Consider the following 57671-nt stretch of genomic DNA (forward strand, 5'->3'; position numbering starts at 1 on the left):
ACGAACCCATCGTCTCAGCCCCCAGCATGGCCACCGAAGCCTTCTTGCCGCCGCCGGAGACACCCGTGATGGACACCACGGTAAGGTCCGGCTCAATCAGACCGGCCTGGGCTGCAGGCCAGGCGGCAAGGGTTGCGCCGGTGGGGAAACACCCGGGCACCGCCACGCGGGTTGCTTCCGCCAGCTGTGCGCGGTGGCCCGGCATCTCCGGAATCCCGTACGGCCACGTGCCGGCGTGTTCAGAGCCGTAGTAGGCGGTCCAGTCATCGGCGTTGCGCAGGCGGAAGTCAGCGGCGCAGTCGATCACCACAACTTCATCTGGCAGTGCTGCACCGATCTCGGCGGAGTGGCCGTGGGGCAACCCGAGGAACACCACGTCGTGGCCCGCCAAAGTATCCACCGTGGTCTCTTCAATCACTCGATCCGCCAACTGCGGCAGGTGCGGCATAAGCTCAGCGACCGGCTGGCCCGCGTTCGACCCGCCTGTGAGCGCCCCGATGGAAAGTTCACCCGAAAGATACGCCGGGTGGCCGAGCAGTAGGCGGAGAATCTCCCCGCCCGCATACCCGGTTGCCCCGGCGATCGCGACCTTGATTGACATAGCGACAACACTACCAAAATATTCACTCGCGTGAAAAATATTCATTGGATCTGTTTCGCCGGTTCCCCCGCGGAATCGGGGTCTACCACACTCCCCGCAATCACTAGACCTCGATGTACGGACACCACTATAACGCCGCTGAAAGCCCAGGCGGGGTGTCTATACAAAAAATCGGGGTCTACCGGGGCAGTGCTGCCCGGTAGACCCCGATTAGATGCGTCAGCGCGGACTAGCCACGCATCTCTGCGCCGAAGCGTTCCTTCGCAAGCTCGGCGGCGGCCAAGCGTGCCTCAGAGGCTTCCTCCTCCTTCAGCGTGCGGTCCGGTGCACGGAACGCGAGGCCGAACGCAAGCGACTTCTTGTTCTCGCCGAGGGCGTCGGAGCGGTAGACGTCGAAAAGCTTCACGCTCTCCACCAGCTCCCCTGCCCCCTCCTGCAGCGTGCGACGCACCTGCTCGGCCGGGACCTCCTCGTCGACAACAAGCGCAATGTCCTGGTTGAGCAGCGGGAACGCGGACAGCACTGGTGCCGGGAAGCGCTCCTCCAGCGAAATCGCGGTGAGGTCGATCTCCATCGCGCAGGTGCGCGCCGGCAGCTCGAGCTCCTCGAGCACCTGCGGGTGCAGCTCGCCGGCGTGGCCCACGACAACGCCGTCGACCTTCAACGCTGCACACCGGCCCGGGTGCCACGGCAGGTACTCCGCGGACTCGATCTCCAACTCCACGCCGCAAGCGCGTGCGACGATCTGCGCGGACTGCACCGCATCCGACCAGTCGTAGGCGCGACCCCTGCCCCACGGCCCAGCCAGCTCGGTGTTTCCCACTGCCACGGTTGCGGCGTTGAGGTGCTGTTCCGGCAGGGACTGGATGAGCTCTTCGATGACCTCCGGCGACGGGCGCTCTGCGACGCTCGGCAGCGGCGACGAATCCCCACGCTTCACCGAAACCTGGGCCACGGAGAAAAGACCGACATCTGCGCGGCCACGTGCAACGTTGCGTCGAACCGCATCAAGCATCGACGGCAACAGCGTGGTCCCAAGCACCCCGTAATCCGCGTCCAAGGGGTTCTGCACCTTCACGACATTGCGACGCGGGTCGCCCGCATCCAGACCCCAGGTATCGAAAGTGTCGTTGGCGATAAACGGGGTCGGAATGATCTCCGCGTAGCCCGAGTACGCCAGCGCGTGCGTCACCGAGCGACGACGGCGCTGCACCGGGCTCAATCCACGCCCACCGCGCGGGGTGGGCAGCACGAGCGGAATGTCGTCGAGGCCCTCGAGGCGCACGATCTCCTCAATGAGCTCCACGGGGACCGTGAGATCGGTACGCCAAGTCGGCGGGGTGACGGCGAGCGTCTCCCCGTCGGAGGACACCTCGCAGCCCACTTCCTGCAGGCGGCGGGTGACGGTCTCCTCCGAGTACTCCACGCCGATCAGCTCGCTCGGGCGGGTAACCCGCATCTCGATGGGCTCGCGCTTGGCGACGTCACCGACCAGCGTCCGCCCCTCGGTCACCGTGCCGCCTGCGATCTGGGTCAGCAGCGCGCATGCGATGTCCAAAGAGATCTCGATGATGGCCGGGTCCACGCCGCGCTCGAAGCGTCGAGAAGCCTCCGAGCTCAGCTTGTGGCGGCGAGCGGAACGCGCAACCGTCAGCGCATCCCACGACGCTGCCTCGAAGTGAACGTTCGTGGTTGTCTCCGAGATCTCAGAGGTGGTACCGCCCATGATGGCCGCCAGCGACTGAATGCCGTTATCGTCGCTGATCACCACGTCTTCCGCGGTGAGCGTGCGCTTGACGTGGTCGAGCGTCTCGAACTCCGCACCCTCTTCCGCGTTGTGCACGCGAAGGCCGCCAGCGATCTTGTCGGCGTCGAAGGCGTGCATCGGCTGACCGGTGAGCAGCATGACGTAGTTTGTCACGTCGGTGGCGGCGTTGACGGAGCGGATGCCGGAGAGCATGAGCTCGCGCTGCATCCAGAACGGCGCCTGCGCGCTCGGATCGATGCCCTCAACGGTGCGTAGGCCGAAGCGCTGCGCCTTTGTCGATTCCTCCAGCGTGACCGGGATGCTCTCTCCCGTGGGCGCGGGGACGCCGCTCACATCGATCCCTGCGATGGACGGATCCTGCGCCACGTCCACGTACTTCAAGTCGAATGCGGAGGCGATCTCGCGGGTCAGGCCACGGGCGGACAGGGCGTAGCCGCGGTCCGGGGTGACGTTCACGTCGAATACGGTGTCCTCGGGACGCAGGATCTCGCGGGCGTCCTGGCCCGGTTCCCCGGCCCCGTCGTTAAGCGTGATGATGCCCTCGCTCTTCGCGGTGAGACCAAGCTCCGCCGCGGACGCCATCATGCCGTTCGAAATGTGGTCGTAGGTTTCTCGCGCCGCGATCTCGAAACCGCCCGGCAAGACCGCGCCCGGCAGCGACACGATGACCAAGTCGCCCTCTTTGAAGTTGCGTGCGCCGCAGATGATGCCCTGCGGCTCGCCGGTGCCGTTGGCCTGACCGACGTCCACCTGGCAGTAGCGAATCGGCTTTTTAAAACCGGTCAGCTCCTCGATCTCCTTCACGCGGCCAACCACGAGCGGGCCGGTGACCTCCGGCAGGCCCTCGTAGCCCTCCGTTTCGAAGCCGACGCGCACAAAGCCGGCGTCGAGCTCCTCCGGTGTGACAGACCAGCCTTCGTTGCCGGATCGGTTCAGCAGGTCGGTGATCCAATTCTGGGTAATCAGCATGTTTTACTCGCCCTTCCTTATGCCTGCACGCCGAACGGGATGGTGAAACGCACGTCGCCTTCGACCATGTCGCGCATATCCGTCAGCCCGTTGCGGAACTGCAGCGTGCGCTCAAGGCCCATGCCGAACGCGAAACCGGAGTACTCCTCTGGATCGATGCCCACGGCCCGCAACACGTTGGGGTTGACCATGCCGCAGCCGCCCCACTCGATCCAGCCTGCGCCGCCCTTCTTGTTCGGGAACCACACGTCAACCTCTGCAGAGGGCTCAGTGAAGGGGAAGTAGTTGGTGCGCATGCGGGTCTTCGTCTCCGGGCCGAACAGCACCTTGGCCAAGTGGTCGAGGGTGCCGCGCAAGTGGGCCATAGTCAGGCCCTTGTCCACCGCGAGGCCCTCCACCTGGTGGAACACCGGCGTGTGGGTTGCGTCCAGCTCGTCGGTGCGGAACACGCGACCCGGACAGGCAATATAGATCGGCACATCGCGCTCGAGCATCGTGCGCACCTGCACGGGTGACGTGTGGGTGCGCAGCACCTGCTTCGAGCCCTCCTCGCCGATGTAGAAAGTGTCCTGCAGGGTACGAGCCGGGTGGTCCGGGATGAAGTTCAGCGCGTCGAAGTTGAAGTATTCCGCCTCAACCTCTGGGCCTTCGGCGACTTCCCAGCCCATGCCAACGAAGATGTCGGCGATGTGCTCCGAAAGCGCGGTGATCGGGTGCATCGCGCCCGACTGCGCGCGAGCGGTAGGCAGCGTGACATCCACCTTCTCCTCACGCAGCTGACGCTCGCGGTGTTCGGCTTCGCGCACCTCACGTACCTGGGCATAATGCTTCTCGACGCGACCGCGCGCCATATTCACCATCCGCCCAGCATCCTTGCGCTGGTCCTTCGGCAGCGTGCCCAGAGCACGGCGCGCCTGCGGGATGAAGGCCTTTTCGCCGAGGTGCGCACGGTGCGCCTCCTCCAACGCAGCGAGATCCTCGGCCGCGTCGAACGCCGCGATGGCTTCGTCTGCAGCCTTGTTCAGGCTCTCCTCGGTCAGTTCAATTTCGGTGCTCACTGCACACCCGCACCTTTCATTGCCGGCTGCGATACAAAACGGTGACAAGCATACCTGCGCACCCCGACACGGTCCGAAGGGATCTCCCTTTATCCGCCCAGCGCCTTCGAGGACTCCCAGAGACATATCGCGGCAGCCGTGGCGAGGTTGAGCGACTCCGCGGAGCCTTTGATCGGGATGGTCACACGGCGGTCGCACGCCGCCTCGATGACTTCGTGCAGCCCGTGGGCTTCGTTGCCGAACAGCCAGGCCGTCGGCTGCGTCAGTACGTCGCCGGGTTCTGCCAGGGAGGTTTCGCCGTCGATGGAGGTGGCTAACGTCGATAAGCCTGCTGCTCGAAGCTCACCCAACACCCGCCGCACGTCGCGGTCGCGCGCCACGGGGATCTGAAACAGCGAGCCCGCGGTCGAACGCACGACCTTCGGCGACTCCGGATCGACGGTGTCACCGGCAAAGACGACGGCATCCGCGCCCACGGCATCCGCGATACGGATGATTGTGCCTGCATTGCCCGGGTCGGCAGTCTCCACGCACACCGCGACCAGCCGCGGCTTGCCCCTCAGGATCGAACCGACGCTCCACAACACCGGCTTGCACACCGCGAAAATGCCGGTGTGCGTCACCGTGTCCGCCAGCGCGTCAGCGGCCTTGTCCGTGATCGCGTGCGTGTACACGTCCATGTAGCCGGCCGCGCGCACGATCTCCTCGAAGCGCTCCGCCGCGGCCTCGGTGACGAAAAGGTCGGTCGCCGCCCCCGTCGCCACAGCGGCCTCCACGGAGTTCTCCCCCTCCGCCAGGAAAGCTTTTGCTTTACGACGAGCTGCCGCCCTTTTCAACTTCCCCGCATTCACCACCCGGGGCGTGCGCTCCGTGAACGGTTGCTCGAAATCCAAAGCCATACGCGAAACCATACCCCGGCACGCATGCTTGCCTGCGGCGCGTGGTAAACCTCTCCGACATGGAAACAACGTCGATGCTGCGCCCGGTGATACTCGTGCTCATCGGTTCTCTCGGCATCCAGTCCTCCGCCGTCATCTCCTCCACAACTTTGCGGTAACGCCAGGTGGTATATCTCGCTGAGCTCTTGTTGTGGAATACGAGAGAACAAGAGCTCGGCGAGCCGCAGATGTACATGGGTAATCGGGCCGCGCACGCTGCCCACGCCCGCCATCAATGCGAAACGCCCCGTCTCCACCGAAACGGCGGTGACGGGGCGTCGACAAGCTAAAGGCGCTTACGCAGCTGCCTTGGGAGCGTTGACATCCTCCGGCAGGGCGTTCTTGGCAACCTCGCAGATTGCGGAGAACGCCGCGAAGTCGTTGACAGCAAGATCGGCAAGGATCTTGCGGTCCACCTCAACCTCAGCCAGCTTCAGGCCGTGGATGAGGCGGTTGTAGGTGATGTCGTTCATGCGGGCAGCAGCGTTGATGCGCTGGATCCACAGCTTACGGAACTCGCTCTTGCGCTTGCGGCGGTCGCGGTATGCGTAGGTCTGGGAGTGCAGCCACTGCTCCTTGGCCTTGCGGTACAGGCGGGAACGCTGGCCGCGGTAGCCCTTTGCGGACTTCAGAATCGCGCGGCGCTTCTTCTTGGCGTTGACTGAACGCTTCACACGTGCCATGAGTCAAACTTCCTTTTCTTGGTTAAGAGTTGGGTGGTTGTTTAATCGGGGCAGTGCTTAGGACTGGCCGAGGAGGCGCTTCATGCGCTTGACGTCTGCCGGGGCGACATCGGTGGTGCCGGACAGCTTGCGGCGGCGCTTGGACGAGAGCTTCTCGTTCAGGTGGCGCTTACCAGCCTGCTCGCGGCGCAGCTTGCCCTTGCCGTTGACCTTGATGCGCTTGGCGGTGCCCTTGTGGGTCTTCTGCTTCATTGTGAAAGCCCTTCAGAGTTGTATGCGTTTTACTTCTTGCCCTTGCGAGCCGGCCCGAGGACCATCGTCATGTTGCGGCCGTCCTGCTTGGGGCGGGACTCAACGACACCGAGATCCCCGATGTCTTCTGCGAGCCGCTCCAAAAGCCGGTAGCCCAGCTCGGGGCGGGACTGCTCGCGGCCGCGGAACATGATGGTCACCTTGACCTTGTTGCCCTTCTCCAGGAAGCGCTCAACGTTGCCCTTCTTCGTCTGGTAGTCGTGCTCATCGATCTTGGGGCGGAACTTCTGTTCCTTCACCACGGTCTGCTGCTGGTTCTTGCGGGCCTCGCGGGCCTTCTGATCCTGCTCGTACTTGAACTTGCCGTAGTCCATGATCTTGCACACGGGCGGCTTCGCGTTCGGCGCCACCTCGACCAGGTCGAGGTCTGCTTCGTACGCCAACTTGCGGGCGTCGTCCGTGCGGACAATGCCCACCTGCTCGCCGGACGGGCCGACGAGACGAACTTCGGGAACGCGGATACGTTCGTTGATCCGAGCTTCAGCGCTGATGAGAACACTCCTAGAGATGCGAAAAGAAACAATGTTGTCCGCTCCACGGGCCCCAATCCGGGCGGATCCCACACGAAAAACCCGCCGACCGAATCTTGGTTGGCGGGAGATCGTCCTTGGCGCTCCGGACACACATCCCGTGCGACCGGTTCACCGTTGACCCGTATCCAACTCCCCCGTGAAGGTTGAGCGGCTTGGGGTGGGATTCACTCCACTTGCGGCCCGCACGCCGAAAAACGGCGCACTGGGCGGTGTGCCAAGGACATTAACACGCCAGCTTTTAATTCACCAAAACGTCCTTGAGAAACTCGCCGGTGAACGAGCCGTCGACATCGGCTACATCCTCCGGTGTCCCCTCTGCGACGACGGTGCCGCCGCCGGCACCACCTTCCGGCCCCATGTCGATAATCCAGTCCGCGGACTTGATTACGTCCAGATTGTGCTCGATGACCAGGACGGTGTTGCCCTTCTCCACGAGCCCGTTGAGTACGAGCATGAGCTTACGGATGTCCTCGAAGTGCAGGCCGGTCGTCGGCTCGTCCAGGATGTAGATCGTGCGGCCGTTGGAGCGCTTCTGCAGCTCGGCGGCCAGCTTCACGCGCTGCGCCTCCCCGCCAGACAGAGTCGTGGCGGACTGTCCAAGGCGCACGTAGCCCAGGCCAACGTCGACAAGCGTTTGCAAATACCGGTGGATCGAGGTGACGGGCTCGAAGAACTCGGCGGCCTCGGAGATTGGCATCTCAAGCACCTCGGCGATGTTCTTGCCCTTGTAGCGCACCTCGAGCGTTTCGCGGTTATAGCGGGCGCCGCCGCACACTTCGCATGGTACGTAGACGTCGGGCAGGAAGTTCATCTCGATCTTGATGGTGCCGTCGCCGTGGCACGCCTCGCAGCGGCCCCCCTTGACGTTGAAGGAGAAGCGACCGGCCTTATAACCGCGTACTTTCGCCTCCTGGGTCTCGGCGAAGAGGTTGCGGATCTTGTCGAACACGCCGGTGTACGTCGCCGGATTCGACCGCGGCGTGCGACCGATCGGGCTTTGGTCCACCTGCACGAGCTTGTCCAGGTGCTCCAGCCCTTCGACCTTTTTCACGCGTCCCGGCACTTGGCGTGCACCGTTGAGCTGGTTGGCCAGGGTTTTCGCGAGGATCTGGTTCACCAGCGTCGATTTGCCGGACCCGGACACGCCCGTCACGGCGACGAGCACGCCGAGCGGAATATCCACGCTCACGTTGTCCAGGTTGTTCTCCCGAGCGCCGGTGACATGGAGCATGCGTTGCTTATCGACGTCGCGCCTGCTGTCCGGCACCTCAATCTTCTTCTTGCCGGACAGGTAGTCGCCCGTGACGGAGTTCTTCGCTTTCAGGATGCCCTTCGGGGTGCCCTGGTAGACCACTTCCCCTCCGTACTCGCCGGCGCCGGGTCCGATGTCGATGAGCCAGTCCGCCTCGCGGATCGTGTCTTCGTCGTGCTCCACCACCACGAGCGTGTTGCCCAGGTCGCGCAACTTCTTCAGGGTGGTGATCAGGCGCTGGTTATCGCGCTGGTGCAGGCCGATCGACGGCTCGTCGAGGACGTAGAGCACGCCAGCCAGACCGGAACCGATCTGGGTGGCAAGGCGGATGCGCTGCGCCTCGCCGCCGGACAGTGTCCCGGCGGAGCGCGCGAGTGTGAGGTAGCTCAAGCCCACGTCCAGTAGGAAGTGCAGACGCGCCTGGATTTCGCGCAGCACGGCGCCCGCGATCATCTCCTCGCGGTAGCCCAAGACGAGGTTGTCCAGGTACTCCGAGGCGTCCTCGATGGACAGCTGGGTCAGCCCCGCGATGGACAGCTCCCCGTGCGTGGTGGACTCCAGCCGCACCGCGAGAATCTCCGGCTTCAGGCGCGCACCTTCGCACACCGGGCAAGGCACCTCGCGGGTGTAGGCGAGCAGGCGCTCCTTCTGGGTGTCGGATTCCGCCTGCTCCATCTTGCGATCCAAGTAGCCCACGATGCCCTCGTACGCCGCGGTGTAGCCGCGCTGGCGCCCGTAGCGATTCTTGTACCGCACGGAGACCTTCGTCTTGGAGCCGTGCACGAGGTGCTTTTGCTGCGTCTTGGTCAGCGAGCTAAACGGCGCGTGGGCGTCGAAGCCCTCCTCCGCGGCAAACGCTTCGACGAGCTTGGTGAAGTACTTCTTGTTCGGGCTGGAGTTCCACGGCTGGAACGCGTCCACGGCGGGAGCGTCCGGGTCCGGAATCACCAAGTCGATGTCCACCTCTTTGCGCACGCCGATGCCGTCGCACGCCGGGCAGGCACCGAAGGGCGAGTTGAAGGAGAACGCGCGCGGCTCGTACTCCTCTATGTTGAGCTTGTGCCCGTTCGGGCAGGCCATCTTTTCGCTGAAGATCTGCACGCGCTCCGGATCGTCCGCGTCCAGGTCCACGAAGTCGAAGCCCACCAGACCGTCGGCGAGCTTGAGCGCCGTCTCCACGGAGTCCGTGAGTCGCTGCTTCTGGCTGGCTTTGACGGTGAGGCGGTCAACCACCACGTCGATGTCGTGCTTGATTTGCTTCTCCAGCTTCGGCGGGTCGGTGAGCTGGTAGGTCTCCCCGTCAACGTTGACACGCGCATAGCCCTGCGATGACAGGTCCGCAAATAGGTCCTGGAACTCGCCCTTGCGCTTGCGCACGATCGGCGCGAGCACTTGAAATTTGGTGCGCTCCTCCAGCTCGAGGACGCGGTCGACGATCTGCTGCGGGGTCTGGCGGTCGATCACCGCGTCGCACTCCGGGCAGTGCGGGGTGCCCGCACGCGAGTACAGCAGACGCAGATAGTCGTAGATCTCGGTGATGGTGCCCACGGTCGAGCGCGGGTTGCGGTTCGTGGATTTCTGGTCAATGGACACCGCGGGGGAAAGCCCGTCGATGTAATCCACGTCCGGCTTGTCCATCTGACCCAAGAACATGCGGGCGTAGGACGACAGGGACTCCACGTAGCGGCGCTGCCCCTCGGCGAAGATGGTGTCGAATGCCAGCGAGGATTTGCCGGATCCGGACAGGCCCGTGAATACGGCCATCTTGTCGCGAGGCAGTTCGACGTCGATGCCTCTGAGGTTGTGTTGGCGCGCGCCGCGCACTGTCAGCTTTTCGGCCACGTGATGTCGTCCTTTAGTCGTCGTGAAGAATGCTCCCAAAAACCTACCAACCGCCCCCGACACGCAGATATTCCGCGACTACCCTTTAACGCATGACGAACGACCTGACACTGCACCAGATTTCTGTGTCCAGCATGGACAACAACTGCTACTTGATCGCCTCCGGGGAGCAGGGCTTGCTTATCGACGCTGCCGATGACGCACCTGCCATCCTCCAGATGGCGCAGGACGCAGGCGTGGAGATCGTGGCCGTGCTGACCACCCACCGCCACTTGGACCACCACCGCGCGCTGCGCGAGGTGCTGAAGACAACCGGCGCGAAGCACTACAAGCCGTACCTCGACGCACCCGCCATCCCTGCCGATGCTGAGGTGGAACTCAAAGACGGCGATACCGTCACGTTCGGTGAGCACCGCTTCCCCATCCACATCCTGCGCGGCCACACCCCCGGCGGGGCGTGCCTGGTGGCGGAGATCGACGGCACCATCAACCTCTTCGTGGGCGACTCGCTGTTTCCCGGCGGGCTGGGCAAGACAAGCACCGAGGGCGAGTTCGTTCGGCTGTTCAATGATGTGAAGGAGAAGCTTTTCGACGTGTACTCGGACGACGCAATTGTGCGCCCCGGACACGGCGATCCGACGACGCTCGGCCAGGAACGCCCGAAGCTCGACGAGTGGTTTGAGCGCCGCTGGTAATTTGCCGGGCCCACCCCCGCAAAACGCTTTTTGGCTACTATGGTGGGCAGCATTTTCAGCTATAAAGTAAGGACTTGACTAGGAATATGATCCGTAAAATTGCACGTCCGATGCTTGCTTCGGTCTACGTGATCGACGGCGTCGAGACTCTGTTGAACCCCGCAGGCCACAAAGAGTCTGCGGATACCGTATTGAAGAAGGTCCGCGCAGCTGTGCCGCGCGAGTACCGCAGCCTGCTGCCGAAGGACCCGGAGACCGCCGCACAGATCGTCGGCGGCGTGAAGGCTGGCGCCGGTACCATGTTCGCGCTGGGCAAGGCCCCGCGCACCGCTGCGGCCTTGCTCACCGCGACCGCCATTCCGAGCATTGTTGGCCGCCACGCCTTCTGGGAGGCGCAGGACGACGAGGAGCGCACACGCCGCCGCACCGGCGCGCTGACGGACCTCGGCCTCGCTGGCGGCGTGCTGCTGGCCACCGTGGACACCGACGGTAAGCCGGACATGAAGTGGCGCGCACAGAACGCCGCGAAGACCGCCCAGAAGAACGTCAAGGCTGCCCTGCCGGGCAAGTCGGAGACCGAGAAGGCGCTGAACAAGGCGGGCGACTGGTTCTCCGACGCGAGCGACCAGGTCACCGATTACATCGACGACAACAAGGACGACTGGAAGAAGACAGCGTCCAAGGCTGGCGACCGGGCTGGAGATTTCTTCTCCGACGCGAAGAAGCAGACCTCTAAGTTCCTGTCTGAGGCGGGCGACTGGCTGGACGACGCCACCGACGACCTGCAGGACAGCTACGAGGACCTGAAGCCGAGCAAGTACCAGCAGTTCAAGGCGAAGCGCAAGGTCAACGGCGCTATCGGCGACGCGCAGGATTGGGCCGAGGACGCTTGGGACAACATCACCCCGTCCAAGCTGGACAAGTTCAAGGCGAAGCGCAAGGTCAACAGCGTTGTCGGCGACCTGCAGGACCAGCTGGACGACCTTGGCCCCTCCGGCCTGGACAAGTTCCGCGCAAAGCGCAAGGTGAACAAGGCTTCCTCTAAGGCGCAGGACGCGGCGCAGGATGCTATCGACAACCTGCAGGACGCTTGGGACAAGCTGGACGCTTCCCCGTCCTGGTGGCAGAAGCGTAAGTGGAAGAAGCGCGCCAACAAGGCTGAGAAGAAGGCGAAGAAGGCCGTGAAGAAGGCACAGAAGAAGCTCGGCTAATCTGCCAGCCTTTCAAACACCATCTACGCGTTCGGCCCCGAGCCTGGGAATACCACCCGGCTCGGGGTCGTTCTTGTGGGGACATGCTTCTTGCCCCACCACCAGAAGAAGGAGGATCGCGGGTGCCGAACACTCCCCGCCCCCGACAGCACACCAGCGAGCAAGGCGCAGATGAGCACCGCAACGAGCACCGCGCCGACGAGGCGCAGCGCCTCGCGGCGGAGCAGGGCTACGTCGACATGCTCTTCGGCCACCTGGACGCAGAGGTCGCCGGGGCCCAGCAGCGCCTCGAGGCGGTACAGCGCGACGTAGACCCGGATAATCCGGACGCGGACGCGTTGGTGCGCCGCGAGACCGAGTACCACGGCCTTAACGCGAAGCTGGATGCGCTCAATGTTGCGGAGACCGGGCTGGTGTTCGGCCGGATCGACGTGGAAGATCCGGATCCGGAAACATCTGTGCCGGGGCGCCCGGATTTGGAGCGGCGCTACATCGGCCGCATGGGCATCGACGACAGGCAGGAGGATTACCGCACGTTGCTGCTCGACTGGCGTGCGCCGATGGCGCGCCCGTTCTACCTGGCCACCACTGCGCACCCGGAGGGCGTTGAGACGCGCCGCAACATCCGCATGCGCGGCCGCACGGTCACCGCGGTGGACGACGAGGTGCTCTCGGGCGACTACATGGACACGGCGACCTCGGACGTGGGTAGCGAGGCGGCGTTGCGTCGTGCGATGAACGCCGCTCGCACCGGCTACATGCAGTCCATCGTGGAGACGATCCAGCGTGAGCAGGACGAGATCATCCGCGACCCCACCCGAGGCGTGATGGTGGTCCAGGGCGGCCCGGGCACAGGTAAGACCGCTGTGGCGCTGCACCGCATCGCCTACCTGCTGTACACGTGGCGCGAGCAGCTGACCCGCACCGGTGTGCTCGTGGTGGGCCCGAACGCGACGTTTTTGGAGTACATCTCTCGCGTGCTGCCGGAGCTCGGCGAGACCGGAGTGGTGCTTTCCACCGCAGCTGAGCTGGTGCCCGGTTTCTCCCCCGCTGGCGCCGACACCGTCGCGGCGCGCGAGGTGAAGGGGTCTGAGGAAATGGTGACCATCCTCAAGCGCGCGGTGCAGCAGCACGAGACGCTGCCGGATGCTCCGGTGCGCGTGACGGTGGACTCTGTGGAGATCTTCGCTACGCCCGCGATGGTCAAGGCTGCCCGCACCCGCGCCCGCCGTTCACGCAAGCCCCACAACCAGGCCCGCGCGGTGTTCGCCGAGGAGCTCACGCAGCTGCTCGCCCAGGCGCTAGCGACGCGGATCGGTGAGGATCCGCTCGGGGGCCCGAACCTCCTCTCAGCTGCGGATGTAGACCAGCTGCACGACGATCTGGCGGAGGATCCGCAGGTGCAGAAGCTTATCGACGATCACTTCCCCGAGCTCGACCCGGTTGAGGTGCTGCAAGGTTTCCTGGGCAGCCGCGATGCAATTGCAGAAGCGGCGAAGGACTACGACGATTACACCCGCGACGCCCTCTACCGCGCGCCCGGCTCGGACTTCAGCGACGCTGACACGGCGCTTGTCGACGAGCTCGCAGTGCTCATCGGAACAGTGGACCCCGAGGAGCAACGTCGCAGAGAGGAAGCGCAGTGGCGCGCGCAAGTCGCGGAGGCCGAGGACGCGCTGGACATTTTGGCCTCTTCCGAATCCACGGACAACGACGACGACCAGTTCGAGGCCGAGATCCTTTCCGCGGCCGACGTGATCGACGCGGAAACGCTGGCCAGCCGCCAGCGCGCGACCGACAGCCGCTCGACCGCGCAACGGGCGCGCGCGGACCACACCTGGGCCTACGGCCACGTGATTGTGGACGAGGCGCAGGAGCTCTCCCCCATGGAGTGGCGGATGGTGTTTCGCCGCTGCCCGTCGCGTTGGATGACGCTGGTCGGCGACACTGCCCAGACGTCTTCCCCCGCAGGCGTGGACAGCTGGGAGGACGCGCTGGCACCATTCGTCGCGCACCGCTTCCGCCTGCACGAGCTCACGGTGAACTACCGCACCCCGAAGGAGATCATGGCGCTCGCCGACCGCGTTCTCGCGCAGATTGATCCGGACGCCACGCCCGCGACGGCGATCCGCTCCTCCGGCACACCGGTGTGTGTGCTTGAGGCGGGTGCGAACGCGGACGCCATCGTCGATAAGCAGTTGCCCGACGGCCTCACTGCAGTGATCGACGCCGCCAACGTTGGCGAAATGAAGGGCCTGGAGTTCGACCACGTGGTGCTGGTGGAGCCCCAAAACCTAGTAGAGGCCTCGCCACAGGGGTGGCAAGACCTCTACGTCGCCGTCACTAGGGCCACGCAGACCCTCACGGTGGTCGGGGAAATGCCGGCCGAGCTGGCCGGCGGGGGCACCGCTTAGTTGACGGTGTGGACGATCATCACGTCGCAGTCAGACTGACGCGCGACATCCGCCGGCACGGAGCCCAGCAGGCGGCCGGTGAGCGAGTTAATGCCGCGGTTACCAACCACGAGCAGCTCGGCCTTGTTGTCGTTGACAATGCTCATCAGCGCCTCAACCGGGGTACCCGGGCGGGTCGCGGTCTGCACGTCGGTGGCGCCAGCGGAGCGAGCGTGGTTCGCGGCCTCCTCGAGGTTCTTCAGCGCCTGGTCGTCGCCGAGGATGGTCACGGAGTCCTGGCGCAGAGTCTTCGACGCCTGCTCCTCATCCTCGTAGTAGGCGGTGCCGATTACGAGAGTGGAGCCAAACGCCGCGGCAATCTTTGCGGCGCGCTCGACTGCGAGGAGGGACGACTTCGAGCCGTCAGAACCAACAACGATGGTGCTGTACGGAGTATCGGCCATGAGGATCAAACACCTTTCAATGCAAATCAGGGCTTCAGGGCTTCAAAACGGCCACTGCAGTGTTGTGCACAGACAGTGTACCCCCGGCTGATTAGTCGTGCCCCTCAGCCCGGGTGTCCACCAGCATCACATCCACCGGCGCCTTCTTCGCCACGCTGCCCGGGATGTTGCCGAAAATGCGGCCCGCCATGGAGCGCATGCCCTTGTTACCCACCACCAGCAGGTCCACGTCGAACTCTTGCACCGACTCGATGAGCACGTTCGCCGGCTGGCCCGAGCGGGTGACCAAGTTCACCTCGCCCGCCTGCTCCTCCTTCGCAATCGCGTCGGCCTGCGCGAGGATCTCCTCGGCGTTCGTCTCCGTGACGATATCCACCTTGCTCAGCTCAGCGTTCGTGGAGTTCAGCATCGAGCCGGACGCGGTGTAGTGCGCGCAGATGATGGTCAACTTTGCCCCGTACACACGCGCGAGGCTTGCGGCGGCGCGCACGGCCACCATGGAGGTGGGTGAACCGTCCGTGCCGACGGCGATGGATTTGTAGGCGTGCATGGTGAGATCCAACCTTTCGTTAATTGCCTGTGTCTTTAATACCACGCAGCTCGCGCTTCAGGTCCGCGATCTCGTCGCGCAAGCGCCCGGCAAGTTCGAACTTCAGCTCGCGGGCGGCGTCGCGCATCTGCACCGTGAGGTCGTCGATAAGCTTCTGCACCTCGTCGGAAGCCATCTTCGACACATCGGGTTTGTCCGCGACGGCCGCGTCGGAGCTCAGCGAGGCGGGGGCGTCCTCGTCGCCGTTCTCGTACACCTGGTCCAAGATGTCCGCGATAGCCTTGCGCAGCGGCTGGGGGTCGATGCCGTGCTCTTTGTTGTAGGCGATCTGCTTCTCGCGGCGGCGCTCGGTTTCGTCGATCGCCTCCTGCATGGACTCGGTGATGTTGTCGGCGTACATAATCACCTCGCCGGAGACGTTTCGTGCGGCGCGGCCGATGGTCTGGATGAGCGACTTCGTGGACCGCAGGAAGCCTTCCTTGTCGGCGTCCAGGATGGCCACCAGCGACACCTCGGGCAGGTCGAGGCCCTCGCGCAACAGGTTGATGCCCACGAGCACGTCGAACTCGCCGAGGCGCAGCTGGCGCAGCAACTCCACGCGCTGCAGGGTGTCGATGTCGGAGTGCAGGTAGCGCACCTTGATGCCGTTATCCAGGAAGTAGTCGGTGAGGTCCTCGGCCATGCGCTTGGTCAGCGTGGTCACCAGGACGCGCTCGTCCTTCTTGGTGCGTTGGCGGATCTCCTCGATGAGGTCGTCGATCTGGCCCTTCGTGGGTTTGACCGTAACCTTCGGATCCACCAGGCCGGTCGGGCGAATCACCTGCTCGACGAACTCGCCGCCGGAGGCCGCCAGCTCATAGTCGCCCGGGGTTGCCGACATGTACACAGTCTGGCCCACGCGCGCCTCGAACTCGTCGAAGGTCAGCGGCCGGTTATCTACCGCTGATGGCAGGCGGAAGCCGAACTCCACCAGGTTGCGCTTGCGCGACATGTCGCCTTCGAACATGCCGCCGATCTGCGGGACGGTCACGTGCGACTCGTCGATGATGGTGAGGAAGTCCTCCGGGAAGTAATCAATCAGCGTCGCCGGCGCCGAGCCCGCGGGGCGGCCGTCCATGTGCCGCGAGTAGTTCTCAATGCCGGAGCAGAAGCCCACCTGCTGGATCATCTCCAAGTCGTACTCGGTGCGCATGCGAAGCCGCTGCGCCTCCAGCAGTTTGCCCTTGTTCTCGAGCTCCTCCAGGCGGTCCGCGAGTTCGAGCTTGATCGCCTCGATCGCCTTTTCCATGCGCTCGTCCGTCGCCACGTAGTGGGTGGCCGGGAAGATGCGTACCTCCTCTTCCTGGCTGATCACATCGCCGGTCAGCGGGTGGATGTAATAGACCGCGTCCACCTCGTCGCCGAAGAACTCGACGCGCACGGCGACTTCCTCATACGCCGGGATGATGTCCACGGTGTCGCCTTTCACGCGGAAGGTGCCGCGTTTGAAGTCGATGTCGTTGCGCTCGTACTGCACGTCGACAAGCAAGCGCAAAAACCTGTCGCGCTCCACCTCTTCGCCCACCCGCAGCACAATCGAGCGATCCAAGTACGATTGCGGCGTGCCCAGGCCATAGATGCAGGACACCGATGCGACCACCACCACGTCGCGGCGGGACAAAAGCGCCGAGGTGGCGGAGTGGCGCAGGCGCTCCACGTCGTCGTTGATCGACGAGTCCTTCTCAAGGTAGGTGTCCGTCTGCGCGATATACGCTTCCGGTTGGTAGTAGTCGTAGTAGCTCACGAAGTACTCCACCGCGTTGTTCGGCAGCAGCTGGCGCAGCTCGTTGGCCAGCTGCGCCGCCAGCGTCTTGTTCGGCGCCATCACGAGTGTGGGCCGCTGCTGCTTCTCAATGAGCCAGGCGGCGGTGGCGGATTTACCGGTACCGGTGGCGCCCATAAGCACCACGTCTTCCTCGCCGCGGCGCAGCCGCTCGTCCAGCTCTTTGATCGCCGTCGGCTGGTCGCCCGACGGCTCGTACTCGGAGACGACCTCAAAGGCCTTCTCTCGACGCTCAATCTCGCCCACCGGGCGGAATTCGGACTGCGCGAGGACAGGGTGTTCAGCAGCAAATGCCATAGGGGGCAGTCTAATTGGGCAATTGCTTATCGACGAGCTCCGCCCCCACACCCCAGACCCGCAGGTAGCGTGGGCGGTATGTTCGAAACGCTCCAGACCGCGATGGCGCCGGCGTCCGTCCTGTTTGTCGTGGCCATGATGTTCTCCACCGGATTGACTCTGTCCACCGACGCGCTGCGCAACAGCATCTCGCACTGGCGCTTCCACCTGCGGCTTCTGCTGGTGAACTTCCTCGTCGTGCCCGGCATCATGCTGCTTTTTGTCACGCTGTTTGGAATTGAGGGGCCGTACGCGACCGGCATGCTCATCCACGGCACCGTCGCCGGCGCCCCGCTGATCATGGCGCTGACCAACCTGAGCAAGAACTCGGTGGCCATGGGCGCTACGGTGCAGCTGATCCTCATGGCGGCCACCGTGCTAGTAGTGCCGGTGCTTCTGCCGCCGCTACTGGGCGGGGTGGATGTCTCAGCCTGGGCCCTGATTAAGCCGCTGCTGGTCCAGATGGTGCTGCCGCTCGCGGCCGGCATGGCGATGTTGAAGTTTGCCCCCGCTGTCACCGAAAGGATCCAGCCCGTAATCAGCAAGGCAGCCAACGCCATCATGCTGGCGTTTCTCGTGCTCTCCATTGTCGCGTTCGGCTCCTACTTCACCGACGCCCAGCTGTGGAAGGCCGTGGGCGTGGGCATGCTGGCCCTGCTCGTGGCGTTCTACGTGGGCTACGGCGTGGGCGACGATTTGGCGGAGCGCTCCCAGCTCGCCGCGCTGGGCACCGCGCAGCGCAACACGGCCGCTGGCGTGATCACCGCGATGGCGTTCGAGGAGCCGCTGGTGTTCATCACCCTCGTGTTCATCAACAGCTTCATGATGTTCGTGCTCATGGCGTTCGCGAAACGCTTCGGCGCGGACAAGCAGATGCCACTTCTGCCCTCCGCGTCTTGAACCGTGGGATAATGGCCGCCATGATCTCCACTCTGATCCCCGAAGGTTTCCAAGTACGCGAGCACATTATCGAGGTCCCCTGGGACCGCGAGAACCCGTCGCTGGGCACGCTCGAGGTGTTCGCGCGCGAGCTGTTTGTTAATCCGGACGCCCCGCCACTCGCCTACTTCCAGGGCGGGCCCGGCAACCCCGGGCCGCGCACAATGATGCCGTGGATCCCGGAGGCGCTGAAGCACTACCGCATCTTCCTTATCGACGAACGCGGCACGGGCCGCTCCACCCGCATCGACAAATCGCGCACCGACCTGATCAACCTTGAGCGCCTCACCCACCTGCGTCCGCCGGACATCGCGGCGGACGCGGAGGATCTGCGCAAGCACCTGGGCTTTGAGAAGTGGGACCTGCTGGGCAACTCGTTCGGCGGCATCTGCATCGGCGCGTACCTGTCCTACTTCCCCGAGGGCATAAACCGTGCGATGATTACCGGCTCCATGCCGCCGTTCGGCATCACGGCGGACTTCTACAACGCGAAGATCCTCGACCTGTTGGAGCGTCGTGTGCAGAAGCTTTACGACGAGCACCCCTGGATCGAGGACCGCATCCGCGAGGTCGGCGAGCACCTGAACAACGTGGAGGAGTTCTTGCCTACCGGCGAGCGCCTCACCTCCGAGCGCTTCCGCTTTACCGGCGTGATGCTCGGTGAAGAGTCCGGCTGGGAGAAGCTGGCGATCCTGCTGGAGGAGCCGTTCCACCGCGTCGACGGCGAGAAGTGGCTGCGCACCGACTTCCTGGCCACCGTCGGCATGATCGTGAGCACCGAGACGAACCCCATGTGGCCGGTGATCCACGAGCAGATCTTCGGCGGGCTCACCGAGGACGCCACCGACTGGTCCGGCGAACGCGTGTACCAGAGCCGCGAGGGCTTCGAGCTGGACGCAGACCCGCGCGGCGAGAAGTTCTACCCGCTGGGCAACGCGTTCTGCCGCTTCCACTTCGACCAGGATCCGGCGATGGCACCGTTCCGCGACTACGTCTACGACATCGCGCTCAAGGCCGACTGGTTGCCGGTTGCGAACGAGGAGCAGCTGTTGAAGAACGAGGTGCCCACGGCAATTCTGCTCTACGAGGATGACATGTTCATCCCGTACGACTTCGCGAAAGAAACGGCGGCGAAGATACCGAACGTCACCGTGGTCAGCCACCCCGAGTACCAGCACGACGGGATCTACCTCCACGGCGCCGAGGTCTTCAACATGGTCCACGACGCGCTGCACAAGGAGTCCTAACTCCCTGCCCCGATACCCCCGGAGACGAAAAGTTGCGATCGCAACATTGAATTCTGATCAATGAGTTGCGATCGCACACAGGAAACCATACGTTTATTCGTATGGTTTCTTCCCACCCGCATCAGGCTGCGCGTGCCGCCATCCAGGCCGCGGGCCTGAAACAGCGCTTTGTCGCCGAGCCCCTCGGGATCGACCCGAGCAAGCTGTCGAAGTCGCTGGCCGGCGTGCGCAAGTTCAGCGCGGGTGAACTCGACCGCCTCGCCGAACTCACAGGCGTGGATGTCGAGTGTCTGGCAATGCCGGAACCTGATCCGGTCGAGCACCCCAACCCCAGGATGAGCGGCGCCGAATTCGCCCGGCGCAAGCAAGACATCCTCGATGCCGCCTGGCCGTTGTTCACGGCCCGCGGCTACCAATCAGTCACCGTCGCCGAGATTGCGGCTGCCGCCGGCATGTCGCAGCCGACAGTGCTCTACTACTTCCACTCGAAAAACGACATCTTCATCGCCACCCTCGATCTCTGCGCGACGCAAGCTGCGGCCCGCCGGGAGTTCCTCGGCGAGATTCAGGATCCGGCCGAACGGCTGTTGCGCTTCGCGGAGGTGCAGCTCGACGGTTCCCCGGAATCGAAGCGGGAGTGGACGACGTGGGCGCAATTCTGGGCATCGGCGCCTGCGTTCAGCGACGCCCAACAGGCCACGGCTGCCGCGTACTCGCGTTGGCAACAGGGTCTGCGCGGAATCGTCGAGGAGGGCATTGCCGCAGGCCGGTTCTACCCCGGCGAGCCGGAGCCCATGGTCAACGCGGTCACCGCGATGATCGACGGTTTCGGGGTGCGGATGATTTCGGGGGTGCTCTCCCCGGAGCAGGCCCGCGATGCCGTGACGGCGTACCTGCGCACCTGGGTGTTGCCGGAAGTGGAAGAGGAAAGGGACAGCTAGATTATGGTTCAACTCACTCGGCGCCAATTATTGCGTGCCACGGTGCTCGGCGGAGCCGCATTGACGCTGACGTCGTGCTCGAATGCGGCACCGGTCGAACAGATCGATACCTCAGGCCCGCCCAAGGAGGGCGGCACGTTACGCGTTGGGCTCGTGGGCGGATCCGCGACCGACACTATCGACGCGCACATCCCCGCCAGCCAATCCGACGGCGCCCGGCTGATCAACATGTACGACGCACTGGCGCGACGCGACGAGGAGTACCAGCTGCAGTACCGGCTGGCCACGGCGATCGAGCCGAACGACGCCGCGGACGAGTGGACGGTCACGCTGCGTGAGGGCGCGCTGTTTTCGGACGGCTCGCCGGTGCGCCCGGAGGACGTGATCTTCTCACTCGACCGCATTAAGGATCCGGACGATCCGAAGTCGGGTGCGGCCTCGATTAACCATATTGAGCGGATGGAAGTCGTCGATAAGCAAACGCTCAAAATCTACCTTTCCGCGCCCGACGCGACGCTTATCGATTCGCTGGCGGAGTACCAGATGGGCATCGTCCCGGAAGGCTACGACCCGAAGAATCCGGTCGGTGCCGGGCCGTTCAAGCTCGAGCACTTCTCCCCCGGACAGTCGACTGTGCTGGTGCGCAACGAGCACTTCTGGGGCGGCGCGCCGTACTTGGAGCGCCTCGAGCTCATCGACTTCCAGGAGGAGGACGCGATGCTCAACGCGTTGCTGTCCTCCCAGGTGGATGCAGTCGGTAGCTTGAACCACTCGCTCGCCCGCGTAATCGAAGCCGACCCGCGCCTATCCATCCTGGTTTCGGAAACCGGCATGTGGCTGCCGCTGACCATGCGCGTGGACGTCGAACCCTTCAACGACGTGCGCGTGCGCCAAGCAATGCGTCTTGCCACGAACCGCCAGCAGATGGTGGATCAGGTCTACTCCGGCGAGGGACAGGTGGGCAACGACATGTTCGCCGTCTACGACAACGCCTACCCGCACGACTTCCCGCAGCGCGAGCAGGACATCGAGGAGGCGAAGCGCTTGCTCGCGGAAGCCGGCTACCCCGACGGCATCGATGTCACGCTCGCAGCCGCCGAGATCCAGACCGGTGCTGTGCGTTCCGCCCAGGTCTTCGCGGAGCAGGCGCGCGCCGCCGGGATCAACGTGAAGATCGAGCAGGTTGATTCCTCCACCTTCTTCGCGGAAGGCAACTACCTGGAGTACCCGTTCGCGCTGACCTTCTACTACACGCGAAACTTCCTGCAGCAGGTCAACCAGTGCGCCACCGCGGATTCGCCGTTCAACGAGACGCACTGGGTGGACGATGAATTCACCGCGAAGGCGAACGACGCGCGCACGATTGTCGACGAACAACAGCGCGGCGAGATGATCCGCGAGCTGCAGCGAGAGCTTTACGACGAAGGTGGCTACATCATCTGGGGCTTCGCCAACCAGGTCGACGCGTACCACGATTACGTCGTCGGGCTTACCCAGCACCCGGGCGGCATGCCGCTGGGTCAGGCAATGTTCGAAAACGTTTGGATTGCGGAGGTTTAACCGACGATGGGCAAGTTCATTCTTCGCAGGCTCGCGGTGAGCATCTTCATCCTGTTCGCCGTGTCCGTCATCATTTTCTGCGCCACCCTCCTGCTTCCGGGCTCCCCCGCGGAGGCGATCCTGGGCCAACAGGCCACCCCGGAACGCATCGCGGCGCTCGAGGCAGAGATGAACCTGGATAAACCCGCGGTGGAGCGGTACTTCCTGTGGCTCGGCGGGGTGTTCACGGGCGATTTCGGCACGTCGACGTCCACCGGCGGCGCCGTGTCTGAGCTGTTGGGCAAACCGCTGGTCAACTCTTTGGTGCTCATGGCGCTCGCGGCGCTGTTCGCGATCCCGCTGGGTATTCTCGTGGGCATCTACGCAGCGTGGTGGCGTGGTTACAAGCGCGACACCGCGATCACCTGGGTCACGCTCATTCTGGCCGCAATGCCGGAATTTGTCATCGGCATCGCCCTGATCACCCTGTTTGCCACCTCGGTGTTCCAGGTGCTGCCCGCGGTGACCATGAGTCCTCCGGGCAGCAACGTGTGGGAGTTCCCCTCGCAGCTCATTCTCCCCACGCTCACGTTGACGTTGGTGGTCAGCCCGTACATCGCGCGCATGACGCGGGCGACGATGATTGAAACGCTCGATTCCGGATACGTCGAAATGGCCCGCTTGAAAGGCGTGCCGGAGCGTCGCGTGATTTTCCGCCACGCCCTGCCGCACGCGGTGGGCCCGATCGCCCAGGTGGTGGCGATCCAGCTGGCGTGGCTCGCCGGCGGCATCGTGGTGGTGGAGTACCTGTTCCGTTACCCCGGCCTCGGCGTCGCGCTTATCGACGCAGTGAACTACCGCGACGTCCAAGTCGTCCAGGCCGTCTCGCTGCTCATCGCCGCGGTGTATGTCGTGGTGAACCTGCTCGCCGACATTGTCGGCATCCTTGCCAATCCGAAGCTAAGGAGCAACTAATGGCTACTCCTGAAAACTCGCTCGAAACGCCGTTGGAGAACCCCTCGCCCGATCAGCGAACGGGCGACGAGCTGAAGACTTCATTGTCCAAGCCCGCGCCGTTGCTCTCCCGCATCTGGGCCCAGAACGAGGGCAAGGTCGGCCTGATCATCACCGGCATCATTCTCCTGCTCACGGTGGTGGGCTACCTCTTCGCCGAGCAGCTCACCGGCTACTCCACCACCGAGTTCATCGGGTTGCCGTTCACCGACACGGGAGCATTCGGCACCGACAACCTGGGCCGCTCCGTGCTTTCGCGCTTCGTGGCTGGCGGTCTCGTCCTGCTCATCACCGCGTTTCTCGCCACCGTGCTCGGCATGGTGGTGGGCACGATCATCGGCATGATCGCGGGGTACACCGGCGGTGCGACCGACTCGGTGCTCATGCGCCTCAATGACGTGTTGCTCGCGTTCCCGCAGCTTATCTTCGCCATGCTCGCCATCGTGATCTTCGGCCCTTCGGCTACCGTTTTGGTGCTGGTCATCGGGCTCACCCACGCTCCGCGCATCGCCCGCGTGGCCCGCGCGGCGACGCTGGATGTGACCAACGAGGACTACATCCGCGCCGCCCAGATGTACTCAGTGCCGCACTGGAAGATCTTGGGCCAGGAAGTGTTGCCGAACATCACCGGCCCCCTCGCCGTGGAGGCCGGACTGCGTCTGACGTACTCCATCGGCTCGATCGCCTCCCTGTCCTTCTTGGGTTTGGGTATCCAGCCGCCGACCGCGGACTGGGGCCTGATGATCAACGAGAACCGCATCGCGCTGTCCATTCAGCCGTGGGGTGTGCTGTTGCCGGTGATCGCGATCGCGTTGCTCACCATCGGCACAAACCTGCTCGCCGACGCGACCGCCCGCGCCACCGCCACCACTGCCATGCCGGTCAAGCGCTCCGGCGCGCAGGTCGCGGGTGAGCAGCAGCCGAAAAACGAACCCATCCGCCACGGCGCCCCGGTAAAGGAGACCCGCTGATGACTACCGCTTATCGTCCCGGTGCCCAGCCGGCAAACCAACAAGTGGTGCTGGAGGTGCGAAACCTCCGCCTGGGCACGCTCGAGGGCACCGAGATCCTCCACGGCATCGACTTCGATCTCCACCGCGGCGAGATCGTTGGCCTCGTCGGCGAATCCGGCTCCGGCAAGACCACGGCAGGTCTCGCTGCCATGGGGCATTTCCGCGCGGGGCTTTCGCTTTACGACGGCTCCGTGACTCTCCACACCCACGCCGGCGAAACCGTCGACGTACTCGACCTGGACGAGGACGGCCTCCGCGAATTACGCGGCGCCCGCGTGGCCTATGTGCCCCAGGATCCGGCCTTGAGCCTGAACCCGACGATGCGGGTGGGTGAGCAGATCCGCGAGGTGCTGGACATCCACGGCTTCGACGGCGACGCCGTCGCACGTGTTCGCGAGGTCATGCGGGATGTGGACCTGCCTGACACGGACGAATACCTCGCCCGCTGGCCGCACCAGCTCTCCGGCGGCCAGCAGCAGCGCGTCGGCATCGCGATGGCGTTCGCGATGTACCCGGACGTGCTGATTTTGGACGAGCCGACGACAGGCCTCGACGTGTCCACCCAGGCGCACGTGCTGGAGACGATCCGCACGATGACGCAACGCAACGACGTCGCCTCGCTCTACATCACCCACGACTTAGCCGTGGTCGCTGAGCTGTCGGACCGCGTGGTGGTCATGCTCCGCGGCGACATTGTGGAAGAGGGGCCGGTGGACACCGTGCTGTACGATCCCCAGCACCCCTACACCGAGAAGTTGCTCGCCTCCATCCCGGACCTGCAGGGCCGCAAGGACATCACCGGCCACGGCCGCCCCGCCCCGTTCGGCGGCGGCAGCGAAGAGCCCGCACCGCTGCTCGCGGTGCGCGACCTGGAAATGGCGTACGGAGACAACAAGGTGCTCCACGGCATCAACCTCACCCTCGAGCAGGGTGAGTCCATTTTGCTGCTCGGCGAGTCCGGTTCCGGTAAGACGACGCTGGCCCGCTCGGTTGCCGGTCTCAACCCGGATTACACGGGCGAGGTCGCGCTGCGCGGCGAGGTGCTCGAGCACGGCAGCCGCAAGCGCACCGTCGGCCAGCGCCAGGATATCCAGTACATCTTCCAGTCACCGTTTTCCTCGTTGAACCCGCGGCGCACGATCGGCGAGTCGTTGACCGTGCCGCTGCAAATGTCCGGGGAGCTCTCCCGCTCCGAACAGCGCCAGGCGGTGGAGGACGTGCTCGAAGCCGTACAGCTGGACCGCTCCTTTTTCGACCGCCGTCCTGGCGACCTCTCGGGCGGCGAACGTCAGCGCGCCGCCATCGGCCGCGCGCTCGTCAACGCGCCGAGCGTGTTGGTATGCGACGAAATCACCTCGGCGCTCGACGTCTCTGTGCAGGCATCGATTCTGCGTCTGCTCGCGGAGCTGCGCCAGGAACGTGGCCTGTCCATGCTGTTTGTCACCCACAACATCGCGCTCGCTCGGCACACCGCAACACGCGTGGCCGTGCTGAACAAGGGCGTTATTGTCGACGAAGGCCCCGTCGACGAGGTCCTGGAGAATCCGCAGCACGAATACACGCAGCAACTGCTAGCCAACATCCCGGAGTTCTAACGCTCGGGGAGGCAGTCTTTTATCCGCGAGAACATGCGCCTGACCGTAGGTACGCTGGTGTCGTAACCTAAGTTTCCTACGGAAGGCGCATTTTCCATGGCTGAGAACCTGACCATCGCACCGCACCCCGCGACCACCGACCTGAAGCCGCTGCCGGTCCCGCCGCTCGATTCCTCACTCGACGCCTACAGCCACGCGCTGGAGGCGGTTCTTTCGGGCGAGGAGCTCGAACGCGCCAAGGGTATTGTGGAGGATTTTCGCACCGGTAAGGGCCCGGAACTTGACTCGCAGCTGCGCGAGCGCGCCGCCGAGCGCGAGGAGCAGGGCGTGAACTGGCTGCACAACGAGTGGTACTCGGGCTACCTCACCGTGCGCGAGCCGCTGGCGTTGTCCACCAACGTCGGCTTCCAGATCACGATGCCGGGCAAAGACATGCCGGTCGGCCTCGACCGTGCCGTGGAGCTGATCCAGCGTGCGGCCGTGATCCACCTCGAAGCTGCGGCGGGCACGACCCCGGAAGACCAGGACGCGCGCGGCAACCGCATCACCATGAACCAGTGGTTCCCCTACGCCGGTGCGCTGCGCCATCCACAGCCTGAGGAGGACGTGATCCTCCAGGCCGAGCAGGGCGCCGCCAACCGCGAGATCGGCGTGTTCTTCGACGGTAAGTTCTTCGCGCTACAAATCTCCGACGATGAGGGCAAGCCCGCTTCCGCCGAGGCCATCAAGGCCGCTCTGGAGAAGATCATCGAGGCCGGCCAGAGCGAGGAAGGCACCTTCGACTTCAACGCGCCGTCGCTGATCGGCTCGGGCGCGCTGGCCGAGATCCTGCCCGATCTGCTCGAGCTGGGTTACAACCAGGGCGTGTACGACCGCTTGCGCGACATGCTGTTCACCATCGATATCGTGGACGAGGAAATCGCCTCCGACCGCGAGCACATCCGCACCGCCACCTTCAAGCCGCGCGGCGCGTGGCTGTACAAGCCGATGAGCTACCAGGTCTCGCTGCGCGACGACTGGATGGCCATCCACGTCGAGCACTCCTGCCAGGACGGCGCCACCCTGGTCACCGCGATCACCCGCATGCAGGCCGTCGCCCTGCCGGAGGAAGCGTCCGACACCCTTACCGACATCGAGCCGCAGTTCCTCAACTGGGAGATCAGCGACGAGATCGCTGCGAAGCTCCAGACTGAGCTCGACGCCACGCTGGCACAGGCGGAGAAGTTCGACACTGAGATCGTCACCGTGCCGCACAACCAGCCGGCCGAGATGCCGTTCAAGGTCTCCCGCGACGCATCCGCCCAGCTCACCATGTCTATCGCGCAGCAGCTCACCTACGGCCACGTGCGCGCTGTCTACGAAGCCGTGGACATGCGCGAGTTCCGCGCCGGCCGCACCGAATGCCTGCGCGCGGCGACCCCTGAGGCCGTGAACTTCGCGCGCAAGCTTGTCGACGGCGCCGCCACCGCCGACGACCTCGAAGAAGCCGTAAACGCCCACCGCGGCTGGGTGAAGCGCTGCAAGTCCGGCAATGGCTTCGACCGCCACTTCCAGATGATGGCCACGATCGACGATTCGGACCCGTTCTTCACCGACGAGGCTGCGACGGCCGCGCGCCGCGACTTCCTGTCCACCACCTCCATCGGCGGTGCGGACCAGGTGGTGCGCTACAGCTTCGCCCCCTCCCTGCCGGAAGGTTTCGGCGTGGCCTACACCCCGTTGCCGAAGGACGGCGAGTTCTGCGTCTCCTGGAACACCGAGACTGCCGAGCAGCCGGAAGAGTTCCGCGCCAACTTGGTGAAGGCCTCCGAGATGTTCTGGGACTTCTGCAAGGGCCTCTAGGACACGAAGCGGCGGGTGACTTCGAGCCACTCTTCGAGTTCGCCCGTCGCCTCCCATAGGGAGTACAACTCCGAACCGCCGGGACGCACCGCAGCTTGGGCGCGCCTGCGAATCCACTGTTTGTCGTCCAGCGTGAACGGGTAACTCAACCCGCTCGCCGCGTACTCATCCGGCACGTGCCCGTTGAGTACGGCAGCGAGTGCGATGACGGATTCCGCATCGTCGGCAGCAAGCGGTCCCCCACCGCATTCGAAGCGGAACTGGTCCATGCGGAACGAGCCGTTCGCTATTGCGGCGACGGCGTCAACAGCGGGGTCGTTATCAAACGGCCCCGTATTCCACGTTCCCATGGCGGAACACCCTAAACCCGCCAGGTAACACAAACCTGTACCTTGGGTTAATTTCACCCGTACAACAGTCGAAATCTCTAACTGTTGATCCTTTCCACTAGTTCACGAACTTGCGGCGCTAAGTCCTCGCGCGCCCCGTTGTTGTCGATCACTACGTCGGCGGCGGCTTTGCGGGTTTCGTCGTCAAGCTGCTGTGCGATCCGCGCCCTCGCGTCCGCCTCATCGAGCCCACGCTTCTCGACGAGCCTCCGCACCCGCTCTTCCACCTCAACGTCGACGACCACCGTGATGTCCATGTCCCGGTGCAGCCCCAGGTCGACGAGCAGCGGCATGTCGTAGACGCAGGCCTTTTCGCCCCGTGCCTCCGCCGCGTCAAAGCGCCGCTTCGACTCAGCCCGGATCGCTGGGTGGGTAATCGCGTTCAGCTTCTCGGTCTCCTCTTTGGACGAGAATGCGCGGCGTGCGAGCTCGGCGCGGTCCAAGGCGCCGTAGGCGTCGATGAGGTCGGTGCCGAAGACCTCGGCCACCTCGTCCAGAACCGGAGAGCCCGGCTCCATAATCTCGCGCGCGATCTGGTCGGCGTCGACTACCGGGAAGCCTGCGTCGGCGAGCATGTTCGCCACTGTGGACTTTCCGCTTCCGATGCCGCCTGTCAGGCCGATTCGTTTCATGGTGGCGAAGATAGCAAAACGCCCCGCGCCACCGTCGCGTTGCGGTGGTGCGGGGCGTCGTCGCTAAGCGCTAAGTCCGCTCTAGCATCACTAGGCGCGAACTTGTGAGCGTCTAGTTGCCCGCGAGCTTGTCGCGCAGAGCCGCGAGCTGCTCGTCGGAAGCGAGGGAACCGATGTTCTCCTCGGCCTGCTCAGCTGCCGGAGCTGCAGCGTCAGACTCGGAGGAGTAGTTCGCCTGCTCGCCTGCCTGCTCTGCAGCCTCGGCTGCAGCAGCACGGTGACGCTCGATCTGAGCGGTGTGCGCCTGGTGGCGACGCTCTGCCTCTGCGTAGCGTGCCTCCCACTCCTGGCGAGCCTCGTCGTAGCCTTCCATCCACTCGTTGGTCTCCGGGTCGAAGCCCTCCGGGAAGATGTAGTTGCCCTGCTCGTCGTAGGAGTCGGCCATGCCGTAGCGGGACGGATCGAACTCTTCGTTGTAGTCCTCGTCCGCCTGCTTCAGCGACAGGGAGATGCGGCGACGGTCCAGGTCGATGTCGATGACCTTGACCATGACCTCTTCGCCAACGTTGACAACCTGGTCCGGGACCTCCACGTGCCGCTGAGCCAGCTCGGAGATGTGGACGAGGCCCTCGATGCCCTCCTCGACGCGGACGAACGCGCCGAACGGGACGAGCTTGGTGACCTTGCCCGGGACGATCTGGCCCACAGCGTGGGTGCGGGCGAACACGCGCCACGGGTCTTCCTGGGTAGCCTTCAGCGACAGGGACACGCGCTCGCGGTCCAGGTCAACATCGAGGACCTCGACGGTGACCTCGTCGCCCACGGCGACAACCTCAGACGGGTGATCGATGTGCTTCCAGGACAGCTCAGACACGTGGACCAGGCCGTCAACGCCGCCAAGATCGACGAAGGCGCCGAAGTTGACGATGGAGGAAACGACACCCTTGCGGACCTGACCCTTCTGCAGCTGGTGCAGGAAGTCGGAGCGGACCGCAGACTGGGTCTCCTCCAGGTAGGCGCGGCGGGAGAGGACCACGTTGTTGCGGTGCTTGTCCAGCTCGATGATCTTCGCCTCGAGCTCCTGGCCGATGTACGGGTCCAGGTCGCGGACGCGGCGCATCTCGACCAGCGATGCCGGCAGGAAGCCGCGCAGCCCGATGTCGAGGATGAGGCCGCCCTTGACAACCTCGATGACGGTACCGGTAACCGGCTGGTCGTTGGCCTGCAGCTCCTCGATGGTGCCCCAAGCGCGCTCGTACTGAGCACGCTTCTTGGACAGCATGAGGCGGCCTTCCTTGTCCTCCTTGGTCAGGACAAGCGCGTCGATCTCATCGCCGACCTCGACGACCTCGTCCGGGTCGACGTCGTGCTTGATGGACAGCTCGCGGGTAAGGATGACGCCTTCGGTCTTGTAACCGATGTCAAGGAGAACCTCGTCGTGGTCAACCTTGACCACGGTGCCGGTGACAATGTCGCCATCGTTGAAGTACTTGATGGACTTGTCTACTGCGGCAAGAAATTCCTCAGGACCACCGATGTCGTTGATGGCAACCTGGGGTGCGTTGGATGTGCGCATAAAGTATGTGCTCCGAAAAATAGGAGATCGTGATTGGACAGGGGCGCATCTCTCAGCCCCGTAAGCAGGTCTTCTACTCGCGGTTTCTGATCTCGCCCGGCACCAAGCCGGTACCCTCCTATTACGGTCCCGGCTCGCCCGATGCGTAGATGCGCTCGGACGAGTTTAGACCCTTTGTGCAGCTAGAGCAAATAAAACGCCGCGCGGGCGCGATAAAAGGTATTCCCAGTTTCCCACGTAGGATAACGCGTACACCTCACCCCCTTAACTTTTTACGTTTGGAGCACCGTTATGTGGAAACGCGCCGTCGCGGTCGCGGCCTCATTCGTGGGCATTGTCGTCGGAGCAGGCTTCGCCTCCGGCATGGAAGCCCTGCAATACTTCGTCGCCTACGGCACCCAGGGTTTTTACGGCATAATTCTGGCCGGTGTGACAATGCTGTTCGCCGCAACCGCCTTCCTCACCTTTGGTTCGTACTTCCGGGCCCGTGAACACAACGAGGTGTTCTACGGAGTGACGGGCAAGTGGGCCGCCTTCATCATGGACTGGTCCGCGGTGGCGTGCATGTTTAGCGTGGGCTTCGTCATGTTCGCAGGCGCGGGCTCGAACCTGAACCAGGCATTCGACTGGCCGATTGTCGTCGGTGCGGTACTCATGCTCGCGCTCATGCTGGTGGTTGGCCGCTTCGACGTGGACAAGGTGTCCGCGGTCATCGGCTGGGCTACGCCTCTGTTGATCATCTTCGTGCTCGTCGGTGCCATCTACTCCGTCACCGCGGTGGATGTTGATCTGGCCGCGGCCGACGAGTTCGCGCGCAGCGAGGTCACGCGAGCCGACGGCACCCCGTACTGGTGGCTCGGCGCGTTGAACCACACCGGCCTGAACGCGCTGTGCGGCGTGTCCATGGCAATCGTGATGGGCGGCGATGAGTTCGACACCAAATCCAGCCGTCTCGGCGGCTTCCTCGGCGGCATCATCTACGTCGCAATGCTGGCGCTCCTCGTTGTTTCGCTGCTGATGCAGGTTGAGTCGGTCAACGGCAACGATATGCCCCTGCTGGTGGTCATTCAGAACGTCGACCCCGTCTTGGGCTTCATCATGACCTGGGTGATCTTTTTGATGGTTTTCAATACCTGCTTGGGCATGTTCTACGCGCTGGGCAAGCGACTGACCCGCAACAAGCCCGAGCGGTTCTACATGGTGTACGCGGTTGCGTGCTGCATCGGCTTCGTGCTCTCCTTCGCCGGGTTCCAGCCGCTAGTGAGCAGCCTGTACCCCATCCTGGGCTACCTGGGCCTGTTCGTGATGGCCGTGATGACGGTGGTGTACTTCCGCCACCGCGGCGACTTGAAGGACGAGGGCGAGCGTCGCGCCCGAGCCGTCGCGCTGGCACAGGGTGTGGACCCGGAAGAGGAGACTGGCTACGTGCGGCGGGAGACGAGCAACAACAGCGACCGGGAAAACCCCGGCAACCCGAAGGGCTACGCTTCCCACATCCCGGACCAAACGGCCGCGCAGGAGCAGCGCAACGTCGACGATGGCAATGCCGCCTCGGGCAAGGACATCGACCAGCTCGCGGAAGAATCGAACCTGGATGCCGACGAGTTCAAGGAAGCTCTAGAGGACGAGGTTGGCCCTGACGATCAGGATGCGCCGCGCAGTTTGAACGATCTCCTCTAGTCGCGGGGGTGGATGTCGGGGGTAGGCCTTTCAAAGCCAACCTCCACTCCCCCGCCTGTACCGCATACGCGCCAAGCTGCGGTTTTCTGTGCGATTGTCCAACAATCAACAACTTCTTAACGTTAGCTTTGCGCTTGCTGAGACAGATATGAACGTGCACATTAAAGTGTGCAACGGTTCGCAAAGTGCAGGCAGCCGAAGGGGTGAAATCGAAGCCCCGCTGCCCTGGCCAGCGCAACGCGAACCCCGGCGAGGCCGGGCCCAGAATGGGCTTGAACGCCGGTTTTTACAAGTGAATAAGGATGAAGGGAGCTTTGGTGGGGGAAGCATCCCCAAAGGGGGATGTGGCGCGGAGGGGGGCGCCACGTGGGGCGGGTATGCAGGCAATTAAGATTGTCTGCATACCCGCCCTCGCGCGTGCGCGAGAACAATACCGCTAGTGCGCGGCCTCGTCCCAGTTTGTGCCGGTGCCAGCTGAAACCTCGAGGGGTACCAGCAGTTCGATGGCACCATCCATTTCTCGCTCCACTATCGCTCGCACGTCTTCGAGCTCGCCCCGAGCCACCTCTACCACCAGCTCGTCGTGCACCTGTAGCAGCACCCGCGAGCCGTAGCTTTCCAGTGCCTTATCCACCCGCAGCATGGCCACCTTGATGATGTCGGCGGCCGTGCCCTGAATCGGCGCGTTGAGCGCGGCGCGCTCCGCGTTCTCGCGGGCGATGCGGTTATCGCTTGTCAGCTCCGGGAGGTAGCGGCGGCGCCCGAAGATGGTCGAGGTGTACCCGTCGCGGCGCGCCTGCTCCACCACCTCGTCCAGGTAACGCTTCACGCCGCCGAAGCGCTGAAAGTACGCCTCCATGATGTCTTTCGCCTCGCCGGCAGGGATGCCCAACTGGTTGGATAGGCCGTATGCGGAAAGGCCGTACACCAAACCGTAGGACATGGCCTTCACCCGGCGGCGCAGCTCGGGAGTCACCTGGTCGATCGGCACGTCGAACACGCGGGAACCGACGAAGTTGTGCAGGTCTTCGCCTGCCCGGTACGCCTCGATCAGCCCGTCGTCCTGGCTCAGGTGCGCCATCACGCGCATCTCGATCTGGGAGTAGTCGGCGGTGAGCAAGCACTCGTAGCCCTCGCCCACCACAAACGCGGAGCGGATCTTGCGCCCCGCGTCGGTGCGCACCGGAATGTTCTGCAGGTTCGGTTCCGCAGAACTCAGCCTGCCCGTCGAGGCCACGGTTTGGTTGAACGTGGTGTGAATGCGCGAATCGTCGTGCACCGTCTTGATCAGCCCCTCGATGGTGGACTTCATCTTCTGGTGCTCGCGGTGCGCGAGAAGCGCATCGAGGAACGGGTGCGGGTTCTTCGCCGCCAGCGCCTCGATCTCGCCAGCCGCGGTCGAGTAGCCCGTCTTCGTCTTCTTCGTCTTCGGCAGCTCGAGTTTGTCGAACAGGACCACGGAGAGCTGCTTGGGGCTGGAGAGGTTCAGCGAAGGCTCGTCGACAAGCGTGCGCGCTTCCTGCTCTACTTGCTCCACCTTCGCCGCGAAGTCGCGGTGCAGTTCCTCCAACGCGGCCAAATCCACAGCGATGCCGGTGTGCTCCATCTCGGCGAGCACGCTGATCAGCGGGATCTCAAGGTCGGCGTAGAGCTCGGAGGAGTCGATAGCGCGCAGCTGTTCGGTGAGCTCGGCGGAAAGCTCGAGGATCGCGCCCGCCGCGTCGAGGTCCGCCGTGTCCTCCTCGAGCAAGCTGAGCTGCTCCGACGTGGCGGCGAGCTGGCGCTGCAGGTGGCGCTGGTAAATGTCCGCAAGTGCATACGTGCGCTGGCCGGGGCGCAGAAGATACGCCGCAATCGCGGTGTCGTGCGCGATGCCCCGCAGCTCGATGTCGCGGCCTCGCAGCATGTGGTACGCCGCCTTCGCCTCATGCAGGAACTTCGGTGCGTCAGACTCCGCCCAACGCTTGAACGCGGCGTCCTCCTCGGGGTTCAGCTCCGCGAAGTCGCGCGTTACGCCGTGGCGTTGCTTATCGACGATAGCTACCGCCGCAACATCACCCTCCCCCGGCGTGGCGTTGCCCCGCAGGTATAGGGCCAAGCCTTGACCGTCGTGCTGTTTCAGCCAGGTGGCCAAGTCATCGTCGTCAAGCTCGATGCCCTCCAGCTCTACCGGGGCCTGCTCCGGCACCGAGCCGTCGGTGGGCACGGCGGCAAGCACGCGCTCGCGCAGGTTTACGCCGAACTCCAGGTCGTCGAAGCGGGCGGCCACCTGCCCGACATCCGCTGACTTCATCTCCAGATCGCCCGGACCGACCGGCAGCGGAACGTCCGTGACCATCTGGGTGAGCTCCCGGTTCAGCCGCACCTGGTCGATGCGCTCGCGGAAGTTGTTCGCCGCCTGCCCTTTCAACGAGTCCGCGTTTGCGATGAGCGTGTCAAGATCGCCGTTTTCCACGATCCACTTCGTGGCGGTCTTCTCCCCCACCTTCGGGATGTTCGGCAAGTTATCCGACGGGTCGCCGCGCAGCGCCGCGAAATCCGGGTACTGCTCCGGGGTAAGGCCGTACTTATTCTCCACCTCTTCCGGCGTGAACCGGGTGAGCGTGGACACCCCGCGCGTTGGGTACAACAGCGTCGTCGAACCGTCCACCAGCTGGATGTAGTCCCGGTCGCCGCTGACCAGCACGATGTCGAAGTCTCCCTCCGCGCGGGCCTGCGTGACCAGGGTGGCCACGATGTCGTCCGCTTCGAAGTTCTCCTTGCTCAAGGTGACGATGCCTAAGTCGCCCAGCACATCCTCGATAATCGGCACCTGGCCCTTGAACTCCGGCGGAGCCGCCTCGCGCTGCGCCTTGTACTCCGGGAACTTCTCGGTGCGGAACGTCTTTCGCCCCACGTCGAAGGCCACCGCGACGTGCGTCGGCTGCTCCTCGGCGAGAATGTTGGCGAACATGGACAAGAACCCGTACACCGCGTTCGTGTGCTGCCCGCCGGACGTGGAAAAGTTCTCGGCAGGCAGGGCGTAGAAGGCGCGGAAGGCCATCGAGTGGCCGTCGATAAGCAAAAGGCGCTTGGTGGTGCTTGCGGGGGTTTCAGCCATGGTTGCCAAGTGTAGCTGCCGCCCCGACGCAGCCCGCCGAGCCTGCTGCGACACCGACGAGCCCCGCCTCCTAGCCGGGCGAGCAATGTGCCGGAACCGATACTGCGCGCAAACCTGAATATGACCAGCGGCATGTCTGCCGAACCCGACATTGGCGCACCGCTGCCCCGTCCTCGGCCGCCTCGTATTCGGGTTTGCCGGGCAAACCTGAATAGGAGGAGCAGACACGGCGGCACGGAAGCGGGTTTGCGCAGCAAAGGAACGCGGATGGCGCCTGCGAATTCAGGTTTGCCCCGAGTGCGTCAGGTGACCCCAACCGTGACCCTCCTCTGCCCCGCTCACGCGAAACGGGCCACCCGCCTAAGGTGGCCCGCTCGCTCGCATGTGTGCCCCAGGTGAGACTCGAACTCACACTGGACGGGTTTTGAATCCGTTGCCTCTGCCAATTGGGCTACTGGGGCTCGAGGAAGCAGTGTAGCGCAGGGGGTCCGTGTCTAAAGAATCGATCCCCTGGCATGCTGGTCACATGCAACCGATTCGAATCACCCAATCCGATGTGCTTTCGCACATCGGCCCGCTTCAGCGCGACATTGAGCGGCTGGTGGCGTGCGAGTCGCCCAGTAGCAATAAGCAGCTTCTCGACGACTGCCTAGACACCCTCACCAACATCATGCGCGAGCGCCTCGGCGAGCCGGACAGCTTTGCGCGGCGTGAAACCGACGGGTACGGCGATGTTGCGGTGGCGCATTACGCGGGGTCCATGGGAACGCACGTGTTGCTGGTCGGCCACTACGACACCGTTTGGCCTGCGGGAACCTTGGCAGGCTGGCAGCCGAATAAGCACCCTGACGAGTGGTCGCTGCCCGGAATTCAAGACATGAAATCAGGTCTGGTTCAAGGAATCTGGGCGCTCAAACTGTTGCGCGAATCGGGGTCACCGTGTCCTAGTGTGACGCTGCTGTTCAACGGTGACGAGGAGTTGGGCTCGCCCGGATCCAACGCGATCATCCGTGAGGTCGCCCAGCATGCCGATGCGGCATTCGTGCTCGAGGCGCTCGAGGCGGGCGGTGTGAAGTACGGGCGCAAAGCGGTGGGCCAGGCAACGGTCACCGCGACCGGCGTGGAGTCGCACGCCGGCAATGCCCGCGAGGAAGGGGCGTCCGCGATTATCGCGCTGAGTGAGTTCTGCGTCGCGGCGGAGCGCCTCAACGACCCGGAGCGCGGAATCGGCGTCAACGTGGGTCTTATCCAGGGCGGCTCCTCGGTAAACACCGTGCCAGGACGCGCGCGAGCGACGATCGATCTGCGCCACCTCTACCCGGAGGACGCCGCGCGCATCGCGGGCAGGCTGCGCGAAGTCGCCCGCTCCGCGGTGACGAACCAGCGGGTTCGCATCGAGGTTGACGTGGAGTGGGACCGCCCCGCCATGCCGCCGAACGACGAGAACAAGCGGCTCTTTGAACTGGTACAGCGGGAATCTGAGGCGCTTGGTGAGCCGCTCGAGGCGGTGTTCGTGGGCGGCGGATCGGACGCCAACCTCATTGCGGACACCGGAACCCCGGTGCTGTGCGGGATGGGCCCGGCCGGAGAGCACTCTCACGCGCGCAATGAATACATTTCGCGCCGCGGGCTGCCGCTCTCGGTGGCGCTGCTGGCCAACTCCGTTGGCGCGCTTTCGCTAGGTATTGGTTAAGATACGCGCATGCGTCAGACTCACCTTGCCGGCATTGTCGCCGGAGCTCTCGTTTTGTCCTCTTTCGCCGCCGTTCCGGCTGCCACCGCGGAAACGCCGCAGGGTTCCGATGCCCGCGTCTCGGGCTTGGACCCGAACCCGAACGACCCGCTGAAGCTGCCCGAGGACAACGTGCTGGAGAAAGTCTCCAGCTCGGAGATGTTCCTCGAGTGGACTGATGGCATGGAAGACGGCGAGGGCAAGGACGTTGTGCAAGCTTGGGCCGCGAACTCGTCCATCCCCCAAACCGCTAACCCGGTGGAGCTGTGGAAGATGGAGGCACAAGGCTCCGCGCAGATGTCCTCCGGCCTCTTCACTGGAGACTTCGCGCTCTCTTCCGGCGGCTCCAGCCAGGCGACTTCGGTGATTTTCACTGTGCTGGCCGGCTGGTTGGTAATCGGCTCCCTGATCGAGCTGATCTACCGCGGCGTACGAATGGCCGGTTACTAACCCGCTTTCCGCCCCGGCCCTGGGCCCAGCACCACCGGCCCACTCATTGCGCTCAGCCTACCCCCGCGCGCCGTTTTTACTGCGTCGCACACGAGGGTTTAATATACGGCGGAGCGTAATTTTTGTATCACCGGAAGGGCCCATGCACAGTTCCACCTCTTCACTGCGTCGTGCGCGACAGCGCATGCTTGGCGCGACCCTCACTGCGGCAGCGCTTCTGCTGTCCGGTTGCGTTACCAACGTCGAGGGTGGAAACCCCGACGGCTGGGAACCGATTGTCCCGGACCGCGTTGACGCCATCGCCGCGATGGTGCCCGAAGACATCGCAGCTTCAGGCGTGTTGAGCATCGGCACGAACCCGCCGTTCGCCCCGTTTGAGTTCAAGGACTCCCAAGGCAACCTCATCGGTGTGGAGATGGACATGGGCCGTGCCGTCGCTTCGGTGATGGGCTTGGAGTATGACGCGCAGGACATGGATTTCGCCATGATCCTCCCGGCCGTCCAGGCCGGCAGTCTCGACGCTGGCATATCCGGCTTTACCGACAACGAGGAGCGCCGCCAGTCCTTCGACTTCATCAATTTCCTCTATGCAGGTGTGCAGTGGGCGCAGCAGCCCGGCGCTAACGTGAACCCGGAGGATCCGTGCGGCCTGACCGTCGCGGTGCAGCGCACCACGGTCTCCGACACTGACGACGTTCGCCCGAAGGCCGAAAAGTGCGAGGAAGAGGGTAAGGAACCGTTGACCATCCTCGCGTTCGACACCTCCGACAACGCGGCACTTGCGGCGTTGGTAGGCCGCGCCGATGCGCTCTCGGCGGACTCCCCCGTCACCGCGTGGGCGGTGGAGCGCTCCGACGGGGACCTCGAGCTCGTCGGCGAAATGTTCCAGGCGGCTCCTTACGGGTTTGCGGTGCCGAAGGGCTCACAGCTTGCCGACGCGATGGCGGCCGCCATGCAGCACCTCATCGAGACAGGCGATTACGCCCGAATTTTGGCCCAGTGGAACATCACCACCGGGTTGTTGGACCAGGCGTTGGTCAACGAGCAGCCATTTGCCGCGCAGGAAGGACAGGGAATCTAGGTTATGAGCACCTCGTATAACGGGCAGTCCGGGCATCAGCCCGAGAAGCCGAAAAGCTCGCGTGTGACGCGCCCCCACCTGGGCCGCCAGCAGCGCACCGAACCTTCGCAGCGCCCTGAGCGCATCGAAGCGAAGCCGCTGCGCCACCCTGGCCGCTGGATACTTGCCGCAGTGCTGGTCCTGTTGGTGGTCTGGTTCGTCATCGGCGCCGCCAGCAACGAAGCGTACGGCTGGGACACCTACTTCCAGTACCTCTTCGACACCCGGATCCTCACCGCGGCGGGCCACACCATCGCCATCACGTTTTTGGGCATGGTGATCGGCGTGGTCGGCGGCGTGCTGCTCGCTGTGATGCGCATGAGCCCCAACCCGGTGTTCAAGACGGTCGCCTGGGTGTTCCTCTGGATCTTCCGAGGCACCCCGGTCTACGTGCAGCTGATGTTCTGGGGCCTGCTCGGCGCGATCTACGATTCGATCAACGTCGGCTTCGCGCAGATCCCGCTGGAGCCGTTTACATCCTCCGCGTTCGCGCTCGCCGTAGTTGGCTTGGGGCTTAACGAGGCCGCCTACATGGCGGAGATCGTCCGTTCCGGTGTGTCCTCGGTGCCGGAGGGCCAGATCGAGGCCTCGAAGGCGCTGGGCATGAGCTGGGGCCAGACCATGACGCGCACGGTGCTGCCACAGGCGATGCGCATCATCATCCCGCCGACGGGCAACGAGTTCATCTCGCTGCTGAAGACCTCCTCGCTCGTGGTTGCCGTGCCGTATTCGCTCGAGCTTTACGGCCGCTCCATGGACATCGCTGCGGCCCTGTTCGAGCCGGTGCCGATGCTGCTGGTCGCCGCGACGTGGTACCTGGTCATCACGTCGATCTTCATGGTGTGCCAGCACTACCTGGAGAAGTACTTCGACCGGGGTGCTACCCGCCAGCTGACTTCCCGCCAGCTCGCCGCGCTCGCGGACGCGGAGGGCACCATCCCGAACAATGTGCAGATTGTGGACGAGTCCCAGCAGAAGGAGCGCTACTAAATGACCGTGAAGCAGACGCCGATGATCCAGGCCGTGGATGTCTGGAAGTCCTTCGGCAACCTCGACGTGCTCAAGGGCATCAACCTCGAGGTAGCCCCCGGCGAGGTGACGTGTCTCATCGGTCCGTCCGGCTCGGGCAAGTCCACGCTGCTGCGCTGCGTGAATCACTTGGAGCAGGTCACCGCCGGCCGCCTGTACGTCGACGGCGAGCTGATCGGGTACCGGGAGCGCGACGGCGTGCTCTACGAGATGAGCGCGAAGGACGCCGCGAAGCAGCGCCGCGACATTGGCATGGTGTTCCAGTCCTTCAACCTCTTCGGCCATCGCACGGTGCTGGAGAACGTCATCGAAGCACCCGTGCATGTCAAGGGCGAGGACCCGGCGAAGGCGAAGGCCCGCGCGATGGAGCTGCTCGCCATGGTTGGATTGGAATCCAAGGCGCAGGCCTACCCCATCCAGCTTTCCGGCGGCCAGCAGCAGCGCGTGGCGATTGCGCGCGCGGTCGCGATGGACCCGAAGCTGATGCTTTTCGACGAGCCCACCTCGGCCCTCGACCCCGAACTCGTGGGGGAAGTCCTGCGTGTGATGCAGGAGCTCGCGGCGCAGGGCATGACAATGCTAGTGGTCACGCACGAGATGGCGTTCGCACACGAGGTAGCCGACAAGGTTGCTTTTATGGACGGCGGCCGCATCGTGGAGTACGGCACCCCGCAAGAGGTGCTGGACAACCCGCAGAACGAGCGCACGCAGGCGTTCTTGTCCACCCTGTTCTAGCGCTATAACGCCGAGATCCCTCCGATGAGCCCACGCACAAGTGCGGTCGCTCCTCCGAAGAACGCGAGCTCCAAAGCGATGCGACGAGCTCGCACCGCCGGCACCCGCGGGGCGAGTCGCTTTCCCGCCACAATCCCCGCGGCGAGCGCGCACAGGGTGGTAGCCCAAAGGATTCCGGGGATTGCCGTGACGTCGGCCGCCCCGGATAGCTCTTTGCCCACGAACGAAAGCGTGCCGCCGACAAGGAAGATCGGCTGCAGTGTCGCGGCGTAGGTACGCTGGTCCCAGCGTGCTGCCTGTGCGTAGACGGTGATGGCGGGTCCGGCGACGCCCGCGAGCGTGTTCATAAAGCCACCGACCGCACCCGCGACCACGGCGGGCGCGGTGCCTTCCGCACGCGGCACGTAGCGCTTCCCCAGCGTTACCACCGACAGCGCCGCGAGGAGCAACACGCCCACCACCACGAGCAGCAGGTCCGACGACATCCGCGTGATCACCCAGGCGCCAGGCACCACGCCAAGGATCAACGCGGCGGCAATCGGCAGCGCTTTACGCCAATCGACGTCGCTTCGCATGCTGAGTGTGTTCATTACGGCGTTGACCACCGCGATCAGGTTGACCATGAGCACGCCGTCGACAGGCCCAAGCAGCAGCGAGAGGACGGGCGCGGCGATCAACCCCATCCCCATGCCGGAAATACGCTGCAGCATCGCCCCGAACGCGACGGCAAGCCCGACGCCCACCACCACACCCAGCGGCATTTACCGCAGCTTCCGCAGCATCGCCTCACGCACAGTCTCGGGCACGAGCCCGGTGACGTCCCCGCCGTACTTCGCCACTTCCTTCGTCAGTGAGGAAGATATGTAGCCGTACTTCTCGTCGGTGAGCAGGAAGTACGTATCCACACCCGTCAGGCGGCGGTTGACCTGTGCCATGGGCAGCTCGTACTCGTAGTCCAGCGAGGAACGCAGCCCCTTCACCAGTGCGGTGATGCCGTGGGCGGTGGTGTAGTCCACGAGCAGCCCCGACCAGGTGTCTACGCGCACCCCCGAGATGTCTTGGGTGACTTCGCGGATGAGCTCTACGCGTTCCTCGATGCTAAACAGACCGGACGGCTTGTTGGGGTTACCGGTCACCAGCACCACTACCTCGTCGAAGTGGCGCGAGGCGCGTGTGACGATGTCCAGGTGGCCGTTCGTGATGGGGTCGAAGGACCCGGGGCAGACTGCGACGGTCATTTACTCGTCTCCTTCTTCCGCATCAGGGTCGGTGTACACGGCCATGTCCATCCGCGCGATGCCGTAGAGGCGTTTCTTCAGTTTCTGCCCCGTCGGCGTGAATTCCGCTGGCCAGGCGGTCTCGGGGCTTTCGCGGTGGCGTTCGACGACGACCACGGCGCCGTCGATAAGCAATGGCTTCAGTGCCTCAACCATCTCCGCGACGGCTTCATCCGCAAGCTCGTAGGGCGGGTCGGCGAGCACCATGTCGAAGTGCTTGCGCGGCCCTGAGGCGACGTACGTGGACGCCTTCACCGGCTCGACGCGTACGTTCGGGTGCCCAACAACGCCGGCGTTGAAGTTGATGATCTCCACCGCGCGCGGATCGTTTTCCACCAACACCACCTCGGCGGCGCCGCGCGATGCTGCTTCCAGCCCGAGCGCGCCGGAGCCTGCGAAGAGGTCGAGCACATGCTTATCGACGAAACCAAACCGCACCTGCAACGAGGAAAACAACCCTTCCCTCGCCCTGTCGGAGGTGGGCCTGGTGCCCTCCGGCGGGACCTTAATCTTCCGGCCGCGGGCCTCGCCCGAGATGATGCGATTCATGCCCACACTCTAACGCTTCGCCGCGGCCTAGCTTTTGTTCAGGTACTCGAAGTCGCTGGGGGCGAAGTCGGCCGTGACCGCGCGGGCGAACTCGAGGTTGTTCTTCACAATGCTGCCCGCGTCCTTGTAGGCGCGCTCGACGATTTTGAAGTCCTCGACCAGGTTGATCAGGCGCAAGGTCCGTTTCTCACCGGACTGGTCGGTGCCCAGCACGTCGCCCTCGCGGCGGGTGAGCAGGTCCAGCTCGGCGAGCGCGAACCCGTCGGTCGTCGCGGCGACCTCACTGACGCGACGGAACGACGGCGTGCCTTCCGCGGCGAGCGTATGAAACAGGCACAGCGACTGGTTGCCGCCGCGGCCCACACGCCCGCGGAGCTGATGCAGCTGGGAAACGCCGAAGTGCTCCGCTTCGCGCACCATCATCACGGTGGCGTTGGCTACGTCCACGCCCACCTCAATCACCGTGGTGGACACGAGCACGTCGATGCCGCCCGCGGCGAAATCCGCCATCACGCGGTCTTTCTCGTCGCCCTTCATGCGCCCGTGCAGCACCTCGACGGTTAAGCCTTTGAGCTCGCCGGCGGCAAGCTTGGACGCGACCTCGAGCACCCCGCCTTCGCCGTCAATGCGCGGGCAGACGATGTAGGCCTGGTGGCCCGCGGCCACGTCCTCGCGGATCTTTTCCCACGCCCTCTCAACCCAGCGCTCCTTGAACTCCGGCACCACCGCTGACTGGATGGGTTTGCGCCCGCCGGGCAGCTCGCGCAGCGTGGAGACCTCCAGGTCGCCGAAGACGGTGATGGCGATGGTGCGAGGAATTGGCGTAGCTGTCATCACCAGAAGGTGCGGCGTGGTCTCCCCAGCTTTGGCGCGCAGCTTATCGCGCTGCTCTACCCCGAAGCGGTGCTGCTCATCCACCACCACGAGCCCAAGGTTGAAAAAGTCCACGCCTTCCTGCAACAGCGCGTGGGTGCCCACCACGATGTCGGCCTCACCCGTGACGATCTTCAGCAGCGCTTCCTGCTTCTGCGCCGCCGGCATGGACCCGGTGAGCGCCACCACCCGGGTAGGCAGGCCAGCGCGCATCAGCGTGAGCGTGAGCGAGCGGGCGTGCTGCAAAACGAGCACCTCCGTGGGTGCGAGCAGCGCGCACTGGGCGCCGTTGTCCACGGCCTGCAGCATCGCCACGAGCGCCACGACGGTTTTGCCGGAACCCACCTCGCCCTGGAGCAGGCGGCTCATCGGCGTGGTGCCGCGCATATCGGCGGTGATATCCGCCACCACTTCCTTCTGACCGGTGGTGAGGGGGAACGGCAGATTGTCTAGCAACGCCTGTTGGTCACCGTCGCGCACAAACGGCAGCGCCGGGGCGTTTTGCGCATCCGCGTCGTGGCGGCGCACGCCCATCGCTAGGGCGACCGAGAGCGCCTCGTCGTACTTCAGGCGGTACTTCGCCTTCGCGGGGCCTTCCGGTCCGGGTTCGTGAATCTGCCGGATGGCGGAGTTCAACGGCAGCATCCCGATTGGGGTGAATCCGAGCGGCTCCTCGATGGGCGGCAGCGACTGCAGCACAGCGTGCACCGCGCCCATAATCGTCCACGTGGTAAGGCCTTTAACCGTGGGGTAGATCGGCAGCCACTCGCGGCCGCTCATGATTTCCTCTAAGTCACCGAAGTGCGCGAGCTGGCGCAGCGACCCCGTGGCCTCCGTCGGCCCGTCGAGCAGCACGAAGTCCGGGTGCTGCAGCTGGTGCTGCCCGCGGAAGGTGTCGTACTTGCCGGTAAACATCGCGCGCCTGCCGGGTTTGAGCACGTTGCGCGCGTACGCCGATCCGAAGAACGTCACCTGAAACTCGGTTTTGCCGTCGTGCACCGTCACGCGGGTAATCGGGCGCTTCGGTTGCTTGGCCGAGGGGATGGTTTGCGAATGGGTCACGGTGCCGATGACGGTAACGGTGTCGCCCGGGAGCACGTCGCTCAAGTCCGCCCCGGTGCCGTAGTGCACGTACCTGCGCGGGTAATGCGCGAGTAGTTCGCCGCAGGTGGTGATGCCCAAAGCCTTGCCAATCGCCTTCGCCTGCTTCGCCGGAATGACCTCCGCAAGCTCGCGATTGTCCTTGAACCCGAGCATTTACTCCACCCCTATCTCCGCGCACGCTCCTAGACCATCTGCAGGATAGACCATCACGTCGACACCAATTTTCGGTTCGAGTTCTTGCAGCTCATCCGCTGTAAGCGCACTTTCGCCTTCGGGGTCGAACAGGATGGTCACCTGCTCCCCGCCCCGCTCGAGCAGGTAGCGGCAGGCACCTTCGACCGCCTCGAGCGGGGATTCGGCGATAAGCAGCGTCTCGCCCCGGGATGTCACCACCACATCCCCCTTCGCCACAGCCCCGCCGGGCACTAGCGCGCCCTTCTCAGCCCGGTGGGCGACTGCGGTACGCATCTCCCCGGCCGCCTCGGACATCGTGAACGCCGCGGTGGCCAACGGCTGATCCGGGTCGTGGACAGCGAGCGCGGCGATGCCGGACACCAGCCGCACCGTGGGCAGCAGCGTGATGGATTGCTCCATCGCGCGCGTGGTTTTCTCCACGGCGGCAAGGTTCTGGTTCGACAGCAGCCCGTTCGGCAGCACGATGACCTCGTCGGAGGCGGACGAGCGAATCACCGCCAGCATGTCCGAGATCACGTCCGGCCCCGGTGCGACGGTCTTTGCGCCCGCCTGCGAATACAGGTCGGTGAGCGATCCGGGTGGCGTGACAGCCAAGATGAGCCTGCTGGGCTCGGCGGCCGCCGCGGGCGCAGTGATCGGCGGCAGAGCCTCGAGCCGCAAATCGCTCACCTCGCCCATCGCGTACGCCGTCTGCACCACTTCGCCCGCGTCGTGCGAGTGGATGTGCACCTTCGCCTCGGTGTCCGAGATGCGCGCGATGACCAGGCTGTCGCCCATCCCCGCAATCGCCTGCTCGAGCGCATCCACGTCGCCGCGGAACACGCACAGCACCTCGATCGCGGCGGCAGCATCCCCATGTTGCAGGGGTACATGCTTATCGACGCCTCCCGGTCCCTCATCCGCGCCATCTTCGGCCCCCCGGGCTTCGTCGAGAAGCGTCTCGAGCATGATCACCAACCCGGTGCCGCCCGCGTCCACTACCCCGGCTTCGCGCAGTGCGTCGAGCTGGGACGGAGTGTTCGCCAGCGCGGTGCGGGCGGCGACGGTGGCGGGCTCAGCGACGTCGAGAAGCTTCAGCCCATCCGGGGCCGGCGCGTTCTCCACAGCCTGTCGCGCGGCGGCCGCGGCGGCGCGCAGCACCGTGATTACGGTGCCCTCCACCGGTTCCGCGATCGCCTTGTCCACGAAGCGCACGGCGTTTTGCAGCGCGTCGGCGACCACGTGCGCGTCTGCCGCGCTGTCGCCGATGGATTCCGCGAGGCCCCGCATCACCTGGGACAGCACCACGCCGGAGTTGCCGCGCGCTCCGCGCACCGCACCGACGGCGAGCGCCTCAGCCACCTCCCTGGCTCCCGCGCCGGCTCCCAGCTCATCCGCTTGCGCGACCGCCGCAAGCATGGTGTGGGCCATGTTCGAACCCGTATCCGCATCCGGTACAGGGAACACGTTGAGCTGGTTGATCTCCACCCGCCGCCGGTCAAGCTCCGCCGCCGCGCGACGCGCCCACGCGTAGAGGCGCGCCCCGTCGAACGCGTCGGTGGGAAGCGGTGAAGCACACATGCTGCGAAAGTGTACAGTTCGCCGCCGCTAGCTATTGAGCAAGGCCCCAGTCCACCGGTTCCGCACCCTGCTGGGCGAGAAGCGCATTCGCGCGTGAGAACGGACGCGAACCGAAGAACCCGCGCGAGGCGGACAGCGGCGAAGGGTGCGGCGACTCAATCCGCGGGGTGTCGCCGAGGAACGCCGCCGCGGACTGCGCATCGCGGCCCCACAAGATGGCCACCAGTGGCGCGCCGCGCGCCACCAGCGTCTCTATGGCCGCCTGCGTGATGGCCTCCCACCCTTTACCGCGGTGCGAGGCGGGTTTGCCGGGCCGCACCGTAAGGCAGCGGTTGAGCAGCATGATGCCTTGGTTGGACCAGGCCGTGAGGTCGCCGTCTTTGCGGGGTGGGATGCCCAGATCGTCGTAAAGCTCTTTGTAAATATTCACCAGCGAGCGCGGCGCGGCGACCCCAGGCTGCGTGGAAAACGCCAGGCCCATGGGGTGGCCGGGCGTGGGGTACGGGTCTTGGCCCACGATGAGCACACGCACCTCGTCGAAAGGGTCCGCGAACGCGCGGAGGATGTCATGGCCGCGCGGCAGGTATTCGTCTTCGCCGCGCAGAAAATCGCCCATTGCGTGGATCTGATCCTCAACCGGGGCAAGTGGCGCCTGCCAGGATTCGTGCACAGGCAAACTCATGCGAAGCTCTCCCATCCGCTAGAGGTGTTCGGCGCGGCGCCGTCGATACGCACGCCCGCCTTGCGCGACACCGTGCCGATGGAGCGAAAGCCCACCGGCGCCGAGCCTTCGATGGTGCCTATCAGCGTGTGGTCCTCGCCGCCGCCGAGCACCCACTCCCACGGGTCGACGCCGAGCAGCTTCCCGGCGCGCACCATGAGCGCATCGGGGGCGATGGCCACGGAGGAAAGCTCGATGCCCACCGCGGAGTGTTCCGCGATAGCTCCAATGTCGCGGATGAGCCCGTCGGAGTTGTCGGTCATCGCAGTGGCCCCTGCGGCGCGCGCCACCACGCCGCGGCCAGGCTCTATATCCGGCACCTGGTGCGCGCGCACGAGCGGCTCTAAGTCTTCCGGGATCTCCACGCCGGACTGCAGGAGTGCCAATCCCGCGGCGGAGTAACCGATGCGCCCATGCGCGACGACACGCAGGCCGGGTCGCGCCCGGTCCAAGCGCAGCGCGTCGCGGTTGCCGCCGAGTGAACCGATGGCCGTGACCGAGACAACGATGTACTCGCCGGCGGTAACGTCGCCGCCGACCAGCTCGCAGCCGAAGCGCTGCGCCGCCTCGCCCACGCCGCCGGCGAGCTGCTCGATGACCGCTACCGGTGTGTGCTTCGGTGCGGAGACCGCAAGCAGGGCCGCAATCGGGCGCGCACCCATCGCCTCGATGTCCGCGAAGTTCTGCACGGCGGCCTTTTGGCCGAGCAGGCGCGGCGTGGTGGTTTCGGGCGTGAAGTGGCGGCCTTCGACAAGCATGTCGGTACCTGCCACCACGCGCGAGTTCGGGGCGGAGGCTGTGAGCACCGCAGCGTCGTCACCATTGAGCGCTGAGGGCGCCGCTCGGCGGATCACCCGGATCACTTCGCGCTCGCCTGCCTCGCCGAGTGTTGGCCCGCCTGTGGGGAAACCTTTCTCAATCACGTTGTAGCGACTGCCCCTTTCCGCATCTGCCGCGTCTTAGCCACTGGGTCCGTTCACTGTGCCCGTTCACTGTGCCCGTTCACTGGGCCCGTTCACTGGGCCCGCTTGACTACACTGCTTCGCCATGAGCTCCACGGCGCACGAATCCCAGATTAACCGCACCGCAATCTACGTCAGCCTTGCCCTCGCCGTTGCACTTGTGCTGGGCGTGGTGATCGGCGCTCGGATGTACTTCGAGCGCGTCGCGCTTGCGCCGGTGGCCATGCCGGAGCTCCCGGCCCCGCAGGCGGATTCGCCGGAGTGCGCGGAATTTATCGCCGGACTCCCGCAGCAGGTACTCGGGCACTCCCGCGCAGAGGTCGCCGATCCCGCACCGGCGGGCACGGCCGCGTGGCAGTCATCCTCCACCGAGCGCGTCACGCTGCGTTGCGGTGTGGAGATGCCGGAGCAGTACAACGAGTACGCAGTCACGCACGAGGTCGACGGAGTTCGCTGGATGCGCGTCGACGATGTCACCCCACAGTCGAACCTTTCCACCTGGTACACGGTTGATCGCTCGCCCGTTGTGGCGGTAACCGCGGACCGCTCGCAGGTCGACGAAGGTGACTCCCCCGCCTCCGAACTCAATGCCGCCGCGCTGCCGAAGGAGGACCAGGCACCTCGTCCGGCGCCATTGGCGGATCTCGAAACCGCTGGCGACGCGGCGCGCTGCGACGAGCTGCTCTCCGCAGTACCGGCGGAGCTTGCCGAGGGCTACGCCCCGGTTGACGCGAAGAGCGAGAACACGGCTGTGTGGGTGGCCGAGGGTAAAGACCCGATTGTCCTGCGCTGCGGCGTCGCCGCACCAAGAAACTACGGCCCCGGCGCGCAGCTAACCCAGATCAACGAGGTGCCCTGGTTCGAGGACGTAGTCTTAGCCAACGGCACAACGTCCGCGGTGTGGTACGCGCTTGGCCGCGACACGGACATCGCCGCCTCCATCCCCCAGGCGGAGAGCAACGAGGCCATCACGCGGCTGACCAACCTCATCGCCGCGCACACGGGCGAGCAGTAGCGGCCTGTCTAGCGCAGGGCTGTGCGCACGAGCACGTCGAGTAGCTCCGGGTAGCTCACCCCGCTTGCGGCCCACACCTGCGGGTACATGGAGATCGCGGTGAAGCCCGGCATGGTGTTGATCTCGTTGAGCACCGGCCCGTGTTCGGTGACGAAGAAGTCCACGCGCGCGAGCGACTTGCAACCGATGGCGTGGTAGGCCGTCACCGCGAGGGTGCGCAGTTCATCCAAAACGTCCTCGGCGTAAGGAGCCGGGATCGTCGCGGTGACCTCATCTTCCAGGTACTTCGTTTCAAACCCGTAGAAGCCCTCCGCGGATTCGCCAGTGCCGTTGAGTTGAGCCGGTAGGGATGCGGCCACTGTGCCGTCGGGGCGCTCCAGCACGCCGACTTCCACCTCGGTGCCGGTCAGCTCGGCCTCCACGATCACTTTGCCGTCGGATTCGCGCGCCAGCTCGACAGCTGCGGCGAGGTCTTCCCAGCGCGTCACCTTGGACACGCCGATGGAGGATCCCCCGTTCGCCGGTTTCACGAACACCGGTAGCGAAAGGTACTCGCGCTGCTCCTCGGTGAGCTCCTCGCCTGCGCGCAGCACCACCTCCCGGGTGATCGCGATGCCGGCGGCTGACACCAGTTTTTTGGTGTACTCCTTGTCCATCCCGCACGCGGACGCCAGCACACCTGGCCCGACATACGGCACCCCGGCGAGCTCCAGCAGCCCCTGCACGGTGCCGTCCTCGCCGTACTTGCCGTGTAACACCGGGAAGACCACATCCACCTGGGTGAGTTGCTCGCCTGTGGCGACGTCGAAAAGCTGCCCTTTGCGCAACGGGTTGACCGAAAGCGCGATTTCGCGCCCACCCTGCACCACCGGTAGCGCCTCACCGCGCACCGGGTCGTGCTCCCCTTCCACCCACACGCCGCCGCGGGTGATTCCCACGGGCACAACCTCGTACGTCTCCGGCGGCAGGTTGGCCATCACTGAAGCCGCGGAAATGCAGGAAATAGAGTGTTCGGTGGACATGCCACCGTAGAGGACAGCTATACGAATCACGGGGATAAACCCTAACAAGGCACGGGCCGCCGACTGGCACCCGGCGCGCGTGAAACTACCGCGTAAACCTACCGCGTGAACCTACTCGGCCTTCTTGCTTCTCCCCATCAGCGCCGCGATCGCGTCGGAGACCTTCATTCCCTCGTGGCACACGGCGTGCACGGCCTGGGTGATCGGCATCTCCACAGAGTGGGTTTGGGAGAGCTGGAAGATGCTTGTCGACGAAGTAACGCCCTCCGCGACCTGCCCTTTCGTGGATTGCTTCGCCTCCGCCACCGTTGCACCCGCCCCGAGAGCAGCGCCGAACGTGCGGTTGCGGGACAGCGGCGACGCACACGTGGCCACCAAGTCACCCATCCCAGCGAGCCCGGAGAAGGTGCGCGCGTCCGCCCCGAGCGCGGCTCCCAGGCGGGTGATCTCCGCCAATCCGCGGGTGATCAAAGTGGCCTGGGTGTTGTGGCCGAGCCCCTGCCCGGCCGCCATGCCACAGGCGAGCGCGATGACGTTCTTCGTCGCGCCGCCGATTTCGCAGCCCACCACGTCCGTGTTGGTGTACGGGCGCAGGTAGCTCGTCGCGCACGCGGCCTGCACCAGCTTCGCCCGGTTCTCATCCTCGCACGCGATCACGGTCGCGGCGGGCTGTTCCTGTGCAATCTCCCGCGAGAGGTTCGGCCCGCTGAGCGCGGCAACGCGCTCGGCGGGGGCGCCGGTGACCTCGGCGATGATCTCGCTCATGCGCATGTGCGTGCCCGTCTCGATGCCCTTGGAGATAGAAAGCAGCGTCGCGTCCTGCGGCAGCATCGGCTTCCACGTCTCGAGGTTGTCGCGCATCGTCTGACTCGGCACGGCGAACACGACGATCGCCGCGGCCTCGAGCGCCGCTTCCGCATCGCTTGTGGCCTCCACCGCTTCCGGCAGCTGGATATCCGGCAGGTAGTCCGGGTTGACGCGGGTGTCGGCGATGGTCTCGGCGAGTGCGCTGCGACGCGCCCACAGCGCCACCGGGTTTCCAGCATCGGCGAACACCTTGGCAAGGGTTGTGCCCCAGGAGCCTGCGCCCAGCACTGCCACATTGACCATGTCGTCTCCTGTCGTTGCCCGATGCTTTTGGTGTGCGAATGTCCGCAATAACGTACCACTGTGCCCCGACATGGCGCGCTGTGCGGCCGTGGGACAAAATAGAACGTATGCCGAGTACATCCGACAAGCAGCAATCAGGCGACGGGAAGCTTTCCGAACAGGACAAAGACGCCCGCGGCGAGATGTTCCTCACCGGCCGCCGGCAAGAGATCCCGAAACGCCCCCAAGATGAGTTCAAGCGCACCACGCTCGCCGCCGGCGCGGTGCTGTGGCGCGGCGACCTCGAGGCGCCCGAATCCTTGGAGTTCGCCTGCATCCACCGGCCGCACTACGACGACTGGTCGCTGGCCAAAGGCAAGGTCGATCCCGACGAATCCCTGGTGCAGACCGCAGTGCGCGAAATCAGGGAGGAAACGGGTTACGACGTTCGCCTGGGCAAGCTCATCGGCAAAACCGTCTACCCGGTGAAGAAGACCACGAAGGTGGTTTACTACTGGACCGGCGAGGTTATCGGCGGCGAGTTTGCGGCCAACGATGAGGTCGACGAGATCCGCTGGCTGCATATCGACGAAGCGATCGAGCTGATGACCTACGACCTCGACCGGGAGGTGCTGGCGAAGGCGAAGAAGCGTTTCCGCACGCCCGCCGACGCGCGCATCCTCTACGTGCGCCACGCAAAGGCCCACGACCGGGAGAAGTGGTCCGGCAACGACAATCTGCGCCCGCTGGACAAAAAGGGCCGCCGACAGTCGGAGATGCTCGTGCCGTTGCTTTCCGCGTTCCACCCGGAGCGGATCTTCTCCGCGCTGCCGGAGCGTTGCCAATCGACGGTCGCTCCGCTGGCTGACGAGTTGGGGTGCGAAGTGCACGTCGATAAGCGTCTTGGCGACGATGCCTGGCTGGAGCAGATGGTCGAGGCCCAGCGCGCCTTCATGGAGGTTGTGGAGCTGGGCGGCACCAGCGTGATCTGCGCCCAAGGCGAGATCATCCCGGGCATGCTCGCGTGGCTATCCAGCCAGGGCACACTGCCGTTCGACGGCGACATCAACGCGAAGAAGGGATCTACCTGGGTGCTTACCTTCCGCGGGGGCAAGCTCACCGGCGCCGACTACATCCCCACCGCACTACCTGTGATGTAGGCACGAGCGCACAAACGCGAAAAGACGCCTATGAAAGGACACAAAGGACTCAAAGCATGACGCAACAACTCGCACCCGCGAACGCGGACCGCATTGCGGCGGTTCTTGATTCGCTGAATCTGAAATACTTCCGTGGCGAAGCGGGCGACATCCGCACCGCGTTTCCCGGTCTCGCCGTCTTCCTAGAGGAACAGCCAGAGGGGTTTAAGGCCTCCGCCCGCTGGATGGCGGTGCTTGAGGAGCCGAAGGACATCTACGCGCTGCGCTTGAAAGCCAACGAGATGAACCGCTTCCTGCCGCTCGTGCGCGTCCACGCCGTGCAGCGCGAGGACAACACCGCGGTGGCGATCATCGAAGCGCCGTTCTTCGCCACCGACGGCTTCACCGACGAGCAGCTCAGCAACATGATCGAGTACTTCTTCTCGGCCATCCACCACACCGCCGACGTGATGCGCAAGCAGTTCCCGCACGTGGAAGAGATGCTGCCGGGCGACGACAACGAGGAGGCGTAAAACACACCATGAGCGAAGCACAACTGAGCCCCCTAAGCATGGAGCGCGTCAAGGCGTTCTTCGACGACAAGGGGTGGGCTTACGAAGAAGACGAAAACGGCCTGGTCCTGCACACCGGTTTCTCTGGCGTGGGTGTGGACGTGAAATTCTTCGCGCCCTCCGTGTCAATCGTGACCACGGTTGCGGTAGATATTGTCACCGCCAACCGATTCGACGAGGTGCTTTCGTGGGTGGAGGCGCACAACTACCAGAAGGCCTACCCCTCGCTCGCGGCGCTGAAGGACGTCGAGCGCGACATCACGGCCCTCGGCGCGAGCTACACGCTGCCCGGGCAGTGGGAGTACACGGACCATCAGTTCGCGTCCCACCTGTTCACCGGCATCCAGGGCCTGGTGCAGGCCGCCCGGGACTTCTTGGGCCAGTTCGCGCCGCAGGTACTCGAAGATCTCGACCGCTAGCGCCCCGGCACGGCCTAGCCCCCTCCTGTTAGCGCGCCCTACTCCGCAGGCACGGAGGGCTTAAACGCAGGGCGCGCCGACTCGAAGGTGGCGATCGCGTCTTCGTCGCGAAGCGTCAGCCCAATGTCGTCCAAGCCCTCCATGAGGCGCCAGCGGGTGTAGTCGTCCAGCTCGAAGGAGTAGACGGCCTCCCCCACCTGCACCGTGCGGTCCTCGAGCGAAACCGTGGCTTTCGTGCTGGGCTGCTCCTCGAGCGTTTTCTGAATGAGCTCAATGTCGGATTCGCTCATAATGCCCGCCAAAAGGCCCGCCTTGCCAGCGTTTCCGCGGAAGATGTCGGCGAAGCGCGGGCTGAACACGGCGCGGAAGCCGTAATCCATCAGCGCCCACACTGCGTGCTCGCGCGAGGAGCCGGTGCCGAAGTCCGGCCCTGCGAAGAGCACGGTGCCGTCCCGAAATGCGTCTTGGTTGAGCACGAAGCCCGGTTCGTTCTCCCGCCAGTTGGAAAACAGCCCGTCCTCGAAGCCGGTGCGTGTGACGCGCTTGAGGTAGCGCGCGGGGATGATTTGGTCGGTGTCCACGTTCGAGCGTCGCAGCGGCACGCCGACACCGGTGTGGGTGGTGAATTTCTCCATGGTGTGCTCCTTCGTTACAGGTCTGCGGGGCTGGCGAGGTGGCCGGCCACCGCGGTCGCGGCGGCCACAAGCGGGGACACAAGGTGGGTGCGCCCGCCCGGGCCTTGGCGCCCCTCGAAGTTGCGGTTGCTTGTCGACGCGCTCCGCTCCCCCGGCGCCAGCTGGTCCGGGTTCATACCGAGGCACATCGAGCAGCCCGCGGTACGCCACTCAGCACCGAAGTCGGTGAATATCTTGTCCAGCCCTTCCGCCTCAGCCTGCTGCTTGACCATGGTGGAGCTGGGCACCACGAGCATCCGGGTGCCTTCTGCGATGCGGCGGCCTTCCACCACGGATGCCGCGGCGCGCAGGTCTTCGATGCGGGCGTTCGTGCAAGAACCGAGGAACACGGTGTCGATGGCGATGTCGCGCAGCGGGGTACCCGGGGTGAGATCCATGTACTCGAGCGACTTCTCAGCGGCGCGCTTGGAGGCTTCGTCGCCGAAGTCCTCCGGGTTCGGTACCTCCGCGCCGAGCGGCAAACCTTGTCCCGGGTTGGTGCCCCAGGTGACGAACGGGGTGAGCGCGGCCCCGTCGATTTCCACGACGGTGTCGAACTGCGCCCCCTCGTCGGTTGGCAGCGTCTTCCAGTACTCCACCGCAGCGTCCCAATCCGCGCCCTTTGGCGCGAACTCGCGGCCCTCGACGTAGTCGAACGTCTTTTGGTCCGGTGCGACCATGCCCGCGCGGGCGCCTGCTTCGATAGACATGTTGCAGATCGTCATGCGGGCTTCCATGGACATCTTCTCGATGGCCTCGCCGCGGTACTCAATGATGTGGCCTTGGCCGCCACCGGTGCCGATCTTCGCGATGATGGCCAAGATGAGGTCCTTGGCGCTCACGCCCTCCTGCAGCTCACCGGTGACCTCGATGGCCATCGTCTTGAACGGCTTCAGGCTCAACGTCTGGGTGGCCATGACGTGCTCCACCTCGGAGGTGCCAATTCCCATGGCGATCGAGCCGAACGCGCCGTGGGTGGACGTGTGGGAATCGCCGCAGACGATGGTCATGCCAGGCTGGGTGATGCCCAGCTGCGGGCCGACGGTGTGCACGATGCCCTGCTTCACGTCGCCCATCTGGTGCAGCCGCACGCCGAACTCTTCGCAGTTCTTGCGCAGCGTTTCCACCTGGGTACGCGAGGTCGGCTCCGCGATCTCCAGTAGATTGCCGGAGGTGATGCCCTCGGTGGGCACGTTGTGGTCTTCGGTGGCCAGGTGCAGCTCGGGGTGGCGCATTTTCCGCCCAGCCATGCGCAGCCCGTCGAAAGCCTGCGGGGAGGTCACCTCGTGGAGGAGCTGGAAGTCGATGTAGATGAGGTCGGGTTGCCCGTTCTCACCCTTACTCACGATGTGGTCGCGCCACACCTTCTCCGCCAGTGTCAGCGGTTGATCCGCCATGAAATCCTCCTTACTCACACGCCCCAGCTTTCCACATTATGGGATGCTAGGATTCGATCCGTGAGACAGTATAACGAAGGCTCCGGCATTAAAGTCCTCGACCGCGCGGTTGCGATCACCCGCTCCGTCGCGGCAGGTGACAAGACGCTTGCCGAGCTCAGCGAGGACACGCTGCTACCGCGCGCCACTGCCCACCGCATCGCCACAGCATTAGAGGTGCACCACGTCTTGGGCCGCACCGACCGCGGCGAATGGACGCTTGGACCAGCACTGTCCGGCTACGCCGGCAGCCCGTCGCCGAAGCTACTCGTCGCGGCGGCACCCGTGCTTCGCGAACTGGTCGCGACCACCGGAGAGTCCGCGCAGCTCTACCAACTCACCGGATCCACCCGCACCTGCATCGCAGCCGAGGAACCGGAGTCCGGCCTGCACAATGTCGTCCCGGTGGGGTCGCGGCTATCTTTATCCGCCGGGTCCGCCGCGCGCGTCTTCGCCGCACATTCGCCTATCGACGCTCCCTTCGAGCCCAGCGATCTCGAGCAAGTCCGCAGCGATGGCTACGCGGAATCGATTGCCGAGCGCGAAGTGGGCCTCGCATCGGTATCTACCCCGGTTTTTCAGCCCGACGGCACCTTGGTAGCGGTTTTGTCTATCTCCGGCCCGGCGGAGCGGCTCAAGCCCTCACCCGCAGGCAAGTGGGGCGCCGCGCTCAAGGACGCCACCGCTCGGCTGAGCGCCGAGCTCTAACCGAGCTCCGGCCTGGCACTGGGGCGCCAACGGGCGTCAGCGAACGTCGATGTCGTCCAAGCGCCCCGCGGGCCACACCACGTTCTTCGCCAGCGGGATCTGGTCCGACGCGCTCTCCAGGATGTGCATGAAGTACCCAGCGGTGTTCGGGATCGCGACAAGGTCCCCCGCCGCCACACCGCGGGGGAAGCGGATCTTCCGCCGCAGGATCAGTTCGTCCTCGATGCAGTTGGCGCCGACCAAGAACGCCTCGATCTCCTCGCTCGGCGGGGTCCGCTTGACCAGGTAGGTGTCGATGAGGAAGTTATCCGAGGTCGTGCGGAGCCCGCGCGGGCCGGCCCCGATGATCGCTACCCTCATCAGTTCACATTCCTTTCGACCCATTCGTCGTTGTAGATCGTATTCAGGTACGCGCGGCCGTCGTCGTGGAAGACCGCCACGATCTCCGCCCCTCGTTTTCGCGTGCGAGCTTCTCGACGCCCACGCACACCGCCCCGCCCGAGGCACCGGGCAGAAAGCCGGTTGACCGCGCGCAGCGTCGCGCCGCCGCCACCGCGTCGCGCGCGTTGGCCCGGATCACCTCGTCAGGAACGGTCTCGCGCGACAGCTCGGTGACGACACCCGCCCCGTAGCCGGGGAGGATGCGCTCACCCCGGGTGCCGCCGAAGACGACGGAGCCCTCGGCGTCGACGGCGATGGCGCGAGTGGGCAGACCGTTGTCGCGGATGTGGCGGGCGCACCCGCCGATGGTCCCGGTGGTGTTCACGGCGACGACGAGGATGTCGGGGGCGTGGCCGAGCTGCTCGACGATCTCGCGCATCGTCCCCTCGCTGTGGGCTCGGAAGGCCGCGCGGTTGGAGTACTGGTCGAGGTTGAACCCCCCGAGCTCGTCGACGAGGCGCCCCACCAGCGCGCGTCGCGCGGTGAGCCAGTCCCCCGTCTCAGGGTCGGGTGCCTCGACCGGGTGGATGCGCGCGCCGAGGGCGCGGGCTGCGCGGTCCTTGGCGCTGCCGCCGGGGTTGAAGGATTCGAGTTCGGCCCAGACCCGGGCGTTTCCCTAACGCTCCATTCGAGGGTACGCTCGCCACGTGAGAAAAAGCGTGCAGATTCTTGGACGGGACATTCGTCGCCTGCTGCGCGTTCCCCGGGCCTTCATCATCATCCTCGGCGTGCTCATCATCCCCGCGCTCTACGCGTGGTTCAACATCAACGCCTTCTGGGACCCCTACGCCCACACCCAGAACATTCACATCGCGGTGGTCAACAACGACCGCGGCGCCTCCGCCGAGCGCGTCGGCGAGGTCGACGTCGGCGAGCAGATCACCGAGCAGCTCAAGGACGACGACAATATCGGGTGGGTGTTCCTCCCCGAGGACGAGGCCCGCGACGGGCTCATGCGCGGCGACTACTACGCCATGTTCCTCATCCCGCCCGAGTTCAGCGAGGACCTGCTGAGCCTGGTCAGCGGCACCTACACGCAGCCGGTGCTGGAGTATTACGTCAACGAGAAGAGCAACGGCGTCACCCCCACGATCACCGACACCGGCGCCTCCGCCGTCGACACGGCCGTGTCCGAGGCCTTCAAGAAGAAGGTCGGCGAGGCCGCGGCGACCGAGCTGCGCAACACGGGGCTCGCGTCGCGCGATTACGCCGAGGAGGTCCGAGGCAAGGCCTCCGGGAGCTTCGGCCAGATCGCCGCCGACCTCGACGCCTCCCAGGGGCGGGTGGCCACGATGAAGCAGAGCATCAGCGGGGCGCGCCCGGTCGTCGCCGAGCTGAACACCCTCGTCGGCTCCGTCGACGACACCCTCCGGTCCGTGGACTCCTCCCTCGGCGAGGCCGAGGGGATCATCGCCGAGCTGCAGAAGTCCTCCGCCGGTTTCAGCGCCGACACGTCGACCGTGCTCGTCGAGTCCGCCAACGCGCTCAGCCTCGGCGCCGCCTCCGCCAACGCCTCCATCGCGGAGGCGACGGGCCAGCTCGGCACCGCCCAGGGGCGGGTACGCTCCGCCGTCGGCGAGGTCGACGGCGTGATCAAGCAGGGCGAATCCGCCGCCGCGCAGCTGCGCGCCATGTCGGCCGGGGCCGCCCTATCGCCCGAGGTCCGCGCTCAGCTCGACGCCGCAGCCAGCGCGCTGGAGGAGCGTACCGCCGCCTCCCGCGCCGTCCTCGACGGCCTGAACAACGTGGACCGCAGCGCGGGCGCCGCGCTGGCGTCGATAGGCGAGCTCGGTGACTCCCTCGGGGCCGCGACCGCCGACGCCAACGCCGCAGCGCGCGACGCGAGCAAGCAGCTCGGCGAGTCCGTGCCCGCGATTAACGCCTCGCTCGCGCAGGCCTCCGGCAGCGTCGCCTC

Annotated in this window: 50 protein-coding genes, 1 tRNA gene and 1 pseudogene (2 of these 52 cut by a window edge); 23 read left to right on the forward strand and 29 right to left on the reverse strand. The window is 65.0% G+C overall.

Going from position 1 to position 57671, the window contains the following annotated elements; genetic code table 11:
- The 8 genes from argC to uvrA form a co-directional block, all read right to left on the reverse strand.
- Positions 1–601 carry the 5' portion of an N-acetyl-gamma-glutamyl-phosphate reductase gene (gene argC / locus HWX32_RS05620; RefSeq protein ID WP_175935100.1) on the reverse strand. The gene continues 443 nt to the left of window position 1, outside the view, so the window shows 601 of its 1044 coding nt (coding positions 1–601); it begins with the start codon at positions 599–601; the stop codon falls past the left edge of the window.
- A gap of 229 nt (positions 602–830) precedes the next feature.
- Entirely contained in the window at positions 831–3338 is a 2508-nt protein-coding gene (gene pheT, locus HWX32_RS05625; RefSeq protein ID WP_175935101.1) for a phenylalanine--tRNA ligase subunit beta, read from the reverse strand.
- Between the two features lie 17 nt (positions 3339–3355).
- Complete coding sequence (gene pheS / locus HWX32_RS05630; RefSeq protein ID WP_254868304.1) at positions 3356–4396, reverse strand: phenylalanine--tRNA ligase subunit alpha; 1041 nt, start codon at positions 4394–4396, stop codon at positions 3356–3358.
- An 89-nt stretch (positions 4397–4485) separates the two neighbouring features.
- The gene (locus HWX32_RS05635; RefSeq protein ID WP_175935103.1) at positions 4486–5295 is read right to left on the reverse strand and encodes an RNA methyltransferase; all 810 of its coding nucleotides are present in this window, start codon (positions 5293–5295) and stop codon (positions 4486–4488) included.
- A 335-nt stretch (positions 5296–5630) separates the two neighbouring features.
- Positions 5631–6017, reverse strand: a complete 387-nt coding sequence (rplT, locus tag HWX32_RS05640) for a 50S ribosomal protein L20 (protein WP_075466148.1) — start codon at positions 6015–6017, stop codon at positions 5631–5633.
- Positions 6018–6074: 57 nt separating this feature from the next.
- Positions 6075–6269 (reverse strand): 50S ribosomal protein L35, encoded by a 195-nt coding sequence (rpmI, locus tag HWX32_RS05645; RefSeq protein WP_175935104.1) that lies wholly within the window; start codon positions 6267–6269, stop codon positions 6075–6077.
- Positions 6270–6298: 29 nt separating this feature from the next.
- Positions 6299–6853 (reverse strand): translation initiation factor IF-3, encoded by a 555-nt coding sequence (gene infC, locus HWX32_RS05650; RefSeq protein WP_082259699.1) that lies wholly within the window; start codon positions 6851–6853, stop codon positions 6299–6301.
- A gap of 247 nt (positions 6854–7100) precedes the next feature.
- Positions 7101–9956: an excinuclease ABC subunit UvrA gene (gene uvrA / locus HWX32_RS05655; protein WP_175935105.1), complete on the reverse strand. Its 2856-nt coding sequence runs from the start codon at positions 9954–9956 to the stop codon at positions 7101–7103.
- A 92-nt stretch (positions 9957–10048) separates the two neighbouring features.
- Between uvrA and HWX32_RS05660 the strand changes: the two genes are divergently transcribed.
- The 3 genes from HWX32_RS05660 (at position 10049) to HWX32_RS05670 (ending at position 14276) form a co-directional block, all read left to right on the forward strand.
- Entirely contained in the window at positions 10049–10651 is a 603-nt protein-coding gene (locus HWX32_RS05660) for an MBL fold metallo-hydrolase (RefSeq protein ID WP_175935106.1), read from the forward strand.
- Between the two features lie 86 nt (positions 10652–10737).
- Positions 10738–11862 (forward strand): DoxX family membrane protein, encoded by a 1125-nt coding sequence (locus HWX32_RS05665; protein WP_175935107.1) that lies wholly within the window; start codon positions 10738–10740, stop codon positions 11860–11862.
- Between the two features lie 239 nt (positions 11863–12101).
- Positions 12102–14276, forward strand: a complete 2175-nt coding sequence (locus tag HWX32_RS05670; RefSeq protein WP_254868351.1) for a UvrD-helicase domain-containing protein — start codon at positions 12102–12104, stop codon at positions 14274–14276.
- Here the strand turns inward: HWX32_RS05670 and HWX32_RS05675 are convergent.
- The 3 genes from HWX32_RS05675 to uvrB all read right to left on the reverse strand — a co-directional run bounded on the left by HWX32_RS05675 (position 14273) and on the right by uvrB (position 17388).
- A complete protein-coding gene (locus HWX32_RS05675) occupies positions 14273–14719 on the reverse strand; it encodes a universal stress protein (RefSeq protein ID WP_075466160.1) in 447 nt (148 codons plus the stop codon). The genes HWX32_RS05670 and HWX32_RS05675 overlap by 4 nt on opposite strands.
- A 91-nt stretch (positions 14720–14810) precedes the next feature.
- Complete coding sequence (locus HWX32_RS05680; RefSeq protein WP_175935109.1) at positions 14811–15269, reverse strand: universal stress protein; 459 nt, start codon at positions 15267–15269, stop codon at positions 14811–14813.
- Between the two features lie 19 nt (positions 15270–15288).
- On the reverse strand, positions 15289–17388 hold the full coding sequence (uvrB, locus tag HWX32_RS05685; protein WP_175935110.1) for an excinuclease ABC subunit UvrB: 2100 nt from the start codon (positions 17386–17388) through the stop codon (positions 15289–15291).
- A 78-nt stretch (positions 17389–17466) separates the two neighbouring features.
- Here uvrB and HWX32_RS05690 point away from each other — a divergent pair, with 78 nt between their 5' ends.
- From HWX32_RS05690 to HWX32_RS05725, 8 genes are all read left to right on the forward strand, one after another.
- A complete protein-coding gene (locus tag HWX32_RS05690; protein ID WP_175935111.1) occupies positions 17467–18327 on the forward strand; it encodes a bile acid:sodium symporter family protein in 861 nt (286 codons plus the stop codon).
- 20 nt (positions 18328–18347) lie between these two features.
- Positions 18348–19613: an alpha/beta fold hydrolase gene (locus HWX32_RS05695; RefSeq protein ID WP_175935112.1), complete on the forward strand. Its 1266-nt coding sequence runs from the start codon at positions 18348–18350 to the stop codon at positions 19611–19613.
- Positions 19614–19714: 101 nt separating this feature from the next.
- The gene (locus HWX32_RS05700; RefSeq protein ID WP_175935113.1) at positions 19715–20554 is read left to right on the forward strand and encodes a TetR family transcriptional regulator C-terminal domain-containing protein; all 840 of its coding nucleotides are present in this window, start codon (positions 19715–19717) and stop codon (positions 20552–20554) included.
- A 3-nt stretch (positions 20555–20557) separates the two neighbouring features.
- On the forward strand, positions 20558–22114 hold the full coding sequence (locus tag HWX32_RS05705; RefSeq protein ID WP_175935114.1) for an ABC transporter substrate-binding protein: 1557 nt from the start codon (positions 20558–20560) through the stop codon (positions 22112–22114).
- A 6-nt stretch (positions 22115–22120) separates the two neighbouring features.
- Positions 22121–23068: an ABC transporter permease gene (locus tag HWX32_RS05710; protein WP_075466922.1), complete on the forward strand. Its 948-nt coding sequence runs from the start codon at positions 22121–22123 to the stop codon at positions 23066–23068.
- Positions 23068–24078 carry an ABC transporter permease gene (locus HWX32_RS05715; RefSeq protein WP_175935115.1) on the forward strand — a complete coding sequence of 337 codons (1011 nt, stop codon included), beginning with the start codon at positions 23068–23070 and terminating at the stop codon, positions 24076–24078. Before HWX32_RS05710 ends, HWX32_RS05715 begins: the two co-directional genes overlap by 1 nt.
- Entirely contained in the window at positions 24078–25715 is a 1638-nt protein-coding gene (locus HWX32_RS05720) for an ABC transporter ATP-binding protein (RefSeq protein WP_175935116.1), read from the forward strand. The genes HWX32_RS05715 and HWX32_RS05720 overlap by 1 nt, the downstream gene beginning before the upstream one ends.
- 96 nt (positions 25716–25811) lie before the next feature.
- Positions 25812–27557 (forward strand): choline/carnitine O-acyltransferase, encoded by a 1746-nt coding sequence (locus HWX32_RS05725; RefSeq protein ID WP_175935117.1) that lies wholly within the window; start codon positions 25812–25814, stop codon positions 27555–27557.
- Here HWX32_RS05725 and HWX32_RS05730 read toward each other — a convergent pair.
- From HWX32_RS05730 to rpsA, 3 genes are all read right to left on the reverse strand, one after another.
- A complete protein-coding gene (locus HWX32_RS05730) occupies positions 27554–27907 on the reverse strand; it encodes a DUF4259 domain-containing protein (RefSeq protein ID WP_175935118.1) in 354 nt (117 codons plus the stop codon). The two genes, HWX32_RS05725 and HWX32_RS05730, sit on opposite strands and share 4 nt — an antisense overlap.
- A 77-nt stretch (positions 27908–27984) precedes the next feature.
- Positions 27985–28578 (reverse strand): dephospho-CoA kinase, encoded by a 594-nt coding sequence (coaE, locus tag HWX32_RS05735; RefSeq protein ID WP_175935119.1) that lies wholly within the window; start codon positions 28576–28578, stop codon positions 27985–27987.
- 112 nt (positions 28579–28690) lie between these two features.
- Positions 28691–30154 carry a 30S ribosomal protein S1 gene (gene rpsA / locus HWX32_RS05740; protein ID WP_175935120.1) on the reverse strand — a complete coding sequence of 488 codons (1464 nt, stop codon included), beginning with the start codon at positions 30152–30154 and terminating at the stop codon, positions 28691–28693.
- A gap of 291 nt (positions 30155–30445) precedes the next feature.
- Between rpsA and HWX32_RS05745 the strand changes: the two genes are divergently transcribed.
- Positions 30446–31834 carry a hypothetical protein gene (locus HWX32_RS05745; RefSeq protein WP_175935121.1) on the forward strand — a complete coding sequence of 463 codons (1389 nt, stop codon included), beginning with the start codon at positions 30446–30448 and terminating at the stop codon, positions 31832–31834.
- Between the two features lie 436 nt (positions 31835–32270).
- Here the strand turns inward: HWX32_RS05745 and polA are convergent, their stop codons facing one another.
- Positions 32271–34934, reverse strand: a complete 2664-nt coding sequence (gene polA, locus HWX32_RS05750; RefSeq protein WP_175935122.1) for a DNA polymerase I — start codon at positions 34932–34934, stop codon at positions 32271–32273.
- A gap of 387 nt (positions 34935–35321) precedes the next feature.
- Positions 35322–35395 (reverse strand) — tRNA-Leu (locus HWX32_RS05755).
- A gap of 65 nt (positions 35396–35460) precedes the next feature.
- On the opposite strand from HWX32_RS05755, the gene HWX32_RS05760 reads away from it, so the two are divergent.
- The 5 genes from HWX32_RS05760 (at position 35461) to HWX32_RS05780 (ending at position 40000) form a co-directional block, all read left to right on the forward strand.
- Entirely contained in the window at positions 35461–36627 is a 1167-nt protein-coding gene (locus HWX32_RS05760) for a M20/M25/M40 family metallo-hydrolase (RefSeq protein WP_175935123.1), read from the forward strand.
- Between the two features lie 9 nt (positions 36628–36636).
- Positions 36637–37116 carry a hypothetical protein gene (locus HWX32_RS05765; RefSeq protein WP_175935124.1) on the forward strand — a complete coding sequence of 160 codons (480 nt, stop codon included), beginning with the start codon at positions 36637–36639 and terminating at the stop codon, positions 37114–37116.
- 142 nt (positions 37117–37258) lie between these two features.
- Positions 37259–38197 carry an ABC transporter substrate-binding protein gene (locus HWX32_RS05770; RefSeq protein ID WP_254868305.1) on the forward strand — a complete coding sequence of 313 codons (939 nt, stop codon included), beginning with the start codon at positions 37259–37261 and terminating at the stop codon, positions 38195–38197.
- A 3-nt stretch (positions 38198–38200) separates the two neighbouring features.
- Entirely contained in the window at positions 38201–39226 is a 1026-nt protein-coding gene (locus HWX32_RS05775; RefSeq protein WP_175935125.1) for an amino acid ABC transporter permease, read from the forward strand.
- The gene (locus HWX32_RS05780) at positions 39227–40000 is read left to right on the forward strand and encodes an amino acid ABC transporter ATP-binding protein (protein ID WP_303049141.1); all 774 of its coding nucleotides are present in this window, start codon (positions 39227–39229) and stop codon (positions 39998–40000) included.
- 2 nt (positions 40001–40002) lie between these two features.
- Here the strand turns inward: HWX32_RS05780 and HWX32_RS05785 are convergent, their stop codons facing one another.
- From HWX32_RS05785 to HWX32_RS05815, 7 genes are read right to left on the reverse strand one after another with little or no spacing between them, the layout of a single operon-like run.
- Positions 40003–40761 carry a sulfite exporter TauE/SafE family protein gene (locus HWX32_RS05785; protein WP_175935126.1) on the reverse strand — a complete coding sequence of 253 codons (759 nt, stop codon included), beginning with the start codon at positions 40759–40761 and terminating at the stop codon, positions 40003–40005.
- A complete protein-coding gene (coaD, locus tag HWX32_RS05790; RefSeq protein WP_175935127.1) occupies positions 40762–41238 on the reverse strand; it encodes a pantetheine-phosphate adenylyltransferase in 477 nt (158 codons plus the stop codon).
- Positions 41239–41826 (reverse strand): 16S rRNA (guanine(966)-N(2))-methyltransferase RsmD, encoded by a 588-nt coding sequence (gene rsmD, locus HWX32_RS05795; protein ID WP_075466966.1) that lies wholly within the window; start codon positions 41824–41826, stop codon positions 41239–41241.
- Between the two features lie 27 nt (positions 41827–41853).
- Complete coding sequence (locus HWX32_RS05800; RefSeq protein ID WP_175935128.1) at positions 41854–43956, reverse strand: ATP-dependent DNA helicase RecG; 2103 nt, start codon at positions 43954–43956, stop codon at positions 41854–41856.
- Complete coding sequence (locus tag HWX32_RS05805; protein ID WP_175935129.1) at positions 43957–45558, reverse strand: DAK2 domain-containing protein; 1602 nt, start codon at positions 45556–45558, stop codon at positions 43957–43959.
- A 31-nt stretch (positions 45559–45589) separates the two neighbouring features.
- The gene (locus tag HWX32_RS05810; protein WP_175935130.1) at positions 45590–46240 is read right to left on the reverse strand and encodes a uracil-DNA glycosylase; all 651 of its coding nucleotides are present in this window, start codon (positions 46238–46240) and stop codon (positions 45590–45592) included.
- Positions 46237–47202: a thiamine-phosphate kinase gene (locus tag HWX32_RS05815; protein WP_175935131.1), complete on the reverse strand. Its 966-nt coding sequence runs from the start codon at positions 47200–47202 to the stop codon at positions 46237–46239. The genes HWX32_RS05810 and HWX32_RS05815 overlap by 4 nt, the downstream gene beginning before the upstream one ends.
- Positions 47203–47326: 124 nt before the next feature.
- Here HWX32_RS05815 and HWX32_RS05820 point away from each other — a divergent pair, with 124 nt between their 5' ends.
- Positions 47327–48256 carry a DUF3515 domain-containing protein gene (locus HWX32_RS05820; protein ID WP_175935132.1) on the forward strand — a complete coding sequence of 310 codons (930 nt, stop codon included), beginning with the start codon at positions 47327–47329 and terminating at the stop codon, positions 48254–48256.
- A gap of 8 nt (positions 48257–48264) precedes the next feature.
- Here the strand turns inward: HWX32_RS05820 and HWX32_RS05825 are convergent, their stop codons facing one another.
- The gene (locus HWX32_RS05825; protein ID WP_303049145.1) at positions 48265–49314 is read right to left on the reverse strand and encodes a D-alanine--D-alanine ligase family protein; all 1050 of its coding nucleotides are present in this window, start codon (positions 49312–49314) and stop codon (positions 48265–48267) included.
- 75 nt (positions 49315–49389) lie between these two features.
- On the reverse strand, positions 49390–50388 hold the full coding sequence (locus HWX32_RS05830; protein ID WP_175935133.1) for an NAD(P)H-dependent glycerol-3-phosphate dehydrogenase: 999 nt from the start codon (positions 50386–50388) through the stop codon (positions 49390–49392).
- Positions 50389–50570: 182 nt separating this feature from the next.
- Between HWX32_RS05830 and HWX32_RS05835 the strand changes: the two genes are divergently transcribed.
- The 3 genes from HWX32_RS05835 to HWX32_RS05845 are packed head-to-tail and all read left to right on the forward strand — an operon-like array spanning position 50571 to position 52497.
- Positions 50571–51527, forward strand: coding sequence for a bifunctional NUDIX hydrolase/histidine phosphatase family protein (locus HWX32_RS05835; protein ID WP_254868352.1), 957 nt, complete (start codon positions 50571–50573; stop codon positions 51525–51527).
- 56 nt (positions 51528–51583) lie between these two features.
- Complete coding sequence (locus tag HWX32_RS05840) at positions 51584–52039, forward strand: YbjN domain-containing protein (protein WP_175935135.1); 456 nt, start codon at positions 51584–51586, stop codon at positions 52037–52039.
- Between the two features lie 8 nt (positions 52040–52047).
- Positions 52048–52497, forward strand: a complete 450-nt coding sequence (locus HWX32_RS05845) for a YbjN domain-containing protein (RefSeq protein WP_175935136.1) — start codon at positions 52048–52050, stop codon at positions 52495–52497.
- 38 nt (positions 52498–52535) lie between these two features.
- On the opposite strand, the gene leuD is transcribed toward HWX32_RS05845, so the two are convergent.
- A complete protein-coding gene (gene leuD / locus HWX32_RS05850; protein ID WP_175935137.1) occupies positions 52536–53132 on the reverse strand; it encodes a 3-isopropylmalate dehydratase small subunit in 597 nt (198 codons plus the stop codon).
- Positions 53133–53146: 14 nt separating this feature from the next.
- The gene (leuC, locus tag HWX32_RS05855) at positions 53147–54568 is read right to left on the reverse strand and encodes a 3-isopropylmalate dehydratase large subunit (RefSeq protein WP_175935138.1); all 1422 of its coding nucleotides are present in this window, start codon (positions 54566–54568) and stop codon (positions 53147–53149) included.
- A gap of 60 nt (positions 54569–54628) precedes the next feature.
- On the opposite strand from leuC, the gene HWX32_RS05860 reads away from it, so the two are divergent.
- A complete protein-coding gene (locus HWX32_RS05860; RefSeq protein ID WP_075467004.1) occupies positions 54629–55315 on the forward strand; it encodes an IclR family transcriptional regulator in 687 nt (228 codons plus the stop codon).
- 36 nt (positions 55316–55351) lie between these two features.
- Here the strand turns inward: HWX32_RS05860 and HWX32_RS05865 are convergent.
- Together HWX32_RS05865 and HWX32_RS05870 are read right to left on the reverse strand one after the other, a co-directional pair.
- Positions 55352–55636 (reverse strand): annotated as a pseudogene (locus tag HWX32_RS05865) (hypothetical protein); the annotation flags it as partial.
- Between the two features lie 82 nt (positions 55637–55718).
- On the reverse strand, positions 55719–56285 hold the full coding sequence (locus HWX32_RS05870; protein ID WP_368485905.1) for a pyridoxal-phosphate dependent enzyme: 567 nt from the start codon (positions 56283–56285) through the stop codon (positions 55719–55721).
- Between the two features lie 118 nt (positions 56286–56403).
- On the opposite strand from HWX32_RS05870, the gene HWX32_RS05875 reads away from it, so the two are divergent.
- A protein-coding gene (locus tag HWX32_RS05875) for a YhgE/Pip domain-containing protein (protein ID WP_175935139.1) crosses the window boundary here: on the forward strand, positions 56404–57671 show its beginning. It continues 1324 nt past the right edge of the window; only the first 1268 of its 2592 coding nucleotides appear in the window; its start codon is at positions 56404–56406; the stop codon falls past the right edge of the window.

Source organism: Corynebacterium sp. Marseille-P4321, from assembly GCF_903645305.1.
Classification (GTDB): Bacteria; Actinomycetota; Actinomycetes; order Mycobacteriales; family Mycobacteriaceae; genus Corynebacterium.

Coding starts and splice junctions, on each gene's coding strand:
- pheT (WP_175935101.1), bottom strand. CDS start 3,338: ATGCTGATTACCCAGAATTGGATCACCGACCTGCTGAACCGATCCGGC.
- HWX32_RS05810 (WP_175935130.1), bottom strand. CDS start 46,240: ATGAGTTTGCCTGTGCACGAATCCTGGCAGGCGCCACTTGCCCCGGTT.
- HWX32_RS05705 (WP_175935114.1), top strand. CDS start 20,558: ATGGTTCAACTCACTCGGCGCCAATTATTGCGTGCCACGGTGCTCGGC.
- HWX32_RS05830 (WP_175935133.1), bottom strand. CDS start 50,388: ATGGTCAATGTGGCAGTGCTGGGCGCAGGCTCCTGGGGCACAACCCTT.
- coaE (WP_175935119.1), bottom strand. CDS start 28,578: ATGAAACGAATCGGCCTGACAGGCGGCATCGGAAGCGGAAAGTCCACA.
- HWX32_RS05720 (WP_175935116.1), top strand. CDS start 24,078: ATGACTACCGCTTATCGTCCCGGTGCCCAGCCGGCAAACCAACAAGTG.
- HWX32_RS05635 (WP_175935103.1), bottom strand. CDS start 5,295: ATGGCTTTGGATTTCGAGCAACCGTTCACGGAGCGCACGCCCCGGGTG.
- HWX32_RS05725 (WP_175935117.1), top strand. CDS start 25,812: ATGGCTGAGAACCTGACCATCGCACCGCACCCCGCGACCACCGACCTG.
- HWX32_RS05690 (WP_175935111.1), top strand. CDS start 17,467: ATGTTCGAAACGCTCCAGACCGCGATGGCGCCGGCGTCCGTCCTGTTT.
- HWX32_RS05670 (WP_254868351.1), top strand. CDS start 12,102: ATGCTCTTCGGCCACCTGGACGCAGAGGTCGCCGGGGCCCAGCAGCGC.
- HWX32_RS05695 (WP_175935112.1), top strand. CDS start 18,348: ATGATCTCCACTCTGATCCCCGAAGGTTTCCAAGTACGCGAGCACATT.
- rsmD (WP_075466966.1), bottom strand. CDS start 41,826: ATGAATCGCATCATCTCGGGCGAGGCCCGCGGCCGGAAGATTAAGGTC.
- HWX32_RS05840 (WP_175935135.1), top strand. CDS start 51,584: ATGACGCAACAACTCGCACCCGCGAACGCGGACCGCATTGCGGCGGTT.
- HWX32_RS05765 (WP_175935124.1), top strand. CDS start 36,637: ATGCGTCAGACTCACCTTGCCGGCATTGTCGCCGGAGCTCTCGTTTTG.
- coaD (WP_175935127.1), bottom strand. CDS start 41,238: ATGACCGTCGCAGTCTGCCCCGGGTCCTTCGACCCCATCACGAACGGC.
- HWX32_RS05760 (WP_175935123.1), top strand. CDS start 35,461: ATGCAACCGATTCGAATCACCCAATCCGATGTGCTTTCGCACATCGGC.
- HWX32_RS05775 (WP_175935125.1), top strand. CDS start 38,201: ATGAGCACCTCGTATAACGGGCAGTCCGGGCATCAGCCCGAGAAGCCG.
- HWX32_RS05820 (WP_175935132.1), top strand. CDS start 47,327: ATGAGCTCCACGGCGCACGAATCCCAGATTAACCGCACCGCAATCTAC.
- HWX32_RS05780 (WP_303049141.1), top strand. CDS start 39,227: ATGACCGTGAAGCAGACGCCGATGATCCAGGCCGTGGATGTCTGGAAG.
- HWX32_RS05800 (WP_175935128.1), bottom strand. CDS start 43,956: ATGCTCGGGTTCAAGGACAATCGCGAGCTTGCGGAGGTCATTCCGGCG.
- HWX32_RS05665 (WP_175935107.1), top strand. CDS start 10,738: ATGATCCGTAAAATTGCACGTCCGATGCTTGCTTCGGTCTACGTGATC.
- rpmI (WP_175935104.1), bottom strand. CDS start 6,269: ATGAAGCAGAAGACCCACAAGGGCACCGCCAAGCGCATCAAGGTCAAC.
- rplT (WP_075466148.1), bottom strand. CDS start 6,017: ATGGCACGTGTGAAGCGTTCAGTCAACGCCAAGAAGAAGCGCCGCGCG.
- HWX32_RS05745 (WP_175935121.1), top strand. CDS start 30,446: ATGTGGAAACGCGCCGTCGCGGTCGCGGCCTCATTCGTGGGCATTGTC.
- HWX32_RS05845 (WP_175935136.1), top strand. CDS start 52,048: ATGAGCGAAGCACAACTGAGCCCCCTAAGCATGGAGCGCGTCAAGGCG.
- rpsA (WP_175935120.1), bottom strand. CDS start 30,154: ATGCGCACATCCAACGCACCCCAGGTTGCCATCAACGACATCGGTGGT.
- HWX32_RS05675 (WP_075466160.1), bottom strand. CDS start 14,719: ATGGCCGATACTCCGTACAGCACCATCGTTGTTGGTTCTGACGGCTCG.
- leuD (WP_175935137.1), bottom strand. CDS start 53,132: ATGGAGAAATTCACCACCCACACCGGTGTCGGCGTGCCGCTGCGACGC.
- HWX32_RS05715 (WP_175935115.1), top strand. CDS start 23,068: ATGGCTACTCCTGAAAACTCGCTCGAAACGCCGTTGGAGAACCCCTCG.
- uvrB (WP_175935110.1), bottom strand. CDS start 17,388: ATGGCATTTGCTGCTGAACACCCTGTCCTCGCGCAGTCCGAATTCCGC.
- HWX32_RS05785 (WP_175935126.1), bottom strand. CDS start 40,761: ATGCCGCTGGGTGTGGTGGTGGGCGTCGGGCTTGCCGTCGCGTTCGGG.
- HWX32_RS05835 (WP_254868352.1), top strand. CDS start 50,571: ATGTTCCTCACCGGCCGCCGGCAAGAGATCCCGAAACGCCCCCAAGAT.
- HWX32_RS05805 (WP_175935129.1), bottom strand. CDS start 45,558: ATGTGTGCTTCACCGCTTCCCACCGACGCGTTCGACGGGGCGCGCCTC.
- HWX32_RS05680 (WP_175935109.1), bottom strand. CDS start 15,269: ATGCACGCCTACAAATCCATCGCCGTCGGCACGGACGGTTCACCCACC.
- HWX32_RS05700 (WP_175935113.1), top strand. CDS start 19,715: ATGGTTTCTTCCCACCCGCATCAGGCTGCGCGTGCCGCCATCCAGGCC.
- polA (WP_175935122.1), bottom strand. CDS start 34,934: ATGGCTGAAACCCCCGCAAGCACCACCAAGCGCCTTTTGCTTATCGAC.
- HWX32_RS05710 (WP_075466922.1), top strand. CDS start 22,121: ATGGGCAAGTTCATTCTTCGCAGGCTCGCGGTGAGCATCTTCATCCTG.
- HWX32_RS05660 (WP_175935106.1), top strand. CDS start 10,049: ATGACGAACGACCTGACACTGCACCAGATTTCTGTGTCCAGCATGGAC.
- HWX32_RS05770 (WP_254868305.1), top strand. CDS start 37,259: ATGCACAGTTCCACCTCTTCACTGCGTCGTGCGCGACAGCGCATGCTT.
- leuC (WP_175935138.1), bottom strand. CDS start 54,568: ATGGCGGATCAACCGCTGACACTGGCGGAGAAGGTGTGGCGCGACCAC.
- HWX32_RS05730 (WP_175935118.1), bottom strand. CDS start 27,907: ATGGGAACGTGGAATACGGGGCCGTTTGATAACGACCCCGCTGTTGAC.